This window comes from Halomonas korlensis (assembly GCF_900116705.1).
Taxonomy (GTDB): Bacteria; Pseudomonadota; Gammaproteobacteria; order Pseudomonadales; family Halomonadaceae; genus Halomonas; species Halomonas korlensis.
Window position 1 is genome coordinate 55,648 of the sequence record NZ_FPBP01000006.1, and the last position, 55,945, is coordinate 111,592.

General features: G+C 65.1%; 55 protein-coding genes (1 of these 55 cut by a window edge). 21 read left to right on the plus strand and 34 right to left on the minus strand.

Translation table 11 applies throughout. From position 1 onward, the window contains the following. From BM341_RS09620 to BM341_RS09630, 3 genes are all read right to left on the minus strand, one after another. Positions 1–2,146, minus strand: the 5' portion of a protein-coding gene (locus BM341_RS09620) for a valine--tRNA ligase (protein ID WP_089795342.1). It extends 716 nt beyond the left edge of the window; 2,146 of the gene's 2,862 nt are visible here — the first part of the coding sequence; its start codon is at positions 2,144–2,146; its stop codon lies beyond the left edge, outside the window. A gap of 129 nt (positions 2,147–2,275) precedes the next feature. Beyond that, positions 2,276–2,725, minus strand: coding sequence for a DNA polymerase III subunit chi (locus BM341_RS09625; protein ID WP_089795344.1), 450 nt, complete (start codon positions 2,723–2,725; stop codon positions 2,276–2,278). After that, on the minus strand, positions 2,726–4,252 hold the full coding sequence (locus BM341_RS09630; RefSeq protein ID WP_089795345.1) for a leucyl aminopeptidase: 1,527 nt from the start codon (positions 4,250–4,252) through the stop codon (positions 2,726–2,728). It lies immediately after the preceding gene. A 184-nt stretch (positions 4,253–4,436) separates the two neighbouring features. Between BM341_RS09630 and lptF the strand changes: the two genes are divergently transcribed. The 5 genes from lptF (at position 4,437) to bfr (ending at position 8,213) form a co-directional block, all read left to right on the plus strand. Continuing rightward, on the plus strand, positions 4,437–5,519 hold the full coding sequence (lptF, locus tag BM341_RS09635) for an LPS export ABC transporter permease LptF (RefSeq protein ID WP_089795347.1): 1,083 nt from the start codon (positions 4,437–4,439) through the stop codon (positions 5,517–5,519). Further along, positions 5,516–6,580 carry an LPS export ABC transporter permease LptG gene (gene lptG, locus BM341_RS09640; RefSeq protein ID WP_089795349.1) on the plus strand — a complete coding sequence of 355 codons (1,065 nt, stop codon included), beginning with the start codon at positions 5,516–5,518 and terminating at the stop codon, positions 6,578–6,580. Before lptF ends, lptG begins: the two co-directional genes overlap by 4 nt. 57 nt (positions 6,581–6,637) lie before the next feature. Continuing rightward, positions 6,638–7,135 carry an RDD family protein gene (locus BM341_RS09645; protein ID WP_089795352.1) on the plus strand — a complete coding sequence of 166 codons (498 nt, stop codon included), beginning with the start codon at positions 6,638–6,640 and terminating at the stop codon, positions 7,133–7,135. Between the two features lie 129 nt (positions 7,136–7,264). Then, a complete protein-coding gene (locus tag BM341_RS09650) occupies positions 7,265–7,471 on the plus strand; it encodes a (2Fe-2S)-binding protein (protein WP_089795354.1) in 207 nt (68 codons plus the stop codon). A gap of 259 nt (positions 7,472–7,730) precedes the next feature. Then, entirely contained in the window at positions 7,731–8,213 is a 483-nt protein-coding gene (gene bfr / locus BM341_RS09655) for a bacterioferritin (RefSeq protein ID WP_089795355.1), read from the plus strand. 138 nt (positions 8,214–8,351) lie between these two features. On the opposite strand, the gene BM341_RS09660 is transcribed toward bfr, so the two are convergent. The 3 genes from BM341_RS09660 to BM341_RS09670 form a co-directional block, all read right to left on the minus strand. Next, positions 8,352–8,579, minus strand: coding sequence for a DUF1653 domain-containing protein (locus tag BM341_RS09660; RefSeq protein ID WP_089795357.1), 228 nt, complete (start codon positions 8,577–8,579; stop codon positions 8,352–8,354). Next, a complete protein-coding gene (gene tcdA / locus BM341_RS09665; protein WP_245784235.1) occupies positions 8,576–9,412 on the minus strand; it encodes a tRNA cyclic N6-threonylcarbamoyladenosine(37) synthase TcdA in 837 nt (278 codons plus the stop codon). Before tcdA ends, BM341_RS09660 begins: the two co-directional genes overlap by 4 nt. Before the next feature lie 113 nt (positions 9,413–9,525). Continuing rightward, the gene (locus BM341_RS09670) at positions 9,526–10,299 is read right to left on the minus strand and encodes a pseudouridine synthase (protein ID WP_089795358.1); all 774 of its coding nucleotides are present in this window, start codon (positions 10,297–10,299) and stop codon (positions 9,526–9,528) included. A 171-nt stretch (positions 10,300–10,470) separates the two neighbouring features. On the opposite strand from BM341_RS09670, the gene dkgB reads away from it, so the two are divergent. Further along, positions 10,471–11,301, plus strand: a complete 831-nt coding sequence (gene dkgB, locus BM341_RS09675; RefSeq protein WP_089795619.1) for a 2,5-didehydrogluconate reductase DkgB — start codon at positions 10,471–10,473, stop codon at positions 11,299–11,301. A 75-nt stretch (positions 11,302–11,376) separates the two neighbouring features. Here dkgB and BM341_RS09680 read toward each other — a convergent pair whose 3' ends face one another. Next, complete coding sequence (locus BM341_RS09680) at positions 11,377–11,853, minus strand: peroxiredoxin (protein WP_089795360.1); 477 nt, start codon at positions 11,851–11,853, stop codon at positions 11,377–11,379. Between the two features lie 135 nt (positions 11,854–11,988). Beyond that, on the minus strand, positions 11,989–12,672 hold the full coding sequence (locus BM341_RS09685) for a hypothetical protein (protein ID WP_089795362.1): 684 nt from the start codon (positions 12,670–12,672) through the stop codon (positions 11,989–11,991). Positions 12,673–12,800: 128 nt separating this feature from the next. Between BM341_RS09685 and BM341_RS09690 the strand changes: the two genes are divergently transcribed. Together BM341_RS09690 and BM341_RS09695 are read left to right on the plus strand one after the other, a co-directional pair. Next, positions 12,801–14,372: an alpha/beta fold hydrolase gene (locus BM341_RS09690; RefSeq protein WP_245784236.1), complete on the plus strand. Its 1,572-nt coding sequence runs from the start codon at positions 12,801–12,803 to the stop codon at positions 14,370–14,372. A 117-nt stretch (positions 14,373–14,489) separates the two neighbouring features. Then, positions 14,490–15,656 carry an alpha/beta hydrolase gene (locus tag BM341_RS09695; protein ID WP_089795363.1) on the plus strand — a complete coding sequence of 389 codons (1,167 nt, stop codon included), beginning with the start codon at positions 14,490–14,492 and terminating at the stop codon, positions 15,654–15,656. Between the two features lie 15 nt (positions 15,657–15,671). On the opposite strand, the gene BM341_RS09700 is transcribed toward BM341_RS09695, so the two are convergent. Further along, complete coding sequence (locus BM341_RS09700) at positions 15,672–16,829, minus strand: cation diffusion facilitator family transporter (RefSeq protein ID WP_089795365.1); 1,158 nt, start codon at positions 16,827–16,829, stop codon at positions 15,672–15,674. Positions 16,830–17,076: 247 nt separating this feature from the next. Here BM341_RS09700 and aceK point away from each other — a divergent pair, with 247 nt between their 5' ends. Beyond that, complete coding sequence (gene aceK, locus BM341_RS09705) at positions 17,077–18,822, plus strand: bifunctional isocitrate dehydrogenase kinase/phosphatase (protein ID WP_089795367.1); 1,746 nt, start codon at positions 17,077–17,079, stop codon at positions 18,820–18,822. A 77-nt stretch (positions 18,823–18,899) separates the two neighbouring features. After that, positions 18,900–19,319: a SpoIIAA family protein gene (locus BM341_RS09710; protein ID WP_089795369.1), complete on the plus strand. Its 420-nt coding sequence runs from the start codon at positions 18,900–18,902 to the stop codon at positions 19,317–19,319. 134 nt (positions 19,320–19,453) lie between these two features. On the opposite strand, the gene BM341_RS09715 is transcribed toward BM341_RS09710, so the two are convergent. Continuing rightward, entirely contained in the window at positions 19,454–19,975 is a 522-nt protein-coding gene (locus tag BM341_RS09715; RefSeq protein WP_089795371.1) for a DUF6647 family protein, read from the minus strand. A 246-nt stretch (positions 19,976–20,221) separates the two neighbouring features. Between BM341_RS09715 and BM341_RS09720 the strand changes: the two genes are divergently transcribed. The 3 genes from BM341_RS09720 to BM341_RS09730 all read left to right on the plus strand — a co-directional run bounded on the left by BM341_RS09720 (position 20,222) and on the right by BM341_RS09730 (position 23,887). Beyond that, positions 20,222–20,956 carry an SIR2 family NAD-dependent protein deacylase gene (locus tag BM341_RS09720; RefSeq protein WP_089795374.1) on the plus strand — a complete coding sequence of 245 codons (735 nt, stop codon included), beginning with the start codon at positions 20,222–20,224 and terminating at the stop codon, positions 20,954–20,956. 64 nt (positions 20,957–21,020) lie between these two features. Continuing rightward, positions 21,021–21,797 carry a tRNA-uridine aminocarboxypropyltransferase gene (locus BM341_RS09725; protein WP_089795376.1) on the plus strand — a complete coding sequence of 259 codons (777 nt, stop codon included), beginning with the start codon at positions 21,021–21,023 and terminating at the stop codon, positions 21,795–21,797. A 122-nt stretch (positions 21,798–21,919) separates the two neighbouring features. Continuing rightward, complete coding sequence (locus tag BM341_RS09730; protein WP_089795378.1) at positions 21,920–23,887, plus strand: hypothetical protein; 1,968 nt, start codon at positions 21,920–21,922, stop codon at positions 23,885–23,887. A 107-nt stretch (positions 23,888–23,994) separates the two neighbouring features. On the opposite strand, the gene BM341_RS09735 is transcribed toward BM341_RS09730, so the two are convergent. The 7 genes from BM341_RS09735 to def all read right to left on the minus strand — a co-directional run bounded on the left by BM341_RS09735 (position 23,995) and on the right by def (position 31,550). After that, positions 23,995–25,230 carry a TraB/GumN family protein gene (locus BM341_RS09735; RefSeq protein ID WP_089795379.1) on the minus strand — a complete coding sequence of 412 codons (1,236 nt, stop codon included), beginning with the start codon at positions 25,228–25,230 and terminating at the stop codon, positions 23,995–23,997. 79 nt (positions 25,231–25,309) lie between these two features. Then, a complete protein-coding gene (locus BM341_RS09740; RefSeq protein WP_089795381.1) occupies positions 25,310–26,758 on the minus strand; it encodes a TrkH family potassium uptake protein in 1,449 nt (482 codons plus the stop codon). A gap of 57 nt (positions 26,759–26,815) precedes the next feature. Further along, entirely contained in the window at positions 26,816–28,189 is a 1,374-nt protein-coding gene (gene trkA / locus BM341_RS09745) for a Trk system potassium transporter TrkA (protein ID WP_089795383.1), read from the minus strand. 106 nt (positions 28,190–28,295) lie between these two features. Then, complete coding sequence (locus BM341_RS09750) at positions 28,296–28,502, minus strand: dodecin (RefSeq protein WP_089795386.1); 207 nt, start codon at positions 28,500–28,502, stop codon at positions 28,296–28,298. Between the two features lie 73 nt (positions 28,503–28,575). Continuing rightward, on the minus strand, positions 28,576–29,937 hold the full coding sequence (gene rsmB / locus BM341_RS09755) for a 16S rRNA (cytosine(967)-C(5))-methyltransferase RsmB (RefSeq protein WP_089795388.1): 1,362 nt from the start codon (positions 29,935–29,937) through the stop codon (positions 28,576–28,578). Further along, positions 29,934–30,923: a methionyl-tRNA formyltransferase gene (gene fmt, locus BM341_RS09760; RefSeq protein ID WP_089795390.1), complete on the minus strand. Its 990-nt coding sequence runs from the start codon at positions 30,921–30,923 to the stop codon at positions 29,934–29,936. Before fmt ends, rsmB begins: the two co-directional genes overlap by 4 nt. Before the next feature lie 114 nt (positions 30,924–31,037). After that, positions 31,038–31,550, minus strand: a complete 513-nt coding sequence (def, locus tag BM341_RS09765; protein ID WP_089795392.1) for a peptide deformylase — start codon at positions 31,548–31,550, stop codon at positions 31,038–31,040. Between the two features lie 318 nt (positions 31,551–31,868). Here def and BM341_RS09770 point away from each other — a divergent pair, with 318 nt between their 5' ends. The 5 genes from BM341_RS09770 to aroE all read left to right on the plus strand — a co-directional run bounded on the left by BM341_RS09770 (position 31,869) and on the right by aroE (position 36,599). Then, positions 31,869–32,912, plus strand: a complete 1,044-nt coding sequence (locus tag BM341_RS09770; protein WP_245784245.1) for a LysM peptidoglycan-binding domain-containing protein — start codon at positions 31,869–31,871, stop codon at positions 32,910–32,912. An 89-nt stretch (positions 32,913–33,001) separates the two neighbouring features. After that, positions 33,002–34,120, plus strand: coding sequence for a DNA-processing protein DprA (gene dprA, locus BM341_RS09775; protein ID WP_089795393.1), 1,119 nt, complete (start codon positions 33,002–33,004; stop codon positions 34,118–34,120). 146 nt (positions 34,121–34,266) lie between these two features. Further along, positions 34,267–34,824: an L-threonylcarbamoyladenylate synthase type 1 TsaC gene (gene tsaC / locus BM341_RS09780; RefSeq protein WP_089795395.1), complete on the plus strand. Its 558-nt coding sequence runs from the start codon at positions 34,267–34,269 to the stop codon at positions 34,822–34,824. An 18-nt stretch (positions 34,825–34,842) separates the two neighbouring features. After that, positions 34,843–35,775 carry an oxygen-dependent coproporphyrinogen oxidase gene (gene hemF / locus BM341_RS09785; RefSeq protein WP_089795397.1) on the plus strand — a complete coding sequence of 311 codons (933 nt, stop codon included), beginning with the start codon at positions 34,843–34,845 and terminating at the stop codon, positions 35,773–35,775. Beyond that, the gene (gene aroE, locus BM341_RS09790) at positions 35,772–36,599 is read left to right on the plus strand and encodes a shikimate dehydrogenase (RefSeq protein WP_089795398.1); all 828 of its coding nucleotides are present in this window, start codon (positions 35,772–35,774) and stop codon (positions 36,597–36,599) included. The genes hemF and aroE overlap by 4 nt, the downstream gene beginning before the upstream one ends. Before the next feature lie 27 nt (positions 36,600–36,626). On the opposite strand, the gene BM341_RS09795 is transcribed toward aroE, so the two are convergent. Together BM341_RS09795 and BM341_RS09800 are read right to left on the minus strand one after the other, a co-directional pair. Then, positions 36,627–36,884: a hypothetical protein gene (locus BM341_RS09795; RefSeq protein ID WP_089795400.1), complete on the minus strand. Its 258-nt coding sequence runs from the start codon at positions 36,882–36,884 to the stop codon at positions 36,627–36,629. 37 nt (positions 36,885–36,921) lie between these two features. After that, a complete protein-coding gene (locus BM341_RS09800) occupies positions 36,922–37,713 on the minus strand; it encodes a M48 family metallopeptidase (protein WP_089795402.1) in 792 nt (263 codons plus the stop codon). Between the two features lie 126 nt (positions 37,714–37,839). Between BM341_RS09800 and BM341_RS09805 the strand changes: the two genes are divergently transcribed. Next, a complete protein-coding gene (locus tag BM341_RS09805; protein ID WP_089795404.1) occupies positions 37,840–38,709 on the plus strand; it encodes an ATP-binding protein in 870 nt (289 codons plus the stop codon). Between the two features lie 79 nt (positions 38,710–38,788). Here the strand turns inward: BM341_RS09805 and der are convergent, their stop codons facing one another. The 14 genes from der to trmJ form a co-directional block, all read right to left on the minus strand. After that, entirely contained in the window at positions 38,789–40,192 is a 1,404-nt protein-coding gene (gene der / locus BM341_RS09810; protein ID WP_089795406.1) for a ribosome biogenesis GTPase Der, read from the minus strand. Further along, entirely contained in the window at positions 40,189–41,337 is a 1,149-nt protein-coding gene (gene bamB / locus BM341_RS09815) for an outer membrane protein assembly factor BamB (RefSeq protein WP_089795408.1), read from the minus strand. Before bamB ends, der begins: the two co-directional genes overlap by 4 nt. After that, positions 41,334–41,993, minus strand: coding sequence for a YfgM family protein (locus BM341_RS09820; protein ID WP_089795410.1), 660 nt, complete (start codon positions 41,991–41,993; stop codon positions 41,334–41,336). Before BM341_RS09820 ends, bamB begins: the two co-directional genes overlap by 4 nt. Before the next feature lie 102 nt (positions 41,994–42,095). Then, the gene (hisS, locus tag BM341_RS09825; RefSeq protein ID WP_281246493.1) at positions 42,096–43,391 is read right to left on the minus strand and encodes a histidine--tRNA ligase; all 1,296 of its coding nucleotides are present in this window, start codon (positions 43,389–43,391) and stop codon (positions 42,096–42,098) included. A gap of 25 nt (positions 43,392–43,416) precedes the next feature. After that, positions 43,417–44,532, minus strand: a complete 1,116-nt coding sequence (gene ispG, locus BM341_RS09830) for a flavodoxin-dependent (E)-4-hydroxy-3-methylbut-2-enyl-diphosphate synthase (RefSeq protein WP_089795412.1) — start codon at positions 44,530–44,532, stop codon at positions 43,417–43,419. 10 nt (positions 44,533–44,542) lie between these two features. Continuing rightward, positions 44,543–45,592 carry a RodZ domain-containing protein gene (locus BM341_RS09835; protein WP_089795414.1) on the minus strand — a complete coding sequence of 350 codons (1,050 nt, stop codon included), beginning with the start codon at positions 45,590–45,592 and terminating at the stop codon, positions 44,543–44,545. A gap of 48 nt (positions 45,593–45,640) precedes the next feature. Further along, positions 45,641–46,366, minus strand: coding sequence for a type IV pilus biogenesis/stability protein PilW (gene pilW, locus BM341_RS09840; RefSeq protein ID WP_089795417.1), 726 nt, complete (start codon positions 46,364–46,366; stop codon positions 45,641–45,643). 119 nt (positions 46,367–46,485) lie between these two features. Beyond that, entirely contained in the window at positions 46,486–47,613 is a 1,128-nt protein-coding gene (gene rlmN, locus BM341_RS09845) for a dual-specificity RNA methyltransferase RlmN (protein WP_089795419.1), read from the minus strand. Between the two features lie 59 nt (positions 47,614–47,672). Then, positions 47,673–48,101, minus strand: a complete 429-nt coding sequence (ndk, locus tag BM341_RS09850) for a nucleoside-diphosphate kinase (protein WP_089795420.1) — start codon at positions 48,099–48,101, stop codon at positions 47,673–47,675. A 247-nt stretch (positions 48,102–48,348) separates the two neighbouring features. Further along, entirely contained in the window at positions 48,349–48,675 is a 327-nt protein-coding gene (locus tag BM341_RS09855) for a HesB/IscA family protein (RefSeq protein ID WP_089795422.1), read from the minus strand. 26 nt (positions 48,676–48,701) lie between these two features. Continuing rightward, entirely contained in the window at positions 48,702–49,859 is a 1,158-nt protein-coding gene (locus tag BM341_RS09860) for an aminotransferase class V-fold PLP-dependent enzyme (protein ID WP_089795425.1), read from the minus strand. Positions 49,860–49,902: 43 nt separating this feature from the next. Next, positions 49,903–50,373: a Fe-S cluster assembly transcription factor gene (locus BM341_RS09865; protein WP_089795427.1), complete on the minus strand. Its 471-nt coding sequence runs from the start codon at positions 50,371–50,373 to the stop codon at positions 49,903–49,905. A 110-nt stretch (positions 50,374–50,483) separates the two neighbouring features. Then, complete coding sequence (gene cysE, locus BM341_RS09870) at positions 50,484–51,356, minus strand: serine O-acetyltransferase (RefSeq protein ID WP_089795429.1); 873 nt, start codon at positions 51,354–51,356, stop codon at positions 50,484–50,486. A gap of 136 nt (positions 51,357–51,492) precedes the next feature. After that, positions 51,493–52,260 (minus strand): tRNA (cytosine(32)/uridine(32)-2'-O)-methyltransferase TrmJ, encoded by a 768-nt coding sequence (trmJ, locus tag BM341_RS09875; RefSeq protein ID WP_089795431.1) that lies wholly within the window; start codon positions 52,258–52,260, stop codon positions 51,493–51,495. Positions 52,261–52,404: 144 nt separating this feature from the next. On the opposite strand from trmJ, the gene BM341_RS09880 reads away from it, so the two are divergent. Then, entirely contained in the window at positions 52,405–53,199 is a 795-nt protein-coding gene (locus BM341_RS09880) for an inositol monophosphatase family protein (protein ID WP_089795433.1), read from the plus strand. 128 nt (positions 53,200–53,327) lie between these two features. Here BM341_RS09880 and BM341_RS09885 read toward each other — a convergent pair whose 3' ends face one another. Then, positions 53,328–54,347 carry a CNNM domain-containing protein gene (locus BM341_RS09885; RefSeq protein WP_089795629.1) on the minus strand — a complete coding sequence of 340 codons (1,020 nt, stop codon included), beginning with the start codon at positions 54,345–54,347 and terminating at the stop codon, positions 53,328–53,330. A gap of 375 nt (positions 54,348–54,722) precedes the next feature. Here BM341_RS09885 and hmpA point away from each other — a divergent pair, with 375 nt between their 5' ends. Further along, positions 54,723–55,922, plus strand: coding sequence for an NO-inducible flavohemoprotein (gene hmpA, locus BM341_RS09890; RefSeq protein ID WP_089795436.1), 1,200 nt, complete (start codon positions 54,723–54,725; stop codon positions 55,920–55,922). Positions 55,923–55,945: the final 23 nt, after the last annotated feature.

The window sequence follows — 55,945 nt, forward strand, 5'->3', positions numbered from 1 at the left end:
AGAGCTCCAGGTACCAGTCGCAGTATTCGTTCCACACGAAGTCGTAGAGCGCTTGCGAGGCATGGTCGAAGCGGAACTCTTCCATGGCCCTGGTCACCTGGGCCTCGGTCTGTTGCAGGCGCGAGACGATCCAGCGGTCGGCCAGCGACAGTTCGATCTCTCCTCCCTGACCTTCGGGCGAGGCCCCGCAATCCTCGCCCTCGGCGTTCATCAGCACGTAGCGCGAGGCGTTCCATAGCTTGTTGCAGAAGTTGCGATAGCCATCGAGGCGACCCATGTCGAACTTGATGTCGCGCCCGGTGGTGGCCTGCGAGAGGAAGGTGAAGCGCAGTGCGTCGGTGCCGTGGGCCTCGATGCCACCCGCGAACTCGTCGCGGGTGGCCTTGGCGATGGCCTTGGCCTTCTGCGGCTGCATCAGGCTACCGGTGCGCTTGTCGACCAGATCCTCAAGGGCGATACCGTCGATCAGGTCGATGGGGTCGAGCACGTTGCCCTTGGACTTGGACATCTTCTGGCCCTGGCCGTCGCGCACCAGGCCATGCACGTAGACCTGTTTGAACGGCACCTCATCGCGGAACTTCAGAGTCAGCATGATCATCCGCGCGACCCAGAAGAAGATGATGTCGAAGCCGGTGACCAGCACGCTGGACGGATGGAAGGTGTCGAGCTCCGGGGTCTTCTCGGGCCAGCCCAGGGTACCGAAGGTCCAAAGACCCGAGCTGAACCAGGTGTCGAGCACGTCGTCGTCTTGGGTCAACGTCACATCGGCGGCAAGGCCGTGCTTGTCGCGGGCCTCCGCTTCGCTGCGCGCCACGTAGACGTTACCGGCCTCGTCGTACCAGGCCGGGATGCGGTGGCCCCACCACAGCTGGCGCGAGATGCACCAGTCCTGCAGGTCGCGCATCCAGGCGAAGTACATGTTCTCGTAGTTCTTGGGCACGAACTGGATGTCGCCGTTTTCCACCGCCTCGATGGCGGGCCGAGCCAGCTTCTCCACCGCCACGAACCATTGGTCGGTCAGCAGTGGCTCGATGACATCACCCGAGCGGTCTCCGTAGGGGAGGGTGTTATTGACCGTCTCGACCTGCTCGAGCAGGCCCGCAGCGTCCATGTCGGCGACGAGCTGCTGGCGCGCCTCGAAGCGGTCGAGCCCGGCGTACTTGGCGGGCAGGGTCGGGTCGATATCGGGCAGCGCTCTGCCCTGGATGTCGTAGGCTTCGGCGCGCTCGAGGATCCGCGCGTCCTGGGTGAAGACATTGATCAACGGCAGGGTCTGGCGACGGCCGACCTCGTAGTCGTTGAAATCGTGGGCCGGCGTGACCTTCACGCAGCCCGAGCCCTTGTCCATGTCGGCGTGCTCGTCGGCGACGATGGGGATGCGCCGCCCGACCAGGGGAAGCGTCACGAACTTGCCGACCAGCGAGGCATAGCGGGGGTCTTCGGGGTTGACGGCAACGCCGCTATCGCCGAGCAGGGTCTCGGGGCGAGTGGTGGCGACGACCAAGTGGTCGAGGCCCGCGTCGGTGGTCACGCCGTCGGCCAGCGGATAGCGGAAATGCCAGAACTGGCCCTGCTGGTCGCGGTTCTCCACTTCGAGATCGGAAATCGCGGTATGCAGGGTCGGGTCCCAATTGACCAGCCGCTTGCCGCGATAGATCAGGTCGTCGTCGAAAAGCTGCACAAAGACTTCCTGCACCGCCTGGTAGAAGCCATCGTCCATGGTGAAGCGCTCGCGGCTCCAGTCGACACTGGCGCCCATGCGGCGCAGCTGGCGGGTGATATGCCCGCCGGATTCCTGCTTCCACTCCCACACCTTGTCGATGAAGGCGTCGCGGCCCAGGTCAAAGCGCGTCTTGCCTTCCTCGGCGGCGATCTTGCGCTCGACCAGCATTTGCGTCGCGATGCCGGCGTGGTCGGCCCCAACCTGCCAGAGGGTGTTGCGCCCCTGCATCCGCCGCCAGCGGATCAGCGTGTCCATGATGGTGACCTGGAAGGCATGGCCCATGTGCAGGCTGCCGGTGACGTTGGGCGGCGGGATCATGATGGAGTAGGGCTCGCCCTCGCCAGAAGGGGCGAAGCGGTTGTCGGTTTCCCAGCGCTGATACCAGCGGGATTCGATCTGCTCGGGTTGGTATGTCTTGTCCATGGAATCGGTCGGCTCTGGCGTGTCGGCGGCGCGCGGGGCACCGCCGGCAGGTGGCGAAAATGGAGAGGATTATACCCTCTGTGCCGGGGCGCCGTCATGGCGCGGCATTAGCCGCAGCTCACGCTTGCGCTAGCGTTGTGCCTGGCCCTTCAGGTGGTGCGGCGTGACCGGGTAGCCGCGCTTGCGGTAGGTCTGCCAGCATTCGCGCTTGGCAGTCAACACGTCCTGATGCTGATTGATGATCTCGGCGACCCGTTCGAAGCGCGAGAACCATTCCGGAATGCCGGGGTGCAGGTTGAGCATCGCCTGAACGCTGAGATCCGGCGCCGGTGGGCCTGCAAAGCCGATGGTCACCGGCACGCTGTCGGCCATGTCGCTGCCGAGCAGGGCATGGGGTACGTAGACGTCGGGACGAAAACACCACAGCCGCTCGTCGAGGTCGCGGGCCATGGCCTCGTCCTCGGCGTGCAGGTGCAGCCGATAGCCCTTGCGATAGATTGTCTCGGCCAGCCGGCAGGCGAAGCCGAGACGCGCCTCCAGGGTGGTATCGGGGAGGATGTAGAAATCGACCTGGGTCATTTACAGCTCTTTGCCGTTCTCCACGCTGCGGGCCACTTCCTCGCGGTCGAGCAGGTATTGGGTCAGCAGCCCCACCGGGCGGCCGGTGGCGCCTTTCTCTTTGCCGGAATGCCAGGCGGTGCCGGCGATGTCCAGGTGTGCCCAGGGGAACTGGTCGGCGAAGCGCGAGAGGAAGCAGGCGGCGGTGATGGTACCCGCCGGCTTGCCGCCGATATTGGCGAGATCGGCGAAGTTGGAGTCGAGCTGTTCCTGATATTCGTCCCACAGCGGCAGGTGCCAGGCGCGATCCCAGGCGGTGGTGCCGGCGTCGAGCAGGTCGAGGGCCAGGTCGTCGTTATTGGCGAGCAGGCCGGTGGCGTGGTGGCCAAGCGCCACGATGGCCGCCCCGGTGAGGGTGGCGATATCGACCACGCTCGCCGGCTTGAAGCGCTCGACGTAGGTCAGGGCGTCGCAGAGTACCAGGCGCCCCTCGGCGTCGGTGTTGAGCACCTCGACCGTTAGCCCCTTGAGGGTCTTCAAGATGTCACCGGGCTTGACGGCGCGTCCGTCGGGCATGTTCTCGGCCGAGGCAACGACGAAGACCAGGTTGAGCTTCGGCTTGATGGCGAGTATCGACTTGACGGTGCCCAAGACGCTGGCGGCGCCGCACATGTCGAATTTCATCTCGTCCATGGCCTCGCCGGGCTTGAGCGAGATGCCGCCGGTATCGAAGGTGATGCCCTTACCCACCAGCACGTGCGGGGCGTCGTCGGGGCTTTCCGCGCCTTGGTAACTCATCACGATCAGCCGTGAGGGCTCGGCACTGCCGCGACCCACGGCGAGCAGGCTATTGGCACCCAGGCGCTCCAGCGCCTCTTCATCGAGGATGTCGACCGACAGCGCGCCGTCCGACGCCGCGCCGAGTGCCTCGGCTTGCTCGGCCAGGTAGCGCGGCGTACACACGTTGGGCGGCAGGTTGCCCAGAGTGCGCGTGTAGGCGACCCCTTCGCCGATGGCATCACCGATGCGCGCGCCTTCTCGGGCGGCCGCGGAATCACCGCTTTCGCTGACCAGCAGGGTCACTTGCTCGAGACGCGAACGCGGCGCCTTCTCGGACTTGAACTCGTCGAAGCGGTAGAGGGCGCGATGGGCTGCCTCGGCGACCATGCGGGCCTTCCAGTGGCAGGCACGCTCGGGCAGCGGCACGTCGGTGAAGGCCACGGCGGCATCGTCCACCGGCAGTTGCGCCAGGGCGGTAAAGGCGGCGTCCAGCGCCTTGCGGAAGGCGCCTTCGCGGTGCTTCTCGCGCTCTCCCAGACCCACCAGCAGCAGGCGCTCGGCACCGATGCCCGGCGCGAACGGGATCATCTGGACGTTGCCCAGCTTGGCCTCGAAGTCGCCGCGCTCGATCAGCTGGCCGATCAGGCGCTCGGTGGCGTCGTCGAGCTTGGCCGCGGTGGGCAACAGATCGCCGTCCTTGAACACCGGTACCACGAGACAGGACGTCTCGGTCTTGACGGGGTTGGCGGTCCGAACTGGGAATTCCATGGTGTCTCCACATGACAAGCGATAGGGTTACGGTCCGAGAGTTGCTGGCCCGAAGGGCGTCAACTCTCAAGGGTTACTAACGCTCAAGGGTTACAAAAAAAGGGGGAATCTGGATAATGCCGGCACTCGGCCATGTCACCTCAGTGTACCCAACGCATGGCCCGAATGCATGGAAGGCTGCTGCATGATCATCTTTCGTTACCTGACTCGCGAGATCCTGCTGACCATGACGGCGGTCGCCGGCGTGCTGCTGCTGGTAATCATGGGCAGCCGCTTCATTCGCTACTTCAGCAATGCCGCCGAGGGCGATATCCCGGCGAGCATTCTTGGCACCCTGATGCTCTTCCACCTACCCGGGTTCCTTGAGCTGATCCTGCCGTTGGCGTTCTTCCTGGGGATTCTACTGGCCTACGGGCAACTCTATCTGAACAGCGAGATCACCGTGCTGGTGGCCTGCGGGACCAGCCCGCTGAAGCTGCTGCAGGTGAGCCTGGTGCCGGCCGCCCTGGTGGCGGTGCTGGTAGGGCTGTGCAGCCTGCTGCTCACGCCGGCCGGCGCCCTGCAGAACGAGATAATGATCGAGGATCAGCGCAGCCAGATCGATTTCTCGGCCCTGGCGCCGGGGCGCTTCCAGGACTTCGGCGGCGGCCGTACCGCCTATACCGAGGCCTATAATAACGATCGTACCCGCATGCGGAGCGTGTTTATCAGTGAACGCCAGCAACGTCGTGATGGCACCCCCGAGAGCGTGGTCACCCGCGCCGAGGAGGGTTATCAGGTGGTCGACGACGAGACGGGCAGCCGCTTTCTGGTGCTGGCCGACGGCGAGCGCTACAGCGTCGAGCCGGGCCGCCATCAGGCCGAGCGGCTGATCTTCGACACCTACGCCGTGCGCCTGTCGCGGGCCGAGGATCGCGCCGAGCTGTTCTCGCCGGAGTACGCCACCACCGCCGCGTTGATCGATAACGACGACCCGGAGGCCCAGGCACAGCTGCAGTGGCGGTTGAGCATGCCGCTGATGGTATTCGTGCTGACGCTGCTGGCCATGCCACTGTCTCGGGTCAATCCGCGCCAGGGCCGTTTCGCCAAGCTGCTGCCGGCGATCTTCCTGCATATCGCCTATCTCAGCCTGCTGCTCGCCGCCCTCGATGCCATCGGCCGCGGCAGCCTGCCGGTGGCGGTGGGCATGTGGCCGATACATGCCGGTTTTCTGGCCCTCGGCCTGGCGATGATGGCCAATGCACAGCGCAAGGGGATAAGCGGATGATCACCGACCGGCTGGACCGCTACATCGCGCGCCACGTGCTCGGCGCCATCCTCGTGGTACAGGTGGTGCTGCTGGGGCTCGATCTGGTGATCACCTACATCAACGACCTGGGCGACATCGAGGGCGACTACGGCGCCTTCCAGGTCTTTGTTTACCTACTGATGCGCCTGCCCTGGCGCTTCTATCAATACGCCCCGGTGGGCGTGCTGATCGGCGCCCTGATCGGGCTGGGTACCATGGCCTCGAGCAATGAATTGACGGTGATGCGCGCCGCCGGACGCTCGCTGACCCGCATCCTGTGGGGCGTGATGAAACCGGTACTGCTGGTCGTCGTACTATTGTTGCTGGTCGCCGAGTACGTCAGCCCGCGAACCGAGCAGTTTGCCAGCGCCTGGCGGCTGGAGCAGGTGCAGGGCGAGGGCGCCGTGGTCACTCAGCGCGGTGGCTGGCAACGCGAGGGCGACAGTTTCTATCGTTTCGGGGCCATTCGCGCCGATGACACCGTGCTCGATCTGACCCGTTACCGCTTCGAGGGGCAGCAGCTGCGCGAGGCCGTCAGTGCGCAACGGGCGGTGTGGCAAGACGATCAATGGCAGCTCGAGGAGGCGGCCGTGACCCGTTTCGAGGAGGCGAGCACCGAGGTCGAGCACCACGACACCCTGCTCTGGGAGACCGAGCTGTCGCCCGATCAGCTGGGTCGCTTACTGCGCGAGGTCGAAAGCCAGGCGCCAAGCGAGCTGTGGGCGCTCTCCCGCTACCTTCGCACCCAGGGCCAGGAGGCCTCCGCGCCGCTGCTGCATTTCTGGCAGAAGCTGTTGCTGCCGCTGACCCTGGCCTCGCTGGTGCTGGTGGCGGCGTCGTTCGTGTTCGGGCCGCTGCGCACCGTGGCCGCCGGCACGCGAGTGTTCTACGGCGTGATCACCGGGCTGTCCTTCAAGTACCTGCAGGACCTGCTGGCCCCGGCATCGACCATATTCGGCTTCTCGCCGGCCTGGGCGGTGCTGGCGCCGATGCTGATCTGTGCGGTGCTGGGGCTCTATCTGCTGCGGCGCACCGGCTGAGCCGAACGTTGCCTACCGCTCCGTCGCGGGCGCCACCTGACTCGTTAAGGGCTTGCCATGCAACGACGCTTCGACCAACTCGACGACGTCTGGCCCGCCGGTCTCGGCCGGCGGCTGGGTGCCATGCTCTACGACGGCTTTCTGGTCGCGGCGATCTGGCTGCTGGTCACGGCGCTGCATCTGGTCACGGTGCGCCTGGTGCTGGGACTGCCGCCCGAGGAGGTCGGCAGCGGGCTGGCCCAGGTGCTGTCGCTGCGGGCGCTGCTGTTGATTAGCGCCTTTGCCTTCTTCGCCTTCTTCTGGGTGCGCGGCGGCATGACGCTGGGCATGCAGGCCTGGCGGCTACGCGTGCAGACTCCCGATGGCGCCTCGATTACCCCGGTCCAGGCGCTGGTGCGTTTTCTCATGGCCTGGGTGTCGCTGGCCGCGCTGGGCCTTGGCTATTGGTGGGTGCTGTTCGACCCCCAGCGGCGTAGCTGGGGCGATATCGCCTCGCGAAGCCAGGTCGTGGTGCTGCCCAAGCCCGACAAGACGCGCCGAAACATCGACCGTTGAGCGCGGTCGGATAAACAGGACCGATAAATAGGACAAAAAAGGTACGGTTTTGGGTTGTAATGACCCATGCGAATCATTTACATTTGCTGTCACGGTCTTCGGGTAGCGCTGACGAACGAGGTGAGCCAAATGTATGTCTGTATCTGCAAGGGTGTGACGAACCATCAGATCCGCCAGTCCGTCGAGGACGGGGCGCGCAGCTGGCGCGAGGTGCAGGCCGATACCGGCTGCGGCACCCAGTGCGGCAAATGCGCCTGCCTGGGCAAGGACATTACCCGCGAGGCCGTGGTCAGGGAACTGAACGCCGCTTCCGCCGATCTTGCCTACGCGGTGTGATCGCATGACAGCCCCACTGCGCTGCCTTTCCCAGAGGCGGCGCTACGCGCCATCAAGTGCCCCGTGCCGCCCCCGGACGACGCTCAACTTTCCTTAACTGCGCCTGAGCTTCTCCCAAGCTGTTGTCGTTGTTGCACTTTCCATGTTGACTAGCCAATACTAAGCTACGTCATACATACTGAGTGCTGCTGCGCGCCTGCCGGCAGCGCTGGCTTCGGCAAGCCCCGACACCTGACCGCGACAACCACGGAGCACGACGATGAAAGGCGATATCAAGGTCATCGAATATCTCAACACCGCGCTCGGCAACGAGCTGGTGGCCATCAACCAGTATTTCCTGCACGCCAAGATGTACAAGGACTGGGGCCTCAAGGCGCTGGCCAAGTGGGAATATGATGAGTCCATCGAGGAGATGCAGCACGCCGACAAGCTGATCGAGCGCATCCTGTTCCTCGAAGGCGTGCCCAACCTCCAGGATCTCGGCAAGCTGCACATCGGCGAGAACGTGCGCGAGATGCTCGAATGCGATCTCAAGATCGAGCACGAGGGCCGTGAGGACTATATCGAGGCGATCACCCACTGCGAACAGGTCAAGGACTACGTCAGCCGTGATCTCTTCCGTGACATCCTCGCCGACGAGGAAGACCACATCGATCATATCGAGACCGAACTCGGCCTGATCGACAAGGTGGGTATCGAGAACTACATGCAGACGCAGATGCAGGAAGCCGGCGACGAATAAGCGCGCCAGCGCCTGCTGCATTATATCTCAGCGCCTCGCTGTTCGCAGCGGGGCGTCTTGTCGTGTCAGCCAGGCAGCGGTCGTGCTCGAGGTCGCCGCGTCAGAAAACTTTCTTGTCAAGAAAGTCCCTCACGCTTGTCAAGAAAAGGCCTTCACGAGCGCGAACCGCGACACCGGCTCGTCCTGCACCTCGACGGTTTCCGTGAACATCTCCAGCGGTCTCACCCACAGGCCGTAATCGCCGTAGAGCGCGCGATAGACCACCAGCGGCTCCTCGGTCTCGCTGTGATGGGCGACGCCGAGCACCTCGTAGTGGTGTCCCTTGTAATGGGAATAGATGCCGGGAACGGGGAGGGCTTGGCTCATGTCGTGGCTCCTTCGGTCGGGGGGCGGATAGCCGCTTGCTTGGCCAGTCGTGCCAGGGCGCGCGAGGCAGCGACGAAGCCGAAACTGCCGGTGACGAAGGTGGCGGCGCCGAACCCGGAGGCGCAATCGAGCCGGGTGACGTCGCCGGTGCCGGGCTTTTGCAAGCACACCTCGCCATCGCTGGAAGGATAGACCAGTTGTTCGTCGGAATAGACGCACTCCACCGAGAAGCGCCGCTTGGGGTTGCGCGAGAAGCCGAAATCGCGACGCAATCGCGCACGCACCTTGGCGAGCAGTGGGTCGTGCTCGGTGCGCGACAGGTCCGCCACGCGAATGCGCGTCGGGTCGGTCTGGCCACCCGCCGCCCCGGTCACCACGATCGGCAACTTGCGGCGCTTGCACCAGGCGATCAGCGCCGCCTTGGCCATCACGTTGTCGATGGCATCGAGCACCAGGTCGGCATCGGCAGGGAGGCGCTCGGCGAGATTGTGCGGCGTGACGAAGGCGCTGTCGGCGACCACCTCGATCTCCGGCTGGATGGCCCGGCAGCGCTCGGCCAGCACCTCGACCTTGGGGCGTCCAATGGTGCCGTCCAGCGCGTGCAACTGGCGATTGATATTGGACACACAGACATCGTCCAGGTCGATCAGCGTCAGCTTGCCGATCCCCGAGCGGGCCAGCGCCTCGACCGCCCAGCTACCGACCCCACCCACGCCGACCACGACCACATGCGCGCGACGAAAGCGTGCGAAGGCGCGGCCACCGTAGAGCCGGCGGATACCGCCGAAGCGCAGCTCGTGGTCGTCACCAGAATGGCTGGTGAAGGGCGGCATGTCTTGTGTCGCGGCGTCGCTCAAGGAGTCGTTTTCGAATGAGGTCGGGGAATCGCTTATGGGCATAGGCATGGGTGTGGGTGTCATGGGGTAGTGCATTATGGAATCGCGCACTATGGCGTTGGGACAGAGTCGACAGTGGAGGCTTCGAACTGCGCCCGGTTCACCGGCAGGTGGCCGGCCCAACCGAAGCGCTCGAGCAGGCCCGCCATCGTCGGTTCGAGACCACAGGTGAGCCGCAGCGGGCGTCCGTCGATCGGATGGTCGAAGGCCAGGCCGACCGCTGCCAATAACAAGTGCGGGCAGCCCAGCTGTTCCTTGAAGAAGCGATTGTGGTTGCCTTTGCCGTGCTTGGCGTCGCCGATGATGGGATAGCCGCGGCGCGAGAGATGTCGGCGAATCTGGTGGCGTCGTCCGGTCAGCGGGCGTGCTTCCATCAGCGAATAGCGCGCCTGGGGATAGCGGTCGACGCTCACTGGCAGCTCGACGCTGTCCAGGCGCTTGACCTCGGTGACGGCGGCCAGCGCCGGCATTTCGGCCTTGGGGCGTCGGCCATCCTCCTCGCGCAGCGCGTAGTCGAGGCGTGCCCGTTCAGGCCCTACCCCGCGCACCACCGCCAGGTAACGTTTCGCCACCCGGCGCTCAGAGAAGGCCGCCGCCAGCGGCGTGGCCACCTCGGGCGACAGCGCGAAAATCATTACCCCGGACGTGGGGCGGTCCAGCCGATGCACCGGATAGACGCGCTGGCCAAGCTGATCACGCAACTGCTGCAACAGGAACTCGCGCTCGCCGCGGGCGAGGGCCGTGCGATGCACCAGCAGGCCCGCCGGCTTGCGCACGGCGACCAAATGATCGTCGCGATAGAGTAGGGTCAGCGGTGGCGTCATGGTGGCATCGACAAAGGTAAAGAGCACAAAGGCAAAAAAGGGCGCTATTGTCGCTGCCCGAGGCGGTGTTGTCACCCCGGCCTTGAAGTCGTGGCGATCCTCCCGCATCTCACTGCTACAGCAGATGAGCGTTTCGCCCAGTTTTTTTACCCAGTTTTTTACAAAGTTCGGATAACGCCCAGGAGCCTTCATGAGCACACCCCTTTACCCAATCCCGGCCTTGGCACTTTCCGCCTCACGGGCGACACTCTCAAGCAGTCGGTTCATGCCGCGCTGGCATGCGGCTTTCGCCACATCGACACTGCCCAGATGTACGGCAATGAGTCCGATGTCGGCGCGGCGATCGCCGAAAGCGATTTGTCTCGCAAGGATATTTTCCTTACTACCAAGGTCTGGTACGACAGGCTCGAGCCCCAGGCGTTGAAGGCCAGCGTCGACGAGAGCCTGGCCAAGCTCGGTACCGACTACCTCGACCTGTTGCTGATTCACTGGCCATCACCCGATGATGCGGTGCCCATGGCCGATTACCTGGGCGCCCTGCGCGACGTCCGGCAGGCCGGTAAGGCGCGGCATATCGGGGTATCTAACTTCACCATCGCTCAGGTCGACCAGGCCGTCGAACTCCTCGGTGCCGATGCTCTGTTGACCAACCAGGTCGAGGTGCATCCCTTCCTGCAGAACCATAAAGTCGTTGAGCACTGTCAGCGCCTGGGCCTCACCGTGACCGGCTACATGCCGCTGGCGGTCGGCAAGGTGATGAAAGACGACACCCTCAAACGCATCGCCGACGACCATGGCGCCACCCCAGCGCAGATCGCCCTGGCCTGGGTCGTCTCGCGCGGCATCGTGGCGATTCCGTCCTCCACCAAGGCCAAGAACCTGCAGGGCAACATCGAGGCCTTGCGGATCGAGCTGAGCCAGGCCGAGCGCGATGCCATCGCCGCCCTGGATCGCGGCGAGCGCATCGCCGACCCGGACTTCGCCCCCAACTGGGATGCGTGAGGGCACGTTTGGCGGTGTGGCCAGCACTAGCTGAAGAGCAGTGAGTGAACAGCTGGGCGTCGATCGCCCGGAATGCTAGAGCCGGGCGAGCACGCTTTCGGCGCTGCTCTTGTCCACGCCCTTGGCGTCGATGCCGATGTACTCGACCACGCCGTCATTGGCGATCAGCGCGAAGCGCCGGCTGCGAATGCCCATGCCGCCGCCGGAAGCGTCCATTTCGGTGCCCAGCGCCCGGGCGAAGTCGGCGTTGCCATCGGCGAGCATGGTGAAGGCCTCGGCGTTCTGCGCCTTCTGCCAGGCGTCGAGCACGAAGGCATCGTTCACCGCCATGCAGGCGATGGTGTCCACGCCCTTGGCGAGGATCTTGTCGGCGTTGACCACGAACCCCGGCATGTGGGTGTTGGAGCAACCGGGCGTGAAGGCGCCGGGCACCGCGAACAGCACCACGCGCTTGCCGGCAAAGAGCTCGCCAGTGGAGATGTCCTGCGGGCCATCCGGGCCGTTGGTCTTGATCGTCACGTCGGGAATCTTGTCGCCCTGGGTAATGGTCATGGATTTTCCTGTGCGCTGGGTAATGAAAGGTATGATCGCCCCTCTGGGAGCGTACCCCAGTTTGATGCTTCTAGCGCCATTCGCCAATGCCCCCTGAGCCGCCACGCCCGCTTCATGGATTGAGTCGGCGCAGTACTAGTGTCTGCTGTCCTGGAGCGCAGTAGACGCCTTGTGGCGGTACTCAAGCATTATCCGGAGTTGTTCGATGGTTTCGGAGAGTCGCGTATCGGTCGGTGTTTCCTGGCGTACAGCGGCGAAATTGCCAATGGCGTGCTCGTCATAGCGCTTGAGTAACTCGTCAGGACCTGGCGCCGCGCCTTGCCGATCGAACAACGGGGCTTCGAGCAGCCTGGAATGTGTCTTGTCGATAATGACATCAAGCGTTGCGATAATTTCCGGGGCTAGCGGCTCAATCAGATCGGCTTTCTCGATTTCCTTGAGTAGATCTATAGCATCAACGCTTCGTTCGTCGCGAGCGTCAAGAAGATCATCAGGAACTCTCGACTCCTGCTTAACGAGGCGTAGTGCGATCCGATACAGAGAGACCCTGCTCTCACTCAGGTTCGAAAGCATGTGCTCGGCACTCTTGGTCAAGTTTCTAAGCTTGATCTCGCTACCAAAGAGCGTGAACTGCTCGATCCGATCCCATACCAGAGAAATACCAAACAAGCCCAGCCCAAGTGTCAGCATGCTGACGAAGGGTCCGCCTTCCATGCGCTCCGTCAGGAAGAACCTGAAAGCGAGGAAGAGGATGGCTAACGCGACAACGGCTGTGACCCTGCGGGTTGTTGCGTAATGGGCAATGTTACGAAGATTCATTCAACCCCTTCCTTCCGCCAGTGGCCCTTCGGTTGGGCCTTTCATACCCGTTTGACGCCCTTACGGCGGATCGCTAGCTTGAAACGAAACTCCCTCTAACAGCAAGAACAACCCCCAGGAGGTATGTCATGAGTCTCCCTCTCTGGCAGCCCCGCCGACGTGGTGGCCGATTCTTCATGCGTGCCGTCTCCCTTTCCCTGCTGATGGCACACTCCTCCCTCCATGCGCAATCCACTGAATCGGCGACGGTGCCGCGCCTGGAAGCCTCCGAATGCGTAACCGAAGCGTTAACCGAGTTGGGCGCGGATTGTTACACCTTTCACGGTTATGAGAACTGGAACGAGCCCAGTGACAATCAAGTCCGGCTGCCAGTGGCCGTTATCGAGCCAGAGGAGGGAAAGCCTGAAGGAGAAGAAGCGTCCGATGAGGTACCGGTCTTCTTCTTCCCGGGTGGCCCGGGCTACTCCTCACTGGGCAACCGGGACTACATGGAGCAATTACGCGAGGATATCGGCAACCGCACGCTGGTGACGATGGACCATCGCGGCTTCATTCATGCCGAACCGGCGCTGGAATGTCCCGACTACGCGGCCGTCTCCCCTTACCACAACATCATTCATACCCCGGCGATCACCTCATCGCTTGACCCCATGGAGCGCCTGCAACCGATCACCAGCGCCGTAGAAGCGTGCTACCGGAAACTCACGGAAGAGGGGATCGACGTCGCACAGTACAACCAGCATGCGGTATCGCGTGATGTCGATGAGATCCGCCAGCTGCTGGACTACGACGTCATCGATGCCTTCGGTTCGTCGACGGGTAGCGGTACCGTGCTGTCCTTCATTCAGTACCACCCGGACAGCATACGCGCCGCAATTTTCGGCTGGCCCTGGTTCAGCCATCTGCGCAACCGTCCCCCCGTCGATGAGTTCTACACGGCCAAGCAGATCTTCAACGATACGCTGTCGCTGTGTGTTGCCGAGGACGAGGCATGCCGCGAGATGCTGCCCGGCTGGCTGCTCGCGGTCGACAGGGCGCGGCGCACCCTGGATAGCCGACCCTATGTGGTAGATGTAAAAGATGCTGCCGGCAATGACAAGACGCTCTACTTCGATGGCGCGGCCTTTCTCGATACGCTCTACCTGATGCTGCCCTCGGCCTATGCGGAATTGCCCAGCCTCGTCGCCGACATCGAGGCGGGCGACTACACGCGCCTTGAGGAGTTCTTCCTGATCGACAGCTACGAGCCCGAGACGGAGTCCCCGAACTATGCCTTGGGCTACTTCCTTGCCCACGTCTGTGGCGATATGGGCGCCAATCGGCCAACTAAGCAAGACTCGATCGCCGCCGTGCAGCGCGAGCCGGCCATTCTGGGCTTCGAGCCTCCCTGGGTCTGCGGCTGGTGGGGCGAGGATGGCGACGTGCCCAGCGAGCATAATGACCCACCGATATCGGACATACCGGCGCTGGCCATTCATGGCCAGATGGACCCCTGCTGTGGGACACGCTGGAGTGAGCATGTGCGCCAGACCATGCCCAACCTGCAGTTCGTGGAATACCAGGGGCTGGGCCATAACCCCGTCAACGAGTGTCGTTCGACCATGGTCGATGCGTTTCTCGACGACCCTTACAAGACCATCGACGATAGCTGCAAGAACGAGGTGGCGCTGGAGCCTTGGGTGATCGAACCACCGCAATAGCAGCGAGTAAGGACCGCGAACGATGCTAACCTTCGTGAATATTGATGTACCCATCGAGTTCGCGGACGCGACCTACCGGGAGGATGTCACCTGACGACACAAGCGAGCCGAGCCACGTTGCGTCTTCTTCTGCACCAAGTCGTTTGTCTGGCGGTCTTGGTCGTCATCGTCCTTCTGCTGGCGGGGTGCAGCAGCCTCAGTCGGGGTCACGAGGCCTTGCTGGTGCTGGGCGACCTTGCCGCCGGCAGCGAGGAAAGCCGGCTCAAGGCACGCACCGAGGCCCCGACCCGCGAGGGCATCCGTTATGCGCAGGAGGGTCGTGACTACCAGGCGGATGTCTATCACCCGGCGACGCCGGACCGGGGCATGATGATCCTGGTGCATGGCTTCACCGAGGACGGCCGTCGCGACCCGCGACTGGTGGATTTCGCGACCACACTGTCACGCGTGGGCTTCACGGTGATGGTGCCGGAGCTCGAGGGGCTGCGCGATTATTCGATCAGCACGCGCGAGGTGGTGGCCATCGCCGACGCCATCCGCCATGCCACGCAAGCGCTGCCCGAGGGCGAGCCGCAGACGGCGCTGGCGGCCATCAGCTTCGCGGTCGGGCCGGCAGTGATTGCCGCCCTTCAGGAAGATACCGCGCAGCGGGTGAGCTTCATAGTCTCCGTGGGCGGCTATTACGACCTGGTGGAGATGCTGCGCTATGTCACTACCGGCGAGGATCGCCACGGCGAGGGCCAGGCGGCACCGCCGCCGCAGCGGGGCGCACGCTGGGCGGTGCTGTTGAGTCAGCTGCAGTGGCTGGAGGACGAGCGGGATCGTGAGCGGCTCGCCACCATTGCCCGGCGCCGGCTGGCATCCCAGGCCGAGTCGGCAGAAGACGAACCAATAGGAGCCGAGCAAGTAGAAGAAGAGGTGGAACGGCTCGGCCCGCAGGGCAGGGCGCTCTACGCCCTGGTGACCAACCAGGATCCGGCGCGGGTAGAGGCGCTGATCGAGGCGCTGCCGCCCTCGTTGATCGCCGAGCTCGAGGCGCTGGATCTCTCGAACCGCGACCTCGACAGGCTGGAGGCGGAGCTGGTATTGATCCACGGGCCGCAAGATCGGGTGATTCCGATCAGCCATAGCCGGCGGCTACGTGACGCGCTGCCGGAGGGTCAGGCGCGCCTGTTCGAAGCCGGCGGGCTTGAGCATGTGGCGGTGTCGCCGGGATGGCGCGACGGCTGGGGGCTGTGGCGCGCGGTCAATCATGTGCTGAGGCTGGGCGAGCAGCAGCAGTGAGACGCGCAAGCGGCGTCATGACGCCTTGGCGGTGAGCAGGCGACGAAACTCCAGATGCGAGTACCAGGAAAGATCGCGTGCGGCGGCGTCGAGTTCTCGGCGGGCCTGCTCGCAGTCCACCTCGGCGGACTCCTCAAGGCAGGCCACCACGGTCACGCGTCCATCGAGGTAATGAAGCTCGAGCTCGTGGATCTGGGGCCAGACCTCGTGCCTGGACCAGCGCTCGGCGAGGTCGCTCTCGATGTCGGGGCGCAGCGGCAGGCCGGGGAAGCGGCTGGGGTCGCCCTCGCCGGCGTCGTCCTCGGGGTCGACGTGAAAGGTCAGGTCGGTCAGCGCCGGGAAGGCGTTGCGCAGGCGGCGGCTGACCTCGTTGCCGATCTCGTGGCCCTCGGAGACGCTGATGCGCGGCGAAACCACCACGTGCAGGTCGAGCATGGTGCGGCCGGCGGATTGGCGAGTTCGCAGGTCATGCACGCCCTCGACGCCAGGGATATCGCAGGCGACCTCGCGCATGCGCTGCTGCTCGGCTTCCGGCAGTGCAGTGTCGACCAGCTCGCGGCCGGCGTCCCACAACAGCTCCCAACCGACCTTGCCGACCAGCAGGCCGACCAGGATGGCCGCGGCGGTGTCGAGCCAGGCGACGCCGAACTGGCTGCCCACCAGGGCGATCATCACCACACCAGTCGAAAGAACGTCGCTGCGATGATGCCAGGCGTTGGCCTCGAGCAGCTTGGAATTGATGCGCCGCGCTATCCGGCGAGTGACATGGTAGAGCCACTCCTTGGCGAGCAGGGCGAAGGCGGTGAGTAGCATCGCCCAGATTCCCGGTGGCGGGATATCGGCGCCCGCCAGCAGGCGATTCAGGCTCGACCAGGCGATGCCGCCGGCAACGAAAATCAGCACGCTACCCAGGAACAGCGTGGCCAGCGTCTCGATACGGCCGTGGCCGTAGTGGTGATCCTGGTCGGGCCCCTGGCGGCCATAGTGGGCCGCGGTCAGCACGAAGCTGTCGGTGACCAGGTCGGAGAAGGAATGCACGCCGTCGGCGACCAGGGCGGCCGAGCCGACAATCGTTCCGGTGATGACCTTGGCGATGCCCAGCAGGCAGTTGACCCAGATGGACAGGTAGGTAACCCGGCGGGTGGCCTGATGGTGCTCTGGGGGGGTCGACATCGGAGGCGTTCCTGAACGGAGTAGTGTCCGGGGCGCGAATGGCTACGCCTTGCAAAGAGTACCAAAAAGGTACCGATTTGAAAAAGCCCTTTTATCTCCTTGACGAGCAGGATCATCCCGACCATTCCGTGACCCGATAATGACACTCGCTCTTCATCGCTTCCGGGATGCTACCACCACCATGGTCGGCTCGCGCTGCGCTGCGATATCGGGGATGCTGAACGGTGACGCTGCCAGGAGTGAACCCATGAAGCATTCGCCCGCCTATCGACTCGCCGCTACCGTGTTGCACGGCTTCGACGAGTACCGCTCACGCTTCAAACAGATCACCACTGATGCCAGCCGGCGCTTTCGTGATGCCGCCTGGCGGGAGGCTCAGCAGGCCTCGGCGGAGCGCATCAACCTCTACGGTGAGAAGGTCGACGAGACGCGCGAGCGCCTGTGCCGCACGTTTGACGAGGAGGTGCTGACCCACTGCGAGTGCTGGGGCGAGGCCAAGCGCCACTATGCCGAGCTGATCAGTCAGCGCCTCGACTATGAACTGGCCGAGACCTACTTCAATTCGATGTTCTGCTCGCTCTTCCATCATCGTCATATCCGCAATGACTGGATGTTTGTCTACAGCTCGCGGGACGGCGCCGCCCACCATTCGGGCATCGAGCGCTGCCGTCGAGTGAAGGTGGGGGGCGACTGGGATGCGGCGATTCGCTGGGCCCTGGCGGAGGCGCCCTTCGAGACGCCCTACGACGACCTGCAACACGACGCCCGTCTGGGTGGGGAGTTTCTCCGCCATCATCTGCCGGGCGCCATCCTCGACGCTCCGGATGCCGAGATCGAGCTGCTCAAGAGCGTGTTCTATCGCAACAAGGGCGCCTATCTGGTGGGTCGCATCAAGGGGGGCGGCGAGCAGGTACCGCTGGTGTTGCCGGTGCTGCATGACGACGGCAAGGGGCTGCATCTGGATACCGTGATCATCGAGCCCGACGAGGTATCGATCATCTTTTCCTTCACCCGCGCCTATTTCCAGGTGAACGTCCAGGTGCCTCGCGAGTTCGTCCGCTACCTCAAGGAACTGATGCCCGACAAGCCGGAAGGCGAGCTCTACGCCGCCATCGGTTTCTTCAAGCACGGCAAGACCGAATTCTTTCGCGCGCTGAATCACCATGTCGCCAAGCGCGAGGATCGCTTCATCATCGCCCCCGGCGTGCGCGGCATGGTGATGGCGGTGTTCGTATTGCCGTCCTATCGCACCGTGTTCAAGATCATCAAGGACCGTTTCGACCCCACCAAGGAAATGAGCCGCGAGAACGTGCGCGAGAAGTATCGGCTGGTCAAGCGTCACGACCGAGTGGGGCGCATGGCCGATACTCAGGAGTTTTCGCACTTCATCGCCCGCCAGGACCACTTCGACCCTGAATGCCTGGAACACTTGCTCCATGTGGCGCCCTCGACGGTGCACCTGAAGGGCGACAAGGTCATCATCGAGCACTGCTATACCGAGCGCATGATGACGCCGCTGAACATCTACGTGGAACAGTGCGACGCCGACGAGATCCGTGCGGTGCTCAAGGACTATGGCAACGCCATCAAGCAGATGGCGGCGGCCAACATCTTCCCCGGCGACATGCTACTCAAGAACTTCGGTGTGACCCGCCATGGGCGAGTGATCTTCTACGATTACGATGAGGTCAGCTACCTGACCGAGTGTAACTTCCGCCATATTCCCGAGCCCATGTATCCCGAGCAGGAACTCGCCGACGAGCCTTGGTATTCGGTGGGACCCAACGATATTTTCCCCGAGGAATTCGGGCCCTTTCTGTTCGCCGACGTGCGGCTGCGCAAGCTGTTCTTCGAGCTGCATCCGGAACTGTTCGATGCCGACTATTGGAAAAGCGTACAGCAGGCGATCCGCGACGGGCGGGTGATCGACGTCTACCCGTATCGCAACAAGCAGCGCTTCGCGGGCACCGACAGCAACGGCCTGGTCTACTAGCGGCAGGGCTGTCACAGCGCGCTATGCTGAAAGCGACCGAGGCGCTTTGCTTTTCTCATAACCCAAGGAGAACGCCCATGTTGGACCTCATCTCCCATCCGGCGGACCATGTCGTGGCGATGAAAGCGGGGGGTGTCGTGACCGCCCATGAGCTGCAGCGCGCCATCGATGCCATCGAGGTCGCCAAGCGGGCCCATCCCAAGGTCAGCCTGGTGGTCGAGATCGACGCCCTGCGCTTCATGACCCTGACCGCCCTGCTGAGGGATATCGGCTACGGCCTGACCCAGCTTGGCGATCTCGAGCACTACCACCGGGCCGCCGTGGTCACCGACCAGGAGTGGGTCAAGCAACTTGCCCATCTCGAAGAGCGGCTGTTCAAGGCCGTGGAGATCCGCACTTTTCCCAAGCGCGATCATGTCGCGGCCATGGCCTGGGCCGGTGAGTTAGCCAAGGGGGATCATGAAAGCCCCGAAGAGGATGGCTATCACGGGGCCTGACCTTACCGCGCCATATTTGCTAACGAGAACGCCAGCCGCGGCTGGCGGTTTACCGCTCAGGCGACAGGGACTTTCAAACAACATAGTGCCTTTCGATCAGTTTACAGTTAGTGAAAACAGTTCGGCAGGAACTTTCACCCCGATCTAGGGCACGAACCGATGATACGTAAGGTGCGCTCGTCGATGCCGAGTGCATCGAGTGGATCGGAGATGCCCTTGTCCTTTAACCAAAGGGCCTGAAGTGTCACCGCCTCCCCTTCTAACTGTTCACGACACCTGACTCGTAAGTGTGCATTATTGGCGAGCTGGACATGGTGAACGACCTCGTGCAGCAAATAGCTGGCGGACGTCAGATCATTGAGGTCACAGTCAACATCCAAATATATGGTTTTATTCTTCGGATCATAGAGCCCACCTACCTGCGGGACATGGTTCAGATCGAAACCAGGGTAGCAGCGTTGCCGTAGGGCTATCTGATCAAGGAATTCAACAGGTGGAGGATCAGGCGCGGTGTAGTCAGTCTGCGCAGCCACCCAAGCGGTCATCTTCGCTGCGAGAGTCATGGACCGCTCAGCTCGATCATCGCCTGCCTGCGCTGCGCTGAGTAATAGCATGAGCGGGAGGCACAACAGCAGGCTTCGAAGCACGAGTAGCATGGCGGATACCTTGACCGGACCTCTCCGCAAAGAGGTCACCTACTCTTAAGCGGCTCATATACAGGTAAGCGGCTCACATACAGGGTAAACGTAGCGGATATCTCGCATTACCGGCGGACCGGTTTATGTTGGAAATGTCCGTCGGCGATGCACTTTCTGGTCGCACTGGGGCCCAAAGTGGTAATTTCACTCAATGGTAATTTCTGGAAAGTGAGTGACTGGCGCCAGAGTGGCGAGAGGGGATAAATGGCGAAGCAGCGAGCGCCGCATCTGGTGGTGTTCACCGGTGCGGGGATCAGTGCCGAGAGTGGTATCCAGACCTTTCGAGCCAGCGACGGCCTTTGGGCCGATCATGCTATCGAGGATGTCGCCACGCCCGAGGCCTGGCGGCGAGACCCCGAGCGCGTGCTGCGCTTCTATGACATGCGCCGCGACCAGGTGCGCCGCGCACGCCCCAATCCCGCGCATCAGGCGTTGGCCAGCCTGGAGCGGCGGGGCTTTCGGGTCAGCATCATTACCCAGAACATCGATGACCTGCATGAACGGGCCGGTTCGCGCCAGGTGCTGCACCTGCACGGCGAGATCCTCAAGGCGCGCTCGTCCGTCGATCCGCGCATGCACTATCCGCTGCCGCGCGGCGGCATCTCCCTCGGCGATCTGTGCGACAAGGGCAGCCAGCTGCGCCCCGACGTGGTGTGGTTCGGCGAGGCCGTGCCGCATTTCGTCGAGGCGTGCGAGGTCGCCGCCGAGGCGGACCTGCTGCTAGTGGTCGGCACCTCGCTTGCCGTGATGCCGGCCGCCTCGCTGCTCGATCATGCCCCGCTGGACGCGCCCTGCGTGCTGGTCGACCCCGACGCCCAGGTATTGGCGCCTCCCGGCGTGGCGCGACTCAACCAGTCTGCGGGGCAGGGCGTGCCGGCACTGGTCCGTCACTGGCAGCGCGAGGGTCGGCTCTGGCTGCCGGAGACGCTGCTGGGCTGACCCGTCCGAGCGTCATTGCGGTACGGGCATGCTAGAATGCTCGCCCCTTTTTTCGAGCCGTACCATGCTGGACGACGCATTTACCGAGGTTATCGACCGTGACCCCGCGACTGGTCTCTCTAGTGACCCCGCGACTGGTCATCCGCGACCGCCGCGCCGCGAGTTCAAGGCGCGCGGCAGCCTGGTCAGGCGCTGTGCGGGCTGCAACCTGCCGGCGCTCAACTGCCTGTGTCCCTATCGGGTCGGCGCCGAGAGCACCGCGCGGGTCTGGCTGCTGACGCACCCGCTGGAGCACCACAAGCCCACCAATACCGGCCGGTTGATCCGCGACGTGCTGCCCGATACCGAGGTCTTCACCTGGTATCGCACGGCACCGGACGAGCGCCTGCTGGCCCTGCTTGCGGACAGTCGTTACGCGCCCTTCGTGGTCTTTCCCGACGACCAGCCGGACTATGCCGAAAGCGTGGTGGGTATGGATGCAGTGGCCGTCGAGAAAGTCCACGGGCGAATACCGGTCTTTATTATTCTCGATGGCACCTGGCGGCAGTGCCGGCGTATCTTTCGCAAGAGTCCCTACCTCGATTCGCTGCCGGTGCTGCCGCTGGCAACCGAGCGGCTGACTCGCTACCGGCTGCGCAAGCCGGCGTCCGCGGCCCATCTGTGCACTGCCGAGGTGGCCGCCGAGCTCTTGACGCAGTCCGGCGACGTCACGGCGGGCGAGGTGCTCGACGACTATTTCGATGTCTTCAACGACAGTTACGCCGCCAGTCGACGCTTCGAGAAGCTCGAGACACCCACCGCGGCAATGCGCCGCTTGCGCTCGCGACAGGCTGATGCCTAGTCGAGGCGTGACGGCCATGCCGTGCAAACGCGGCGTGCGGTCGGCGTGGAGGGCCACTATCTTGTGAGGACGCTGCCGAGACGACTCGGCATCACCACCGCAAGGGAAGGAACCTGGCCCTCATGACCCCCGATCACCCCGCTGATGCTCTCCAGACGGCGCTCGAGCAGTTCGACGCCGCGCTCGAACGCTTCGTACAGGCCCGCCTGACCGAACCCAAGCCACCGAAAACCGAGGTGCTGAGTTCGGCGCAGGCGCTGATGATCGCCCCCGGGGGGCTGGATGCACTGTATGCCCGCGTGCCTGACATCGAGGCGGCCGGGGTCTTTGCCAATAGCGATTGGGGGCAGCCGGCCATCCTTCAGCCGGTGCTGGCCGAGCGTACCCTTCGCCACGGCGAGCCGAGCTACACGGTCATTGAGGCGCTCAGCGAGATCCGCCTGCTGGCGGTCGCGTCGGGTGACTACTTCCATCCCGGCATCTCGGCCGAGCAGGCGAGAAACTTCCTGACCCAGGTGATGGCGCTGAACCTCGACCTGCTGTCGGAGCAGATGAGCGAGGCCGACCGCGAGCGCCCGCAAGCGCTGGGCACGCTCGTCCACACGCTCTACCAGTACATGCTGAGCCGCCTGGGCTACGAAAGCATCCTTGAAAGCCTGGTCGAAGAAGTCTGGCGTTTGCTGGCCCAGCGCCCGTTGCAGGCCGATGGCATCAAGCAGATGATCAGCCAGATCGCCAAGTGCCTCTTCGACCCGGCGATCGAAACCGCCGGAATGGACAGCGCCGCGCGTCTGGTGAGCGCCCTGTTCGGCCCGACCCCGGGCTGTCGCGAGGACCCGGGGCTGGTGATCTATGCCCAACGCCTGGCGGACATGGACGATGACGCGTTGATCGAAGAGGTAAGCGGCTTCGCGCGCGCCATGCATGACACCGGGCTGGTGTCGCCGTATCACCCGGTGCTGGTTCGCCATCTGCACCATCGCCGCGACGACCTGCTGCCGGCTGCATTGGGGCTCAGCAGTACCGGCCATGAGGTAATGAAGTGCTATCCGCAGCTGGTGCATGCATTGATCGACGAGGCGATCTATCCCGAGACCAGCCAGGCCGTCTACGGCCTGACACTGCTGCTCGAGCGTGGTGCCCTGTTCACGCCGCCGATCGCCGCGGCACTGTGGCGCCAGATCGAGCTGCCGCTGTCCGAGCAGTCCGAGGCAACCCTGCGTCAGGTCTTCGGTGAGGCCAGGCCGGCGCGGGTCTTCCTGCTCGCGGGGGTGTTGAGCCTGCTGGGTCAGCCGCTGGGTGTCGGGCAGGGCAACAATCCGACCTGCCAGTCAGTGATCGGATTGTCCATGTGGGCCTACAACGATGCCGATTATCTGCTGCAGCTGGTGGCCTGGGCGGCGCGCGATGACGAGGTGCTGGCGCGTTTCGAGGGTCAACGCGTATCGTCACGCGAGCTGGAGCCGGGCCTGGCCAAGGAAGCGCCGTTGGATGTCGACCCGGTGTCGCTGATCCTGGTGCCGCACCTCGACCGCCTCTACATGGAGATGGGGCGGCTGTGCGGGGAGCGCGACGACGACCTGCACCGCTGGATCAATCCGGAGTTCTACGGCTGGTGGGTGGGCTATGGCTTTCGGGTCGTGGCCGACATTCACACCGGCAAGCTCGACGACTACGAGGGCTTCTTGCGCCAGTTCTATGTGCGCTACCACCCCTACTACAACGGCAACCTGCCGCTGATCCACCCGCAGCCGGCGGGTATCGCGGTGACCGACAGTGCCGCGCGTTTCGTCGGCCGGCATGCGATCACCATTCTGCGGGTGGCGCTGGACCCGCAGGGCGTGATGCGCGTCTACTTCTACAACCCCAACAACGACAGCGGTCAGGACTGGGGGCAGGGCATCACCTGCCAGACCCAGGGCTACGGCGAGCGCCCTGGCGAAGCCTCGCTACCCATCGCCGAGTTCGCCTCGCGGTTGTATGTCTTCCATTACGACCCCTTGGAACTCGGCGATACCCAGGCGGTGCCGGCGGACGAGGTAGAGCGCGTCATGGCGCTGGGGCGCGAGAGCTGGGCCAAGGAGCTGTAGACCTGGGAGAGGCGGTAGACTCGGGGTAGCGGTAGAACGGCGCCGGGGCTTTCCCGGCGCCGCCTTGGCAGCCGATGCAGACAGCAGACAGGGCGTTGGGGGCAGGCTCAGCCGAAGAGCGCCCCGGCGATGCGAAAGCCGGCGATCCAGGTGCCGGCGGCCGAGCCCAGCGTGGCCAGGATAAACACCAGCAGGGTGCGCGAGACGCGGTTACGCCACCAGCCCTTGAGCTCGGTGACATCGTGGCGCAGGGTCGAGAAGTCACGCACCTTGGGCTTGCGCATGTAGAGTTCGACCCCGGCGGCGACGAACCCGGCGCCGATGGTGGGATTGAGCGAGGTGAGCGGGGCGGCAAAGAAGGTTGCGATCACGGTCACCGGGTGCGCCAGAGCCGCCAGGGTGGCGGCGCCCGAGAGCACACCATTGATCAGGAACCATTCGATGACCAGCTGCCAGCCCAGATCGGTATTACGCGAGAAGCCGATGGCGAAGCCGGTCAGCACCAGCGCAGTGATCAGCCAGGGCAGCGCCTTCCAGAGTTTCGACGGTGGTGGAGTGTCCTCCAGTTGCTGGCGTTCGGCAACCGGCGAGACGGGAACCTCCGCCTCCAGCTGCTCGGCCATGCCCTTCATGTGGCCGGCGCCAACCACTACCAGCACATGACGATAGCGACCCGGCGGAGCCTCCTCGGCTAGGCGCAGCACCATATAGCGGTCACGCTCGGTAATCAACGGCACATAGAGGTTCTTCGACTCGGCGGCGAACTCGCTGAAGGTGGACTCCAGCACGTCGCCTTCCTTGAGGCGTTCGATGTCCGCGGCAGACACCTCCTGACGCGACATTACGCTGCCGAGCAGGCCCGAGAACAGCCCGAAACGCTGCCACCACGGCACGTTGTGGTAGATGCGCTTGAGCGTCACGCCCACGTCGCGGTCGATCAGCACCAGCGGCAGCCCGGAGCGGCGCGATTCCTCCAGCGCGGCGCGCATCTCGGCGCCGGGCTCGATGCCGGACTGCTCGGCGAGACGCTGCTGGAAGGCGCCCAGCGCCAGGCTGGCGGCGACCATGCCAGCCTTGCCCTGGCGAAAGATCTGGAACAGGTCCTGTTCACCCATGGCATCCGGATTGGCAAGGCTCTGGCGGCGCGAGTCGCACAACTCGATCGCCACCGCGTCGTAGTCCCCCGAGCGGATCATCGTCCGTACGTCCGCAGCGCTCTCGGCGGAGACATGGGCGGTACCCAGCAGGGTGTAGCGGGTGTCGCCAACCTGAACGACGCGGCGCGGGCCGCTGGTGCTGCCGTCCTGTCGCTCGGCGATCACGGATTCCTGGGAGTCGGTCATGGACGCTCGGTATTCAATGGTCGAAGAGAGTGATTATCCATGAAGGGCCCCGTCACGCCAAACCCTCGATGCCTCGGTATCAGCGCCGCCAGAACGCGGGCGTGAAGAGTACCAGCACGGTAAAGATCTCCAGGCGCCCAAGCAGCATGGCCACCACGAGAATCCACTTGGCGGCCATCGGCAGGTCGCCGTAGTTGGCGGAGGCATCGCCCAGCGCCGGGCCGAGGTTGTTGAGCGCCGAGGCTACCGAGGACCAGGCGGTGACCTGGTCGACGCCGGTGGCCATCACGCCCACCAGCATCAGGAAGAACAGCATCACATAGGCCGAGAAGAACCCCCATACCGCCTGGGCGATGCCATCGGGCACGCTGACCTTGCCGACCTTGACGGCGATCACCGCACTGGGATGAATCAGGCGCATTACCTCGCGCATGCCCTGCTTGAGGATCAGGATGATGCGGATCACCTTCATGCCACCACCGGTCGACCCCGAGCAGCCGCCGACGAAGGCGGCCACGAACAGCAGGAAGGGCAGGGCGCCGGGCCAGGCCGAGAAGTCGGCGACGGCGAACCCCGAGGTTGTGGCGATCGAGACCACTTCGAAGAAACCGTGACGTAGACCCATCGCGGTGCCGTACTGACCCGAAAGCCACAGCGAGATCACGGTAATCACCGTCAGCCCGGCGAGGAAGAGCATCAGGAAGCGTGCCTCGGGGTCCTGGAAATAGTGCGTCACGCTGCGCTGGCGCCAGGCGACGAAGTGCAGGCTGAAGCTCATTGCCGAGACGATCAGAAAGCCCGCACAGATCAGCTCGATGGCGGCACTGTCGAAGTAGCCGATGCTGGTGTCATAGGTGGAGAAACCGCCGATGGCGACGGTGGAAAAGCTGTGCCCCAAGGCATCGAACCAGTCCATGCCGGCGGCGAAGTAGGCAAGAAAGCAGGCGATCGTCAGGCTGGCATAGATGTACCACAGCGCCTTGGCGGTTTCGGTAATGCGCGGGGTCAGCTTGGAGTCCTTCAGCGGCCCCGGAATTTCGGTGCGATACAGCGCCATGCCGCCGACGCCCAGGGTCGGCAGGATCGCCACGGCCAGCACGACGATCCCCATCCCCCCCAGCCACTGCAGCTGTTGGCGATAGTAGAGAATCGACTTGGGCAGGAACTCGATGCCGGTGATCACCGTGGCCCCGGTGGTGGTGAGCCCCGAGAAGGACTCGAACACCGCATCGGTGATCGACAGCGCATCGGCGCCGGTCAGCATCAACGGCAGCGAGCCGAACAGGGCCAGTACGCTCCAGAACAGCACGGCGATCAAAAAGCCGTCGCGGGTGCGCAGCTCGCGCCGGGCGTTACGATTGGGCAGGAACATCAGTGCACCCGTCACCACGGTGATAGCGATGGCGGTGGCGAAGGCGTCCCAGAGGCCGTCGGCGTAAAGCAGCGAGATCAGGATCGGCGGCATCATGGTCAAGCTGAACAGCATCAACAGCAGGCCCAGGATACGCAGGATCATGCGCAGGCTCATGGCGCGGCTCTCCTCATCGAAAACGCCGTGACGGCGGCAGCAAATGCCGTGGCTGCATTAGAAGAATGTCAGGCCGACCTGGAAGAGTCTTTCCACATCGCGGATGCGGCGCTTGTCGATCACGAACAGGATCACGTGATCGCCGGATTCGACCACGACGTCGTCGTGGGCGATCAATACGTTCTTGCCGCGCACTACCGCACCGATGGTAGTGCCCTTGGGCAGGTCGATCTCGCCGATCGGGCGGCCGACGACCTTCGAGGACTGGACATCACCATGAGCGATGGCCTCGATGGCCTCGGCGGCGCCGCGACGCAGCGAGTGCACATTGACAATGTCGCCGCGCCGCACATGGGTCAGCAAGCTGCCGATGGTAGCCTGCTGGGGCGAGATGGCGATGTCGATCTCACCGCCCTGCACCAGGTCGACATAGGCGGCGTTGTTGATCAGCGTCAACACTTTCTTGGCGCCCATGCGCTTGGCGAGCATCGAGGACATGATATTGACCTCGTCGTCGTTGGTCAGCGCGCAGAAGATATCGCATTCCTCGATGTTCTCTTCCTCGAGCAGCCGCTTGCTGGTGGCGCTGCCGTGCAGCACCACGGTGCGGTCGAGGCGCTCCGAGAGCTGGGTACAGCGCTCGAGGCTGTGCTCGATGATCTTGACCTGGTGGCTGTGCTCGAGGTGCTCGGCGAGGCGTTCGCCGATATTGCCGCCCCCGGCGATGACCACGCGGCGAAAGTCGCGGTCGAGGCGGCGAAGCTCGCTCATTACCGCACGGATGTCGCGGCGCGCGGCGATGAAGAACACCTCATCGTCGGCCTCGATAACGGTGTCGCCACGGGGAATGATCGGGCGGTTGCGGCGGTAGATGGCCGCCACACGGGTATCGACGCTGGGCATGTGGCGGCGCAGGAAGGCCAGGTCCTGGCCAACCAGCGGGCCGCCATAGATGGCCTTGACCGCCACCAGCTGGACGAGGCCGCCGGCGAATTCCAGCACCTGCAGGGCGCCGGGATGCTCGATCAGCCGGCGGATGTGGTCGGTGACTACCTGCTCGGGGCTGATCAGCACGTCGATGGGTACCGCCTCGTGGGCGAACAACCCCTTGCGGGTGAGGTAAGCGGTGGCGCGTACCCGAGCGATCTTGGTCGGCGTGCGGAACAGCGTGTGGGCGACCTGGCAGGCGATCATGTTGACTTCGTCGCGGCTGGTCACCGCGATCAGCATGTCGGCGTCCTCGCAGCCGGCCTGGCGCAATACCATCGGGTAAGAGCCCGGCCCGACCACGGTGCGGATGTCGAGCCGGGTATGCAGTTCGCGCAATCGGTCGCCGTCGGTGTCGACCACGGTGATGTCGTTTTCCTCGCGGGCCAGGTGTTCGGCCAGCGTGCCACCCACCTGGCCTGCGCCAAGAATGATGATTTTCATGTTTGTTGTGTCCGCTTCCGTTCCCGGTGACGCCTATTGTGCGTCGCAACAGAGAGAGCAGCTTAAACCAGGCGGCGCTCCGGGAACAGGGGAGCGTGGCAGCCGGTCAGTCCAGCGTGAAGCCGACCTTGACCGTCACCTGCCAATGGGCCACCCGGCCGTTCTCGATATGGCCACGGGTATCGGTGACCTCGAGCCAGCGCATGCCGTGCAGGCTGTCTGAGGCCTTGTTGATGGCGTTGTTGACGGCCTCCTCGATGCCATTTTCAGAGGACCCGGTGAGTTCGATGTGTTTGTAGACGTGCTGGCTCATGGCTATCTCCTTTTGCTATCGCCAGGTGCACTAGCGCTAAGTGCACGGTGTACTGTAAGGCAGGCCGGCGGATTCAGCCGGCCTGCTTGACCAGTCTGGCATAGAAGAAGCCATCGTGACTGCCGGAGGCCGGCAGCAGTTGGCGGCCGGCGCCGGCAGGACGCCCCCAGGCGACGTCATCGGGCGTGGTGGCAAGGGCGTTGGGTGTACGTTCAAGAAAGGCCGCGATCTGCTCGGCATTCTCATCGGGCAGCACCGAGCAGGTCGCGTAGAGCAATGTGCCGCCGGGCCGCAGCAGTGACCAGAGATTGTCGAGCAGCCGCCCTTGGAGCTGGGCCAGCTTGACGATATCGGAGGGCCGGCGCAGCCGCTTGATGTCGGGGTGGCGGCGGATCACGCCACTGCCGGAGCAGGGCGCGTCGAGCAGGATGGCATCGAAGAGGGAGCCGTCCCACCAGTTACGCTGAGTCGCGTCGCCATGCAGCAGCGTGGCAGCTAACCCCAGCCGCGCCAGGGCGTCCTCGACACGGGATAGGCGCGCGGCATCGCTGTCCACCGCGCAGAGATCGATATTGTAGACCTCGAGCAACTGGGCGGTCTTGCCACCCGGCGCGCAGCAGGCATCCAGCACCCGCGCGCCCGGGCGTGGCGCCAGCGCCGGCCCGAGCAGCACGCCGGTGAGCTGGGCCGCCTCGTCCTGAACGCTGACATGGCCTTCCTCGAAGCCCGGCAACTGGTGCACGTCGCAAGGGGTCTCGAGGGTCACGCCATCGGGGGCATGGGAGCATAGCCGAGCCGGCAGCCCGGCGCCCGCCAGCTTTTCCAGATAGGCCTCGCGGTCGCCGTGGCGACGATTGACTCGCAGTGTCATGGGGCCGGGGTCATTGTTGGCCATGGCGATGTCGCGCCAGTCGTCGGGCCAGGCCTGGCGCAGGGCCTTGAGCAGCCAGCGCGGGTGCAGCAGCGCCACCGCCGGGTCGCGGTCGACCTCGGCCTGCAGGGCGGCGGATTCGCGCTGCAAGCGGCGCAGGCAGCCATTAAGCACCCTCGTCGCCCACTCCTTGCCGAGCAGGCGCGCGGCGCCGGCGGTCTCGCCCACGGCAGCGTGCGCCGGCACCCGCAGGTAAAGCTGCTGGAAGATGCCGAGCAGCAGCAGCGCCTGAATGTCGGCGTCGCGGGCCTTGAAGGGCTTGACCAGCAGCTCACCGGCCAGCGCCTCCAGGCGTGGCAGGGTACGACAACAGCCGTAGCAGAGCGCCTTGAACAGCGCGCGGTCGCGGGCGACCACCTGATGGTCGTCAAGATCGTTCAGCGAGCCCTTGCCGGTGATGACCGGCACCAGGGCACTGGCGGCCGCGGCACGCACGACCACCCCGGTGTCGTTGTGCAGGCCACGCGAGGGCGGACGACGGTTGCCGGGTCGGTCGTTGTTCATGCCGACGTCTCCTCGTCGTGGCGGCCCAGGCGCAGGCCGGGTGGCAGGCGCTCGGCGCGAGAATGCAGCAGCTCGCGGACCGGCAGCGGCTTGCCGCCCGGCAGTTGGGCCCGCGTAACGCGCAATACCTGGTCGCCCTCGGGGCCTGCGGCGATGCGCAGCGCCTCGGCATCGGGGGACAGCAGAGTGCCGGGCGCCGCCGGGGTTTCGCCCTCGGCGAGCGGTGCGGCCTCGGCCATCAACAGGCGCAGGCGGTCATCCTCGAGGGCGCACCAGGCCACCGGCCAAGGGTTGAAGGCGCGCACCCGGTTGGCGAGCTCGGCGGCGGGACGGCCGAAGTCGAGCTCCGCCTCGGCCTTGGAGAGCTTGGCGGCGTAGGTGACGCCTGCTTCGGGCTGAGGCGTGGCGACCATCTCGCCCGCGGCCAGGGCGTCCAGCGCCTCGACGAGGGCCGCGCCGCCGAGGGTGGCGAGACGGTCGTGAAGCTCGCCGCCGGTGGTGGTGGCGGTGATCGGCGCGCGACGTACCAGCAGCATGCCACCGGTATCCAGTCCCTCGTCCATCTGCATCAGCGTCACACCGCTCTCCGCGTCGCCGGCCTCGATGGCGCGCTGGATGGGGGCGGCGCCGCGCCAGCGCGGCAGCAGCGAGGCATGCACGTTGAGACAGCCCAGCCGGGGGATTGCCAGCACGGCGCGGGGCAGGATCAGCCCGTAGGCCACCACGACCATCACGTCCGCCGTATGGGCGGCCAGTTCGCGCTGAACCTCGGGGGCCTTGAGGGACGCAGGCTGATGGACCGGAAGTTCGTGGGCCAGGGCCAGCCGCTTGACCGGGCTCGGAGTGAGCTTGCGTCCGCGGCCGGCCGGTCGGTCCGGCTGCGTGTAGACGGCGACGACTCGGTGCCGGCTGGCCAGCAGGGCCGCCAGGCTTTCGGCGGCGAAGTCGGGCGTGCCGGCGAAGATGACGCTAAGGGGTCGGGACATGATCTCGGATGGCCTTGCCGGTGAGAGACAGGGTTCATGATAGCGGAGGCGGCCGCAAACGACGAAGACCGATGCATGAGCATCGGTCTTCGGGATCGCGTGAGGGTCTGGCCGTCAGGCTGTTTGCAACTGCTTCTGGCGCTTGAGCATTTTCTTCGCTACCCGGTCGCGCTTGAGCGGCGAAAGGTAGTCGATGAAAAGGATGCCCTCGAGATGGTCGTGCTCATGCTGGATGCAATGCGCCAGCAGACCATCGGCCTCGAGATCAAAGGGCGTGCCGTCACGGTCCAGTGCCTTGAGATGAACGCGCAGGGCGCGCGGCACCTCGGCATAATACTCGGGGATCGACAGGCAGCCTTCCTGCAACGGCTCGCGTTCGTCACCGAGCGTCGTGACCTCGGGATTGATCAAGACCCGCGGGCTCGAACGGTCGTCGCTGACGTCCATGACGATCACGCGGCGATGCACGTCGACCTGGGTGGCGGCAAGCCCGATGCCGCTGGCGTCGTACATGGTCTCGAGCATGTCGTCGACCAGCCGGCGCACCTCGTCGTCGACCGCCTCGACCGGCGCTGCCTTGGTGCGCAGCCGCTCATCGGGAAATTCGAGGATGGGTAATTTGGCCATGGCGTTGGAATCACCGTTATGCTTCGTTTACAAGTTGAGGCTGTTTTAGCGTCACACTGTCCAACAAGCGCTGCCAGCAAGACATGCCAGCGGGACATGTTACCCGTGCGGGGCAGAGGCATGCAGCCGAGCGTCGATGTTATCAATAAGGGTTGGATTGTATCACGCCTCAGCGGTTCCATGGCGGCGCGCGAGACGACCAACGCAGGGGAAGCCGGAATGAAACAACGGATAAAGGATAAGACGAGAGACTGGCGGCGGGGCGGTTCGGTGGCGGGGCTGGGGCTGATCATGGCGCTGAGCCTCGCGCCGGCGGTGATGCCCGAAGGGGCGGTGGCCGAGTCGGGCAGCGTCCACGCCCAGGCGCTGAGTTGGGACGATGGCCTGCGCAGCGACGCCCCGGAGCGCTATCCCGTCAGCCGAGGCGACACCCTCTGGGACATCGCGGGACGCTTCCTGCGCCATCCCTGGCAGTGGCCCGAGGTGTGGCAGGTCAACCCACAGATCGAGAATCCGCACCTGATCTATCCGGGCGACGTGGTCTACCTGTATGACTGCAACGGGCGCCCCTGCCTGGGTCTGGAGCGCGGCCAGGGCCAGGTGAGGCTCTCACCGACCATGCGCACCACACCGCATCGCGAGGCCATCGAGCCGATACCCATGGAGGCGATCGGTCAGTTCCTGCGCGAGCATCGGGTGATCGAGGACCCCGATACGCTCGACGAGCTGGCCTACGTGGTCGGCGGCGACGATCGGCGGCTGATCAGCGGCGCCGGCGACCGGCTATATGCACGCGGCAGCGTCGAGCGTGTCGGCCGTGTCGGCCTCTATCGCACCGGGGAGCGCTATGTCGACAGCGCCAGCGGCGAGCTGCTGGGCCTGGCGTTGGAAAGCATCGGCCAGGCGCGTCGCGAGCGCAGCGAAGACGATATCGTGGTGCTGGAGGTGACGGCCTCGAGCCAGGAGGTGCGCAATAACGATATCGTCCTGCCGCTGGAGGATCGCGCGCTGACGAGGCAGTTCTACCCCCGCCCCCCCGAACGGGCCGTCGATGGGCGAATCCTCGCGGTGCCCGGCGGTGTGCGCTTCATCGGCCGCCTGCAGGTGGTGGCGATTGATCGTGGCCGGCGCGATGGCCTGGAAACCGGGCATGTGCTGAGGGTCGAGCAGCGCGGCGAGCTGGTTGACGATCCACGCACCGGCGAGGCACTGCGCCTGCCCGGCGAGGAGGCCGGGCTGGTGATGATTTTCCGTCCCTACGACAAGATGAGTTATGGCCTGGTGATGGAGGCCTCCCGCACCCTGGCGGTGGGTGACCGGGTGCACAATCCCCGCCGTAACCTGGATGCCGCCCTGCGCTGACGGTTCGTGATGGACAGCGAGAAGAGGAAAGGGGTGAGTGAGAAAGAGGTGGGTGAGCTGGGAGTGGATGGATGAGAGAGGAGCGCGCAATGCAGGCTCGCGAATGGCTGGCGCTGGCGCGGCTGCCCGGGGTGGGCAGCCGGCAGCTGTCGCTGATGGCGGAGCACTGCCCCGACTGGCCCGATGGCTGGCTCGCGGCCCTGCCCGGCGAGGCGGCAAGCACGCTGCGGCTATGGCTCGATCATCCCGCCAAGAGCCCGCTGTCGGCGCGCATCGATGCCGACATGGCCTGGCTCGAGGCCGAGCCGGCACGCGAGCTGCTTTACCGGGGCCATCCCGATTGGCCGGCGCTGCTCGACGAGATTCCCGACCCGCCGCCGGTGCTCTGGGCGCTCGGGGATCTTGCCGCCCTCGAGCCGCCCCGCCTGGCGATGGTCGGTTCGCGACGGCCGACCCGCGAAGGCCAGACCAATGCCGCAGCCTTCGCCAGCGAGCTGGCCCGGCGCGGCTGGGGCGTGGTCAGTGGCATGGCGTTGGGTGTGGACGGCGCGGCGCAGCAGGCCGCCCTGGACGCGGGCGGCAGCAGCGTGGCGGTGCTCGGCTGCGGTGTCGATGTGATCTACCCGCCGCGTCATCACCGGCTCCACGAGCGCCTGCAGGCGTCGGGTGGCCTGCTGCTCTCCGAGCACCCTCCCGGCACGCGGGCTCGTGCCGGTTTCTTCCCGCGCCGCAATCGCATCGTCACCGGCCTCTCGCTTGGTGTGCTGGTCGTCGAGGCGGCCGAGAAGAGTGGCTCGCTGATCAGCGCCCGGCTGGCCGGCGAGCAGAACCGCGAGCTCTTCGCGCTGCCCGGCTCGCTGCACAATCCGCAGAGTCGCGGCTGCCTGCAGCTGATCCGCGATGGCGCCGTATTGGTGCGCGATGTCGACGATATGCTCGCCGAACTGGGGCATTGGGCCATGCCGGTGCCTCTCGTCCCTTCATCGGCTGCGCCCACCACGACACCAGCCTGCGACCAAGGCGCTGCCGATATCAATGCCCCGTCGGGCCCGTTGCTGCGCTGGTTGAGCAGTTCGCCGACCCCCGTAGATACCCTGGTCGGCCTCTCGGGGCTGGGCATCGCCGAATGCCAGCGGGGACTGCTGGAGCTCGAGCTGGAAGGGCAGGCGACCCAGACCGCGGGCGGCTGGGTGCGCCTGCCTCACTAGCCTTGTGCGTGATAGCATAAGCGCCTGCACCGTGGACCCGAGCCAGATGACCGCGACCGCCCCAGTAGGTGAAAGACGGCGATGAAGAAAACGCCAAGGTACCCCCGGGCGATCCGCTCCGGCTCATAGACACTGCGAGGGACGACATGACCGAGGCCCGCCGGCTCGACGCCGCCGTGACCGCGCTACGTGAGGGTGGCGTGATCGCCTATCCTACCGAGGCGGTATGGGGGCTGGGCTGCGATCCGGACAGCGATGTGGCCTTGACCCGGCTGCTGCGCCTCAAGCGGCGCGATCCGAGCAAGGGCATGATCCTGGTGGCGGCGAGCATCGATCAGTTCGCGCCCTGGCTCGAAGGGTTGCCCCTCGAGCAGCATGCGCCGCTGGTGGCCAGCTGGCCGGGCCCCACCACCTGGCTGGTTCCCGACAATGGCCGCTCACGCCCGCTGGTGCGCGGCGCGCATGATCGCGTGGCGCTGCGCGTCAGCGATCATCCATTGGTCGTGGCGCTGTGCCAGGCCTTCGGTGGCCCGCTGGTATCCACCTCGGCCAATCTCGCGGACGAGCCCCCGGCCATGACTGCCGAGGCGGTGCGCGAGGTCTTTGGCGATGAACTCGATCATGTGCTCGAGGGCCGCCTGGGCGGCCTCGAGCGTCCCAGTACCATTCGCGACCTGGCGACCGGCCGGGTACTGCGTTCCTGATCACTGCCGGAGGCTGCGTTGGCCTACGCCAATCTCGATGACGTCAAGACCTACCTGCTCGACCTCCAGGAGCGCCTCTGCGCGGCCTTGGCCGACGAGGACGGTAGCCACTTTCGCGAAGACGCCTGGACTCGCGAGGAGGGTGGTGGCGGCCGCTCCCGCGTGATCGAGCACGGGGGCGTGTTCGAGAAGGGCGGGGTGAACTTCTCGCATGTGTTCGGCGAGCGTCTCCCGCCCTCGGCCACTGCGGCGCGGCCCGAGCTCGCCGGGCGCAGCTTCCATGCGGTTGGGGTGTCGTGGGTGCTGCATCCCGAGAACCCCCACGTGCCGACCAGCCATGGCAATGTGCGCTTCCTGATCGCCGAGAAACCCGGCGAAACACCGGTCTGGTGGTTCGGCGGCGGCTACGACCTGACGCCCTATTACCCGGTTCATGGCGATGTACTGCACTGGCATCGCGTGGCCCGCGAGGCCTGCGCGCCCTTCGGCGAGGAGGTCTACCCGCGCTACAAGGCGTGGTGCGACGACTACTTCTTCCTCAAGCACCGCGACGAGACGCGCGGTGTCGGCGGGCTGTTCTTCGATGATCTCAACGACTGGGGCTTCGAGTGCAGCTTCGCCTTCCAGCGGGCCGTCGCCGACAGCTTCCTCGCGGCCTACCTGCCCATCGTGCGGCGGCGACGCGACACCCCTTGGGGCCAGCGTGAGCGCGATTTTCAGCTCTACCGGCGGGGCCGTTACGTGGAATTCAACCTAGTGTGGGACCGCGGCACCCTGTTCGGCCTGCAGAGCGGCGGTCGCACCGAGTCGATTCTGATGTCGATGCCGCCGCTGGCGCGCTGGCAATACGACTGGACGCCCGAACCGGACAGCCCCGAGGCAGTGCTGACTCGAGATTACCTCCACCCTCGCGACTGGCTCGGCGAGCAAGCCCGGGAGAACCCAGCATGACCGATCGCTACTGCGTGTTTGGCCACCCCATCGGCCACTCAAAATCCCCGTCGATTCATGCCGCCTTCGCCGAGCAGACCGGTGAGGCGATCGAGTACACCGCCATCGAGGCGCCGCTGGACGACTTCTGTGGTGCTTGGCAGCGCTTCGTCGCCGCAGGCGGTCGCGGTGCCAACGTTACCGTGCCCTTCAAGGAAGATGCCTTTCGCTGCTGCGACGTGCTGAGCACCCGCGCGCGCCGCGCCGGGGCGGTAAATACCCTGGTCCTCAGCGGCAATGGCAAGAGCAGCGATTTCAAGGTCCATGGCGACACCACCGATGGCGTCGGCCTGGTGCGCGACCTGGTACGTCATGGCGTCGCGCTCGAGGGTGCGCGAATCCTGGTGCTGGGCGCCGGCGGGGCGGTGCGCGGCGTGCTCGAGCCGCTGCTCGCGCAGGCGCCGCAATCGCTTCAGGTGGCCAACCGTACAGCGGCCAAGGCGGAGGCGCTTGCCCATGACTTCAGCGATCTGGGGGCGATTATCGGTAGCGGCTTCGAGGACGTTCAGGGACCGTTCGACCTGGTGATCAACGGCACCAGTGCCAGTCTTTCCGGCGAGCTGCCGCCGCTGCCTGATACACTATTCTCACCGAGTGCCGGGGCCTACGACATGATGTATGGCGCCGAGCCGACGGTCTTCCTGCGCTGGGCGGCCGCTCGGGGTGCCGGGACCATGGACGGCCTCGGCATGCTGGTCGAGCAGGCCGCGGAGTCGTTCTTTCAATGGCGTGGCAAGCGTTCCGACACTGCCCCGGTGCTCGAGAGGCTGAGGCGCTCGCTGTGAAGCGCCTCGGGGGGGCAGATCGATAGGTCAGCGCCGCTTGGTATAGAGCCCGACCATGCACATCGCCACGCCGGCGACCGAGAGCAGCATGCCGCCATTGACCAGCCAGGGGTAGCGCTGGAGCCAGGAGACAAAAGGTTGCGGCGTGTCCCGGCAGACGCCGGCCCGATAGTCCCAGTAGCCGCCGTCCAGGGTGCAGGCACGCACGTCCCCGAGCTCCCAGAAGTACACTCCCATCAGCACCAGGAGGGGAAGGATCAACAGCAAGAGTCCAAGTTTCAGCATTCGGGAGCCTGTTCGCAGGGGGACAAGGGCAGAAACGTCATGGGCGAGCGCAACTGGGCCGCTGTCCGGCCTGCTGATAGCGGGCCAGGGCGCTGTCCATCTGCGCCTGCAGGCCGCCGATGCGCTGGCCGTGGCTCGGGTGGGTCGACATCCAGGCCGGCGGCTGGCCGCCGCCGGCGGCGCTCATGTTCTCCCACAGCGCCAGGCTCGCGCGGGGATCGAAGCCGGCATCGGCCATCAGCTGCAGGCCGATGACGTCGGCTTCGCTCTCGTGGCTGCGCGAGAAGGGCAGCAGAATGCCGTACTGGGCCCCGAGCCCCAAGGCGCCCATCAGTTGCTGGCCACCGGCGCCCTGTAGGCCCGAGGCCGATGACAGTACCGATAGCCCCATCTTGGTCGCCGTCTCGGTCGAGACTCGCTCATTGGCATGGCGCGCCAGCACGTGGGCAATCTCGTGGGCCACCACGGCCGCCAGCTGGTCCTGGTTCTCGGCGACCTCGAGCAGGCCGGTGTTGACGCCCATGTAACCGCCCGGCAGGGCGAAGGCGTTGGCCTGTTCCGATTCGAACACGCGAATCTGCCAGTTCTGGTCGCGTTGATTGTCGGGAAGCTCCGCTACCAGAGCATCGGCCACGCACTGGGCATAACGCTGCGCGGCGGCGTTGGCCGCGGGCAGGTCCTGCTGATACTGCTCGAACGCCTGGGCGCCCATTTGATTAAGCTGGGCGTCGGACACCAGGGTCAGCTGCGAGCGGCCGGTCGGTGAGGTCGTGCAGGCGGCCAGCGTCAAACTGAGGGTGCCGATGGCGAGGTAATGCGTCCAGCGCATGGGGTGATTCCTCCGTTGCCCAGGCACCTGATGATGCTGGACGTGTCATGAAAGGTCGCTACAAGATACCCCGACCACTTGTCGGGTCAACACCGTTCTGCCATATCGACAGCTGAGGAGATAGTTATGGATGCGGAGCTCTCGCGCCGCCTGCTGGCACTGCTGGATCACGTCGAGCACTGGTTACCGCCCACCCCGGTGGCGGTGGACTGGGAACGTGATGTGGCTGCCCTGTGGCAACGCCATCCGCTGGGCGGTCGTCTGGTGCCCGTGCCGCCGCGCGATGCGCTGAGCCTCAATGATCTGCTCGGCATCGAGCGTCAGAAGCGCGCACTGATCGATAATACCCGGGCCTTTCTGCAGGGCCACCCGGCCAATCATGCCCTGTTGTGGGGGTCGCGAGGTAGCGGCAAGTCGTCGCTGGTGCGTGCGCTGCTCAACAGCCTGGCCGCCGAGGGGCTGCGTCTGGTCCAGGTGGACCGCCACGACCTGGCCGGCTTGCCGACGCTGGTGGAGCAGCTGCGCCATCAGCCGCACCCCTTCGTGGTGTATTGCGACGATCTGTCCTTCGAGGGCCATGACGACGCCTACAAGGCGCTCAAGAGCGTCCTCGACGGCACCTTGACCGGCCCGCCGCCCAATGTGCTGCTCTACGCCACCTCGAACCGCCGGCACCTGCTGCCGGAGTCGATGAGCGACAACGAGGGCTCGCGGCTGGTGGGCGACGAACTGCATCACGGCGACGCCGTGGAAGAGAAGATCTCCCTGTCGGACCGCTTCGGGCTCTGGCTCGGCTTTCGCCCCTTCAATCAGGAAACCTACCTGGAAACCTGTCGACATTGGGTCGGCCACTTGGGCCACGCCGATGACTGGGATGCCGAGGCCAGTGACGCGGCGGTGCGTTTCGCGACCCTGCGTGGTGGGCGCAGTGGCCGCGTGGCCTGGCAGTTCGCCTGCCAGTGGGTCGGCGCGCGGCGCCTCGATACCGAGCGCTGAGCCTCCAGCGGCCTGTCTTGTTTACCGGCAGGCCGCAACAAGCTCAGCGTTAACGCGGACCGGCAGGTCGGAACAGTCCTCAACGGCGGCTCTTGCGCGCCTCGCGGGTGCGGCCGAGTTCGCGCTTCTTGGCCTTTTCCTTGTCGCTGGCGCCGGCCATCGCATCGAAGGGGTTCTTGCCCGAGCGAAACTCGAAACGCATGGGTGTGCCGCGCACCTTGAGCACCTTGCGAAAGGTATTGGTCAGGTAGCGGCGATAGGACTCCGGCAGCGAGCCGGTCTGGTTGCCGTGGACCACGATGATCGGCGGGTTACTGCCGCCCTGGTGGGCCATGCGCAGCTTGATGCGCCGGCCGTGCACCAGCGGCGGCTGATGCTGGGTCACGGCGTCCTGAAGGATGTTGGTCAGGCGGTTGGTCGTCCAGTGGCTGTTGGCCGAGTCAAAGGCGCGCTCGATGGAAGGATAGAGATCCCCGACGCCGGTGCCGTGCAGGGCCGAGATGAAGTGCATCTCGGCGTAGTCGGCGAAGCCCAGCCGCCGCTTGATCTCGGCGCGCATCTTGTCCTTGGCCTCGTGTTCCAGGCCGTCCCACTTGTTGACCGCCAGCACCAGCGCGCGGCCGGAGGTGAGCACGTAGTCGAGCAGGTGAAGGTCCTGTTCCACCAGCCCGGTGCGCGCATCGAGCACCATCACCGCGACGTGGCACTGCTTGATCGCTTCCAGCGTCTTGATGATCGAGAACTTCTCGGCGATCTGGCTGACGTTCTTGCGGCGCCGCACGCCGGCGGTATCGATGAGCACGTAGGGCTTGCCGCGCCGCTCGAAGGGGATCTCGATGGCGTCGCGCGTGGTGCCCGCCTCGTCGAAGACCACGACGCGCTCCTCGCCGAGCAGCCGGTTGACCAGGGTCGACTTGCCGACGTTGGGCCGGCCGATGACGCCGATGCGTATGCCCTTGGTACCGGTATCGGCCGGAATGCTCTCGTCGCGCGCGGGGAAGGGCTCGAGCACGATGTCGATCAGGCCGGTGACGTTGCGGCCGTGGGCGGCGGCAATGGGGTAGGGGTCGCCGATGCCCAGCGTCCAGAAGTCCGCCATGGCGCTGTGCTCTTCCAGGCCGTCGGTCTTGTTGACCACCAGCCAGGTCTTCTTCTGGTTGACGCGCAGGTGGTTGGCGATGGCCTCGTCGGCCACGTTGAGGCCGGCCCTGGCATCGACCATGAACAGCACGATATCGGCCTCGTCGATGGCCGCCAGCGACTGCTCGGCCATGGCGCCATCGATGCCCTCCTCGTCGCCGCTGATGCCGCCGGTATCGATCACCGTGTAGGCCTTGCCGCCCAACATGCCGTTGCCGTACTTACGGTCACGGGTGAGGCCCGGAAAGTCGGCCACGAGGGCGTCGCGGGTGCGGGTGAGCTGGTTGAACAGGGTCGACTTGCCCACATTGGGGCGGCCGACCAGGGCGATCACGGGTGTCATTCGGCGATATCCAGAGCCTCGAGGCTGCCGTCATTGGCCAGTGCGAAAATGCGCCGGCCCTCGGTGAGGGGGCGAACGCTGATCCCGGAGCGGTCGATCCGCTCGCGCCCGACGATCGCCCCGGTGGCAGGCTCGATCAGGTGCAGATAGCCTTCGAAGTCGCCGAACACCAGATGGTCGCCAGCGTAGGCAGGTGCGGTGAGCTTGCGTCCGGTCAGGTCGTCGTTGCGCCACACTTCATTACCATTAGCGGCGTTCACGGCCAGCACTTCACCCGATTCGTCAACGCTGAAAAGCGTATCGCCGACCAGTACCGGCGTCAGGTAGCTGGAGTAATCGCGTTGCCATAAGAGCTCGCCGCGCGTCGCGTCCAGTGCGACCAGTTTGCCATTATAGCTGGTCACGAACAGGCGGCCGTCCTGGGTCAGTACCGGCTGGGCGGCGAGATCGACCAACCGCTCAATGTCGCTGCGGCCCTGGGGCACGGCGATGCGCTGCTCGTTGAGCACCCGACCGTCGCGATTGTCGATCGTCACCAGGCGACCATTGGCGAAGCCGGCAAAGGTCACCGGGTCGATGACCTGGGGCGTGCCAGTGCCGCGCAGGGTCAGCGAAGGCCGGTTGGCGCTGTAGGTCCAGCGCTGCTGGCCGGTGGCGCGGTCCAGCGCGGTAACGCTGCCATCGATGCTCTGTACCACCAGCAACTGCTGGTTGGGCTGGGGTGCGGCCAGCACTTCGCTGGGCACACGGGCGCGCCAGTTGACGCTGCCATCGCGCTGGTCGATGGCCAGGACTTCACCGTTGCGAGTACCCAGGTAGACCTCACCGGCCATGGCGGTCAGGCCGCTGGATATGGGCACGTCCAGATCGGTCTCCCATGCCGTATCACCATTGTCGGCATCGAGTGCCATCAGCGTGCCGAACGCGTCGGCCGCGAAGACACGATCGCCGTCGCGTGCCGGGGCGATGGGGTAGGTGGCGCGGCTCAGGCCGTCGCCGACCTGCTCGTCCCAGACGCTGTCCAGGGCGGCGCTCTGTGCAAAGTCGCGCAGTTCCTTGGGCGGGTACTGGGGTTCCACCTTGCCGGCACAGCCGGCCAGCAAGGCGACGCTGGTGAGGGCGGCGATCAGGAGTGTCGGTTTCATAGCGTGGCCTCGTCGTGACCCAGGTTGTCGAGTTTGAGCTCTACGCCGTAGAGCGGCTGGTCGCGCTCCTGAGCAAGCGTCAGGGCTTCTTCCCACGCTTGACGCGCTGCGTCTTCCTGGCCCTGGGCGTAGTGAGCGTCGCCGCGTACGTTGGCCCGTTGGGCGGCCAGCGCCTCGGGTACGCCGGCCTCGAGGGTGGCGAGGGCGGCCTCGGCATCGCCCTCGGCGACCTGCAGGCGGCTCAGGCGCAGGCGAGCCAACCCCTGCAGGTAGTCGCGGCTGCTGGTGTCGATGACCGCTTCGAGGGCGTTTCGGGCGGCGGCAAGGTCGCTCTGTCCGACGGCGAGGCGGGCATCGATCAGCAAGGCCAGGTCGGCATAGAGGGTATCGCCGTGCTCGTCGGTGATCTCGGCGACCAGCTCGCTGGCGCGCGCGCGGGCCGACTCGTCGAGCTCTTCCTGACCGCTCAGCGAGAGCAGTTGCTGGTAGCGCATGGAAGCCGCCTCGGCCTGGTTGGCCTGGTAGTCCTGCCAGGCGTTCCAGCCGAACACACCGGCCGCCGCGAGCGCTACGCCTGCGATCAGCGAGGTGCCGTTCTGCTTCCACCACTGCTTGATCGCATCAAGCTGTTCTTCTTCGCTTCTCAGCTCCGCCACGGGCGGTCTCCTCATATTGGTCTGGAGAAATAGGGTCTGGCGATACAGGGGCTGAACGTCCAGCGCCGTGAGACGCCTGTCCGGACCTCCGGGTTTCAGGCATCAAGCGGAGGTGTCCGCCAGCAGAGCGCTCAGCGTGGTGGTCAAGTCGTCCTGGGCCAGGGTCAGCTGGTCGCGGTCCTCGCGCAGGAACTTGACGGTCGCCGTGCCCTTGGCCAGCTCGTCCTCGCCGAGCAGCAGGGCCAGCCGGGCGCCGCTCTTGTCGGCCTTCTTGATACGACTCTTGAAACTCCCGCCGCCGCAGTGAAGCTGCAGGGCCAACTCGGGCAGTTCGCCGCGCAGCCGTTCGCCGAGTAGCAGCGCCGGTTGGGTGGCGGTGTCGTCGATGGGCAGCAGGTAGAGGTCGAGCTCGCCGCGGGCGTCGTCGGGCACCACGTCTAGGGTCTCGAGCAGCAGGATCAACCGCTCGATGCCCATGGCGAAGCCCACTGCCGGCGTGGGCTTGCCGCCGAGCTGTTCCACCAGGCCGTCGTAGCGGCCGCCGGCGCACACCGTGCCCTGGCTGCCAAGGGCGGTGGTGGTCCACTCGAAGACGGTACGCCCGTAGTAGTCTAGCCCGCGTACCAGCCGCGGGTTGAGCACGTAGTCGATGCCGGCGGCGTTGAGCATGGCAGTCAGCGCCGCGAAGTGCTCACGGGATTCACTGTCGAGGTGATCGATCAGTTTCGGCGCCCCGGCCAGCATCTCGGCCATGGCAGGATTCTTGGCATCCAGAATGCGCAGCGGGTTGCTCGACAGCCGGCGACGCGAGTCCTCATCGAGCTGGTCGAAGTGCTGGTCGAAATAAGCCACCAGCCGCTCGCGGTAGGCGGCGCGCGCCTCGCTCGAGCCCAGGGAGTTGAGCTCCAGGGTGACATGCTCGAAGAGACCAAGCTGCTTCCAGAGCCGCGCCGAGAGCAGGATCAGCTCGGCATCGATGTCCGGGCCCTCGAGGCCGAAAGTCTCCACACCGATCTGGTGGAACTGGCGGTAGCGGCCCTTCTGGGGTCGCTCATGGCGAAACATCGGTCCCTGATACCACAGGCGCTGGGTCTGGTTGTGCAGCAGGCCATGCTCCATGGCGGCGCGCACGCAGCTCGCCGTGCCCTCCGGGCGCAGCGTGAGGCTGTCGCCGTTGCGGTCCTCGAAGGTATACATTTCCTTCTCGACGATGTCGGTGACCTCGCCGATCGAGCGCTTGAAGAGCGCCGTCTGCTCGACGATGGGCGTGCGAATCTCGTCGTAGCCGTAGCGCTGCATCAGGGTGCGCACCTGGCCCTCGAAGTATTGCCACAGCGTCGACTGTTCCGGCAACAGGTCGTTCATGCCACGAATGGCCTGGATCTTCTTGGTGCTCAATGCGTGCTCCTTGTCGTCACCCGCCTCACGTCTCGCGGGCGATCAGGTCCTGTTCGGCCTGCTGCTTCTCGCGGACCCTGTCGCGAATCAACCGCTCCAGGTCGTCGACCAGGTGGTCGTTGCGCAGCTTGGTGGCGGGCTTGCCGTCGAGGTAGACGAGGTTGGCGGGACTGCCGCCGGTGAGACCGATGTCGACCTCCTTGGCCTCGCCCGGGCCGTTGACCACGCAGCCGATCACGGACACGTCGAGCGGCGTCATGACGTCCTCGAGGCGCTCCTCCAGGGCGTTCATGGTGCCGATGACATCGAAGTTCTGGCGCGAGCAGCTGGGGCAGGCGATGAAGTTGATGCCCTTGCTGCGCAGGCGCAGGCTCTTGAGCATGTCGAAGCCGACCTTGATCTCCTCGACCGGGTCGGCGGCCAGCGACACACGGATGGTGTCGCCGATGCCGTCCATCAACAGCATGCCAAGCCCGATCGACGACTTGACGGTGCCCGAACGCAGCCCGCCGGCCTCGGTGATACCCAGGTGCAGGGGCTGTTCAATGCGGCTGGCCAGGTCGCGGTAGGCAGCTACGGCCATGAAGACATCGGAGGCCTTGACGCTGACCTTGAAGTCCGGGAAGTCGAGACGCTCCAGGTGGTCGATATGGCGCATGGCAGACTCGACCAGCGCGGCCGGGGTTGGCTCGCCGTACTTCTTCTGCAGATCCTTCTCCAGGGAGCCGGCGTTGACGCCGATGCGGATCGGGATGCCGTTGTCGCGCGCGGCGCTGACCACCGCTCGGACGCGCTCCTCACGGCCGATATTGCCGGGGTTGATGCGCAGGCAGTCGACGCCGAGCTCGGCGACGCGCAGGGCGATCTTGTAATCGAAGTGAATATCGGCGACCAGCGGCACCTCGACCTCGCGCTTGATGCGCCCGAAGGCCTCGGCGGCGTCCATGTCGGGCACCGAGACGCGCACGATGTCGGCGCCGGCCTTCTCGAGCTGGCGGATCTGGGCCACGGTGGCGGCGACGTCGAGGGTGTCGGTATTGGTCATGCTCTGCACGGAAATGGGGGCGTCGCCCCCGACCGGCACCTTGCCGACATGGATCTGACGTGACTTGCGACGGATGATGGGCGATTGGGAATGCATGGCGGCTAGATCATTCTCCCAGAGTGAAGCGGGCGACATTGTTGGCGCCGGCGCGCGTGCCGAGGTTCGTGCTCTCGCCGCGCCAGCGCATCTCGACGCCGGTGGCGTTGCCCACGGTCAGGCGGAAAGGGGGTTCGCCTTCGACGCGCGCCGTGGTGCCGGGTTCCTGCAGGCCCACGAAGACACGCTGATTGCTGGCGTCGAAGACCTCGGTCCAAGACTGTTCGTTGAAGGTCAGCTCGATGACGCGGCCACCATCGCCGGCAGCCTCGTCGGAGGTCGTGTCGTCGGCGCTGGCGGTGTCGGAATCGGCATCCGTCGACGCGGCGTTCGTTGTAACGGCGTCCGTTTCATCGGTAGCGGCGACCTCGGCGCCTGTTTCATCAGCGGCTGGGGCACCTTCACCGTTGGCGGCCACCGGCGCGTCGTCGGGCGAAGCGGCCTCGCTGTCGGTTTCCGGCGCGGCGACCAGGCCCAGCTCGCTCTCCTCCTGGGGCAGCGGCGGGAGAGAGTCAATATCGCCGCTTTCCGCCGGGACGCCGGCGTCGTCAGCCGTCTCCGGCGCGTCGCGCTCGGTGATCGCCGCGCTGCCGTCCATATTGTCGACCGATACCGGGTCGTTGTTGCTCACGTCGGGAACCTCGTTGCCGCCGCGGCTCTGCCACCACAACAATGTCAGGCCGATCAGGCCGGCGATCACCAGCAGGGTCACCAGCCGAAACAGCCAGGCGCCCAGCCGCGAAGGCGGCCGGGTGATGTGCACCGGGGTGACCTTCCGTTCCTCAGCATCTTCCCGGGCGAAACGGGCCCGATAGGCCTCCAGCACCGGACCATCGTCGATGCCCAGCAGATGAGCGTAGGCGCGCAGGTAGCCGCGACGATAGGTGGCAACGGGAATTTCCTCGTAGCTGTCGTTCTCGAGGCCCTGGATCACGGCCGGTCGCAGGTTCAAGGAGGCGGCGACCTCCTCGAGCGCCAGCCCCTGGGTCGCGCGCTCGCGTTTCAGCTGCTCACCCGGCGAGATCGTAACGGCCTCCTCGGGGAAATAGGTGTCGCTCATGGCTGAGCATCCTTCATCAGAAAACGGTGGTCAGGACCCGGCACGGCATCACTCCAGCTGGTCGGCATAGAAGCTGGCGGTGGCCGGGTCGCCGCGCTCCCGGGCAATGTCACGGGCCAGGCGCAGGGCATTCGCATTGGGGCCAGCCAGGCGCATGAACCCCTCCAGTTGCTGCTCGGCGCGGCCGAGATTGCCTTGCGCGAATTCGAGCTCGGCAAGCATCAGGTAGCTGCGCGCGCTGCGTGGGTCGATGGACTGCGCTCGGGCGAGGCTCTCGCGGGCGGCCTCGGGGTCGCCCAGTTCGCGCTGGCACTGGCCCAGGTTGGCGAAAAGCTGGGCCCGATTGTCGTATTGCGTATCCCGTGTGGCCTGCTTGAGCTGCTCGCAGGCCTCGCGTATGCGGTTGCGATCGAAGAGAAACGCGGCATAGTTGTTACGCGTGCGAGTGTACTCGGGGTCAGCCTCGATCGCCTTGCGAAACGTCGCGTCGGCGAGGTCTTCCTCGCCCTGGCGTTGATAGACGATAGCCATGGCCTGGAGTGCCTCGGCGTCGTCGGGGTCCACCGCCAGCGCACGGTCGAGGGCGTTCATGGCCCGCTGGATATTGCCGCGCTCCAGGTAGGCCACGCCCAGACGAGTGTAGGCTTCCGCCGGATTGCCCTCGCCGCCTCCGGGCTGGCTTGCCTGGCTCACGCAGCCGGCCAGCCACAGCGACGCCAGCAGGACGGCGATGAGGGCCTGCTGGCGTCCGAGCGAACGGGAGCGGCGGGTCATGGCATCCTCTTGGTCGTGGGCACTGGACGGCCGGAAAGGCGAACTGGACGCCGCGTTACCGGCAAAAAATGCCTGACCATCAAAGCGCCGAGTCCGGTTGAAGTCAAGCCAGCCTCCGCTCAGTCGGCATCGAGCTGGATCGACTGGATATAGCGTTCATGGCGACGCGTACGATCCTTGACGCGACCTACCAGCTGACCACAGGCAGCGTCGATGTCCTCGCCCCGGGTGGTGCGGATCTGTGCCGTGTAGCCCAGGTCGTAGAGCCACTGCTGGAAGCGCATCTGCTGATTGCGTGAAGGCGTCTCATAACCCGAGTGGGGGAAGGGATTGAACGGGATCAGGTTGATCTTGCACGGCAACTCCTTGAGCAGCGCGGCAAGCTGCTCGGCGTGCGCCTGCTGGTCATTGACGTCCTTGATCAGGGTGTACTCGATGGTGACCATGCGCGTGTCAGCGCACTTGGCGAGATAGCGATGACAGGCATCGAGCAGGCTGCGGATATTGTACTTGCGATTGAGCGGCACCAGTTCGCTGCGCAGCTCATCAGTGGCGGCGTGCAGCGAGATCGCCAGGCTGACGTCGAGTTCGTCGCCGAGCTTGTCGATCATCGGCACCACTCCGGAGGTGGAGAGCGTGACGCGGCGCTTGGACAGGCCATAACCGTCGTCGTCGAGCATCAGCTTCATGGCCGGCACGACGTTGTCGTAGTTCATCAGCGGCTCGCCCATGCCCATCATCACCACGTTGGTGACCGGCCGGTTGGCGGTGTCGCGGCGCGGCCCCACGCTGCGTTGCGCCACCCATACCTGGCCGATGATCTCGGCGGCGGTGAGGTTGCGCTGAAAACCTTGCTTGCCGGTGGAGCAGAAGCTGCAGTCCAGCGAACAGCCTACCTGCGAGGAAACGCACAGGGTACGGCGCTTGCCGTTGTCGGCGGGGATCAGCACGGTTTCCACATAACTGCCATCTTCCACTTCCAGTACCCACTTGCGGGTACCATCGCTGGAGCTGCCCTCGTAGACCACCCCGGGGCCACGCACCTCAGCGACCTCGGCCAGCCGCGCACGCAGCGTCTTGGAGAGGTTGGTCATGGCCGCGAAGTCGTCGCAGCCTTCGATGTGAATCCACTTCATCACCTGGGCAGCACGGAATTTCTTCTCGCCGATGGAGAGAAAGAAGGCTTCCATCTGCTGGCGCGACATGCCGAGCAGGTTGGTGAGGTGGGGAGCGGTCGTGGTTGTCATGGCAGTCAGCGTTCGGTGGGGCAGGGCGCGGGGGCGAACAGCCCCCGCTTGGGCGTCGATCAGCCGCGCGGGCAGATCTCGCTGTCCTGGAAGAAGTAGGCGATCTCGCGCTCGGCCGATTCCGGAGAGTCGGAACCGTGCACGGCGTTGGCATCGATGGTGTCGGCGAAGTCGGCGCGAATGGTGCCGGCCTCGGCTTCCTTGGGGTTGGTGGCCCCCATCAGGTCACGATTGGCGGCGATGGCGTTCTCGCCTTCGAGCACCTGGACCACCACCGGACCTGAGGTCATGAAGCCGACCAGATCCTGAAAGAAGGGGCGTTCCTTGTGCTCGGCATAGAAGCCTTCGGCCTGCGCCTGGCTAAGCTGCTGCATCTTGGCGGCCACAATCTTCAAGCCGGCTTTCTCGAAGCGGCTCTCGATTTCGCCGATCACGTTCTTGGCGACGGCGTCGGGCTTGATGATCGACAGGGTGCGCTGGTTAGCCATGGGCATATCTCCGGTTAAAATAGCGAGAGGTGTTGAATAGCACTGCGCCGCCCCGGTAGCTCCTGAATCGAGAGCGAGGGGCGGCGCGGCGAATCGAATAAAGCGGTCCGGCGTTCCGGCAGTGCGGCAAGCTCGCCGACAGGGCGGTGAGTATACCGCCCACAGGGGCGTTGAACAATCGTCGACCGATCCGCCCCACCTTCGCGAGTTCAGGCCGGCCGCGGCGTCGCCTGACGTCAGGCAGTGATCAGACGCTGAAGCTTTCCCCACAGCCGCACTGATCCTTGACGTTGGGGTTGTTGAAACGGAAGAAACGGTTCAGCCCTTCCGAGACATAGTCGACTTCGCTGCCGTCAAGCATTTCCAGGGCCTCGGGGGCGACGTAGACGGTCACGCCGTGATCCTCGAAGATCACGTCGTCGTTGGCGGCTTCGTCGGCGAAGTCGAGCACGTAGCTATAGCCGGAACAGCCGCTGGGCTTGACCGTGACCCGCAGGCCCAGGCCGTGGCCGCGTTCGTCGAGTACCCGGCGGATCTGGTCGGCGGCGGCGTTGGTGATCGAAAGATGCGCCATAATGGTTCTCCTGCTCGGGTGATGGGTCAGATAGCCCGGCGCCGCAGCCCGTCGAGGGCGTGGCGCAAGGCATTCAGTGCATGGTCGATATCGGCTGGGGTCGTGAAGCGCCCGAAGCTGAAACGCAATGAGGACAGCGCCAGCGCACGTGGGACTCCAATGCCCTTCAATACATAGGACGGCTCGACGCTCGCCGAGTTGCAGGCCGAGCCGGTCGAGAGCGCCACGTCGCGCAGTGCCATCAACAGCGACTCGCCATCCACGCCCTCGAAGGCAAGGTTAAGAATATTGGGCACCGCCACGTCTGTATCGGTATTGCGGTGGACACCGGGGTGATCCGCAAGGCCGGCCAGCAGGCGGTCGCGCAGCGCGACGATGCGGCGCTGGTCGGCCTCGCCCTCGGCGGCGGCCAGCGCAAAGGCCTCGCCCATGCCGGCGATCTGATGGGTGGCCAGGGTGCCGGAGCGCATGCCGCGCTCGTGTCCGCCGCCGTGGATCAGCGCTTCCACGCGGATGTCGGGGCTGCGCCTGACGTACAGGGCCCCGATGCCCTTGGGGCCATAGGCCTTGTGGCCGGACAGCGACATCAGGTCGATGCCGAGCGTACCAACCGCCAGCGGCGTGCGGCCCACCGCCTGGGCGGCATCGGTATGAAAGGCCGCGCCGCCCTGGTGAGCGATCTCGGCCAGCGCCGCCAGATCGTGGATACTGCCTAGTTCGTTGTTCACTGCCATCAGCGAGACCAGCACGGTGTCGCGGCGCATGGCCTCGCGCAGCTGGTCGGGCGTGACCCGTCCGTCGCGCCCCGGGGTCAGCCAGGTGACATCGAAGCCTTCGGCCTCGAGTGCCCTGGCGGTATCCACCACCGCCTTGTGTTCGATGATCGAGGTTACCAGATGCCGACCCCGGGCACGATTGGCGCGCATGAAGCCGATCAGCGCCAGGTTGTCGGCCTCGGTGGCGCCGCTGGTCCAGACGATCTCGCGTGGGTCGGCCCCGATCAGCTCGGCGACCTGGCGGCGGGCCATCTCCACCACCTGTTCCGCCTGCCAGCCCAGCATATGGCTGCGCGAGGCGGGATTGGCGAAGATGCCCTCCTGAGTCAGGTGACGACTCATGACCTCGGCGACGCGCGGGTCGACCGGCGTGGTGGCAGCGTAATCGAGGTAGACGGATGCGTTCATGGGCTCGGAATCGTCTCGGGTTGGCAGGCCGGCGTGCAGACCATCAGGGCGCCGAGGCCAGGATGCCGTCGTTGTCCAGGCGCCGACGCTGGCGGTTGGCGATCGTCTGCACCTCCTGGCGAACGGCCAGCTGCCCCAGCGTGATGCCGTCGAGGAAGCCGTGGATCTGCTCCGACAGTTCGCACCATAGATGGTGGGTCAGGCAGGTATCGCCCTGCTGACAGTCGGAGAGCCCGCCGCAGCGCGTGGAATCCACGGACTCGTCGACCGCATCGATCACCTGCGCCACCGAGATGCTCTCCGGCGCCATGGCGAGCAGGTAGCCTCCGCCGGGCCCGCGCACGCTTTCCACCAGCCGTGCGCGGCGCAGTCTCGCGAACAGCTGCTCGAGATAGGAGAGCGAAATCTCCTGGCGCCGCGAAATGTCGGCGAGGCTGATGGGTCCCGTCGCGGCGTTCACGGCCAGGTCGAGCATAGCGGTGACGGCGTAGCGTCCCTTGGTGGTCAGGCGCATGCCAGTGGGCACCTCGGCGTCGATATGGCGACTGATGAAGAAAGCGGCTTCTCACAGGCAGAAGACCGCACAAATTGTAGGGCTATTATGGGAAAGACCGAGTGTCGCGGTCAACCATTGCGCCGCCGGGGCTCGACGGACCGCTGGCTGGGCTCGTCCGCCTGCCGTGGGGCGTCGTGATCAGGTGGGGGGCAGCAGCTGTCGACATCGGCGAGGATATCGGCAAAGTCTTCGTCGCGCAGTTCAGGTAATTGGCCCTCACGGTAGCTCGCGTCGACCTTGCGCAGGGTGGTGCACATGCGCTCGATGCGCTCATCCACGGCATGCATGTGATCGAGCATGGCCTGGATCGAGCGGGCCACCGGGTCGGGCATGTCCTGACTGATGCCGTAGGCATCGAAGCCGAACTTCTCCTGCATGGCCTCACGCCTGGCCGGATCGATGTCCAGCTCTTCGGCCTGGTCCGGGTCGAGGCGCTGGACGACCTTGCCCGGGATACCGACCACCGTCGCCCCGGCGGGTACTTCCTTGGTGACCACGGCGTTGGAGCCGATCTTGGCCCCGGCGCCGACACTGAAGGGTCCGAGAATCTTGGCCCCGGCGCCGACAATCACGCCGTCCTCCAGCGTCGGGTGCCGCTTGCCCTTGTTCCAACTGGTGCCGCCCAGGGTCACGCCCTGATAGAGAGTTACATCGTCGCCCACCTCGGCGGTCTCGCCGATCACCACGCCCATGCCATGGTCGATGAAGAAGCGCCGCCCGATGACCGCGCCGGGGTGGATCTCGATGCCGGTCAGCCAGCGCGAGAAGGTCGAGAGGCTGCGCGCCAACCACTTCAGGTTCTTCTGCCACAGCCAGTGGGCGAGACGATGGATCAGCAGTGCGTGCAGCCCTGGGTAGTTGGTCAGGACTTCCAGGAAGTTGCGTGCCGCCGGGTCGCGGGTGAACACGCTGTTGATGTCCTCGCGCAGACGTTGAAACATGCGACGATCCTTGAGTGGCGGGGCAAAGAGGAGCGATTGGCCTGGCTTTCGCTCAGTATGGCTTTCGCGGCGGAATAATGGGCGCTAGAAGATACGTCTTAATAGTGGGGGCGCTGCGAGCCAGCTTCAAGCCGGCTCACTCATCTGTCTTCGGGCACCGGGTGCGTTGCTCGGTGGCGGTGAGAATGCCGCGCAGGATGTTGAGCTCCATGCGCTCGGGACGGGCCCGCAGGGTGAAGCGTCGCAGCCGGGCCATGAGCTGACGCGGGGTGGCCGGGTCGTGAAAGCCAATCGCGACAAGCGTGCGTTCCAGGTGCGCGAAATAGCGCTCGAGTTCCTGGTGATTCGCCAGCGCATGGGGCGTGGGCGCGGCGGCCTCGGGGGTGTCGTCGGTATCCCCCACTTGCTGCGCCAGCCAGACCAGCCGGCACTCGTAGGCCAGCACCTGGACCGCCGTCGCCAGGTTCAGCGAGCTGAAGTCAGGATTGGCGGGAATGTTGACGTGGGCGTGGCAGCGTTGCAGTTCGCTGTTGGAAAGCCCGCTATCCTCGCGCCCGAACACCAGGGCCACCCGGGCGCGCTCGTCGGCGAGTTCGGCGGGCAGCGACTCGGCAAGCTCGCGTGGCGTGGTCATCGGCCAGGGCAAGGTGCGCGAACGGGCGCTGGCGCCCACTACCAGGGTGCAGTCGGCCACCGCCTCTTCCAGCGTCGCCACCTGGCGGGCCGCATGGACGATATGATCGGCGCCCGAAGCGCGCGACACGGTATCGGCGCTGATCGGCTCGCAGCGCGGGGCGACCAGCGCCAGGTCCGCAAGCCCCATGTTGTGCATGGCGCGCGCGGTGCCGCCGATATTGCCGGGGTGGCTGGTGCCGATCAGGACGATGCGGATGCGCTCGAGCATGAGGGTGCCTTCAAGTCGAAGTGTCGAAACGATGGCGAGGGATTCTAGCATGTCGGCGAGACGCTTCGAATGGCGAAGCTTCTCGGCTTCTGCTAGGATTCGCGCCGATCCGTTCTTTAACACCACCGACGCCTAGGCCCGATCATGCATCCGATGGTCCAATTCGCGCTGCGCGCCTCACGCAGCGCCGCCGAACAGTTTCTGCGCATCCGCGAGAGAATCGAGAACTCCCACCAGGAGCACAATCTCGACCGTCTCCTCGAGGACGCCGCCCGCAATGCCGAGTCGCTGATCGCCCATCAGCTCTCCCGTGGCTATCCCCAGCACGGCGTGGTGGGTCGCTTCACCCCCCACCGTGACGGCGAAGGCGAGGGCCAGGACACCCTATGGAAGATCGAACCCTTCCATGGCTATTCCAACCTGACCGTGGCCGCGCCGTCTTTCGCGCTGTCGCTGGTCTGCCTGGTCAAGGGCCGTCCCGAGCATGCGGTGGTGATCTCCCCCTTCAGCGATGACGAATACCTGGCCAGCCGTGGACGGGGTGCTCAGCTCAACGGCAAGCGCATCCGCGTACCGCGCACCACGGCCGTCGGTGGTGCGCGCGTCGCCCTGGGCCTGCCCGAGACCTGGCTGCGCCCCCGGCACATGCCCGCCTACCTGACGCTGGCGCAGCAGCTCGGGCCGCAGATCGAAGTTCAGCGCGCCTCCGGCAGCGGCCTGCTCGACCTGGCCGACCTGGCCGCGGGCCGCGTCGATGCCGCCTTCGTGCTGGGCCTCGAGGAGCAGGACATGCACGTCGGCTCGCTGTTGCTCAAGGAGGCCGGGGCGCTGATGGGTACCCCCGACGGTCAGCCCGACATCAAGATCGAAGGGCAGCTGATGGCCGCCGGTCCACGGCTCTACAAGTCGCTGGTGCAGCAGCTCAAGCCGCATTTCTGAGGCGTTTCAGACGCAGTTCTGACGCATTTTGAGAGTTGCGGCTCCTCGACGCCTGACGCCGAAGCCACCACCGCCCCCGCAGCGTCGCTGCGAGGGCGGTGTCGTATTGGTGGACGACAGGTGCTGAGTCAGGCGCCCTGGTGCCGGCGTCCCTTGGTCCAGCGCTGCTTGGCGTACTTGCGCAGGTTGGCCACGTTGTCGGTCTCGTCGACGATGTCCTGACCGAGAATCGTCTCGATGACATCCTCCATGGTGATGAGCCCGACCCAGGTGCCCAGTTCGTCGTAGACGACACAGAGGTGCTGGCGGTCCAGCACCATCGAGGTGAAGATGTGCTCGACGTTGTCCTCGGCGTTCACCGACTTCACCGGATGCATGATCGACTTGAGCTCGGCCGTATCGTCCGCGTGGTAGGTGTCAGCCTTGTGCACATAGCCAAGGGCGTTCTCGCCGCCATCCATTACCGGGAAGCGGGTAAACGCCGAGCGTCCGAGCGCCTTGTCGAACTCGGCCACGGTCATCTGCGGCTTGACCGTCACGCAGACGGTGCGCGGGGTCATCGCCTCCTTCACTGGAATATCGTGCAGGTTGAGAATGTTGGTGATAACCCGGGTCTCGTCCGGGTCCAGCGACTTCTCCTCCAGGCCGATCTGTGCCAGCGCCTTGATTTCGCCGCGCATGTCGGTGTCCTGGCTATCCTTGCCGATACGGTTGGTGATTCGCTCGGAGAGCCAGATGAAGGGCTTGAGAATCCACACCATGCCATCCAGCGTCGGCGCGAGCATAGGCGACAATTGACGCCAGTAGCTGGCGCCGATGGTCTTGGGGATGATCTCCGAGAGAATCAGGATCAGCAGCGTCATCACTGCCGAGGCGGCCCCTAACCAGGCTTCGCCGAACACCACCGTGACTTGAGCCCCCACGCCGGTGGCCCCCACCGTGTGGGCGATGGTGTTGAGCGTAAGGATTGCCGCCAACGGCTGGTCGATATTCTGTTTCAGCTTGGCGAGCCGGGTATGCAGCGCGGGTCGGGTATCGCGCAGCCGGGCGATATAGCTTGGCGTCAGGGACAGCAGCGCCGCTTCGAGCAACGAGCAAACAAAGGAGACGCCGATAGATAACACGGCAAAGGCTACCAGCAGGATCATATTGCCTCGAGGGGGAATAAAGATGTAAGGGGCGATAACGACCCATGAATCATCGTCGATGAACTTGCCGTTGGCAAACTCGACGGGTCCATCATGATAGATGAGGCCGCCCTCAATCTCACCACGGCGGCGGTCAGGGCAGCTGCTCTTCCTTTTTTGTCCATTTCCTTCTTTACTCAAGAGAACCTCGTTCTCGCGGTTCAGATGCATGGTCACCAGTTGGGTTGAGCCCCCCGATGCCGAGCAGCGGGGTACGCTGTGTCGGCCCCATGAGACCGTGCCATCGAGCGCGATGCGAGTCGCTTCTTGTTTGATTCGGTTAAAAGAGGCATTCTAAATACCACTTAAATCCCGCACGTCATCCTGGAGGGTCGTATGCTGTCCCAGTCCACCATCGATACGGTCAAGAGCACCGCCCCGCTACTCGCAGATGAAGGGGAAAAAATCACCCGTTTGTTCTACGAAAAGCTGTTCAATCACCATCCCGAGCTCAAGAACATCTTCAACATGGCTAACCAGGCGAAGGGCGAGCAGGCGCGCGCCCTGGCCGATTCGGTGTTCGCCTATGCCAGTCATATCGATCAGCTGGAGGCCTTGGGGCCGGCGGTCAAGCGCATCGCGCACAAGCATGCCAGCCTTCAGGTGGCCCCGGAGCACTACCCCATCGTCGGCAAATATCTGCTGGAAGCGATTCGTGACCACCTTAAGCTGCACCACGACGATCCGGTGCTGACAGCGTGGGCAGAGGCCTACGAGGCCCTGGCGGCGATCTTCATCCAGACCGAGGAGGGGATCTACCAGGCGAACGAAGCCACGCCCGGCGGCTGGCGCGGCGATCGGGCCTTCATCATCGACAGGGCCGAACCCGAGACCGACGAGATCAAGTCCTTCTATCTGCGGCCGGAAGACGGCCAGCCGATCGCCGACTTCCGTCCCGGTCAGTACGTGGGAATCAAGACCCAGCCGCCGTCCTCGGAATTCGACGAGATCCGCCAGTACTCGCTATCCAGTGCCCCGGGGGATCCCTACTATCGTATTACCGTCAAGGCGGAGGCTACCGGCACCTCGGCCCCCGGCCAGGTCTCCAACTTCCTGCACGATGCCAATGTCGGCGACAGGGTCTGGCTGCGGCCGCCTACCGGTGATTTTGTCGTCGAAAAGCGTTCCGAGAGGCCGGTGTTGATCGGCGGGGGTATCGGCATCACGCCGCTGGTCAGCATGCTGCTCAATGCCGTGCAGCAAGGCTGGGAACTCGAGCATCTGGTGTTTATCCATTGCTGCCGCGACCGCTCGCACCATGTCATGCACGATGAGCTTCGCGCGCTGAGTGCGCAGAAGGGCTTCAAGTATTATGTCGCCTACGAGCAGGGGGAGGGGGCCGATCATCTCGGCTATCTGGATACGGACATCCTCGAGAAGTGGCTGCCCTTCGAGGGTCGTGGTGACGTTTATTTCTGTGGTCCCACCGCCTTCATGTCGGGCCTGAACATCCTGCTCAAGCGGATGGGCTACGGCGATGACCAACTCCATTACGAGATCTTCGGGCCGCGTATCCGCTTCAGCGAGGCCTCCTGACATTAGCCATTAGCAAAGCCCTG

Bases quoted from the DNA above. Each gene is read 5' to 3' on its own strand.
- BM341_RS09625 (WP_089795344.1), bottom strand. From the start codon at position 2,725: ATGACCCAGGTCGATTTCTACATCCTCCCCGATACCACCCTGGAGGCG.
- BM341_RS09630 (WP_089795345.1), bottom strand. From the start codon at position 4,252: ATGGAATTCCCAGTTCGGACCGCCAACCCCGTCAAGACCGAGACGTCC.
- lptF (WP_089795347.1), top strand. From the start codon at position 4,437: ATGATCATCTTTCGTTACCTGACTCGCGAGATCCTGCTGACCATGACG.
- lptG (WP_089795349.1), top strand. From the start codon at position 5,516: ATGATCACCGACCGGCTGGACCGCTACATCGCGCGCCACGTGCTCGGC.
- BM341_RS09645 (WP_089795352.1), top strand. From the start codon at position 6,638: ATGCAACGACGCTTCGACCAACTCGACGACGTCTGGCCCGCCGGTCTC.
- BM341_RS09650 (WP_089795354.1), top strand. From the start codon at position 7,265: ATGTATGTCTGTATCTGCAAGGGTGTGACGAACCATCAGATCCGCCAG.
- bfr (WP_089795355.1), top strand. From the start codon at position 7,731: ATGAAAGGCGATATCAAGGTCATCGAATATCTCAACACCGCGCTCGGC.
- BM341_RS09660 (WP_089795357.1), bottom strand. From the start codon at position 8,579: ATGAGCCAAGCCCTCCCCGTTCCCGGCATCTATTCCCATTACAAGGGA.
- tcdA (WP_245784235.1), bottom strand. From the start codon at position 9,412: ATGCCGCCCTTCACCAGCCATTCTGGTGACGACCACGAGCTGCGCTTC.
- BM341_RS09670 (WP_089795358.1), bottom strand. From the start codon at position 10,299: ATGACGCCACCGCTGACCCTACTCTATCGCGACGATCATTTGGTCGCC.
- BM341_RS09680 (WP_089795360.1), bottom strand. From the start codon at position 11,853: ATGACCATTACCCAGGGCGACAAGATTCCCGACGTGACGATCAAGACC.
- BM341_RS09685 (WP_089795362.1), bottom strand. From the start codon at position 12,672: ATGAATCTTCGTAACATTGCCCATTACGCAACAACCCGCAGGGTCACA.
- BM341_RS09690 (WP_245784236.1), top strand. From the start codon at position 12,801: ATGAGTCTCCCTCTCTGGCAGCCCCGCCGACGTGGTGGCCGATTCTTC.
- BM341_RS09700 (WP_089795365.1), bottom strand. From the start codon at position 16,829: ATGTCGACCCCCCCAGAGCACCATCAGGCCACCCGCCGGGTTACCTAC.
- aceK (WP_089795367.1), top strand. From the start codon at position 17,077: ATGAAGCATTCGCCCGCCTATCGACTCGCCGCTACCGTGTTGCACGGC.
- BM341_RS09710 (WP_089795369.1), top strand. From the start codon at position 18,900: ATGTTGGACCTCATCTCCCATCCGGCGGACCATGTCGTGGCGATGAAA.
- BM341_RS09715 (WP_089795371.1), bottom strand. From the start codon at position 19,975: ATGCTACTCGTGCTTCGAAGCCTGCTGTTGTGCCTCCCGCTCATGCTA.
- BM341_RS09720 (WP_089795374.1), top strand. From the start codon at position 20,222: ATGGCGAAGCAGCGAGCGCCGCATCTGGTGGTGTTCACCGGTGCGGGG.
- BM341_RS09725 (WP_089795376.1), top strand. From the start codon at position 21,021: ATGCTGGACGACGCATTTACCGAGGTTATCGACCGTGACCCCGCGACT.
- BM341_RS09730 (WP_089795378.1), top strand. From the start codon at position 21,920: ATGACCCCCGATCACCCCGCTGATGCTCTCCAGACGGCGCTCGAGCAG.
- BM341_RS09735 (WP_089795379.1), bottom strand. From the start codon at position 25,230: ATGACCGACTCCCAGGAATCCGTGATCGCCGAGCGACAGGACGGCAGC.
- BM341_RS09740 (WP_089795381.1), bottom strand. From the start codon at position 26,758: ATGAGCCTGCGCATGATCCTGCGTATCCTGGGCCTGCTGTTGATGCTG.
- trkA (WP_089795383.1), bottom strand. From the start codon at position 28,189: ATGAAAATCATCATTCTTGGCGCAGGCCAGGTGGGTGGCACGCTGGCC.
- BM341_RS09750 (WP_089795386.1), bottom strand. From the start codon at position 28,502: ATGAGCCAGCACGTCTACAAACACATCGAACTCACCGGGTCCTCTGAA.
- rsmB (WP_089795388.1), bottom strand. From the start codon at position 29,937: ATGAACAACGACCGACCCGGCAACCGTCGTCCGCCCTCGCGTGGCCTG.
- fmt (WP_089795390.1), bottom strand. From the start codon at position 30,923: ATGTCCCGACCCCTTAGCGTCATCTTCGCCGGCACGCCCGACTTCGCC.
- def (WP_089795392.1), bottom strand. From the start codon at position 31,550: ATGGCCAAATTACCCATCCTCGAATTTCCCGATGAGCGGCTGCGCACC.
- BM341_RS09770 (WP_245784245.1), top strand. From the start codon at position 31,869: ATGCCCGAAGGGGCGGTGGCCGAGTCGGGCAGCGTCCACGCCCAGGCG.
- dprA (WP_089795393.1), top strand. From the start codon at position 33,002: ATGCAGGCTCGCGAATGGCTGGCGCTGGCGCGGCTGCCCGGGGTGGGC.
- tsaC (WP_089795395.1), top strand. From the start codon at position 34,267: ATGACCGAGGCCCGCCGGCTCGACGCCGCCGTGACCGCGCTACGTGAG.
- aroE (WP_089795398.1), top strand. From the start codon at position 35,772: ATGACCGATCGCTACTGCGTGTTTGGCCACCCCATCGGCCACTCAAAA.
- BM341_RS09795 (WP_089795400.1), bottom strand. From the start codon at position 36,884: ATGCTGAAACTTGGACTCTTGCTGTTGATCCTTCCCCTCCTGGTGCTG.
- BM341_RS09800 (WP_089795402.1), bottom strand. From the start codon at position 37,713: ATGCGCTGGACGCATTACCTCGCCATCGGCACCCTCAGTTTGACGCTG.
- BM341_RS09805 (WP_089795404.1), top strand. From the start codon at position 37,840: ATGGATGCGGAGCTCTCGCGCCGCCTGCTGGCACTGCTGGATCACGTC.
- der (WP_089795406.1), bottom strand. From the start codon at position 40,192: ATGACACCCGTGATCGCCCTGGTCGGCCGCCCCAATGTGGGCAAGTCG.
- bamB (WP_089795408.1), bottom strand. From the start codon at position 41,337: ATGAAACCGACACTCCTGATCGCCGCCCTCACCAGCGTCGCCTTGCTG.
- ispG (WP_089795412.1), bottom strand. From the start codon at position 44,532: ATGCATTCCCAATCGCCCATCATCCGTCGCAAGTCACGTCAGATCCAT.
- BM341_RS09835 (WP_089795414.1), bottom strand. From the start codon at position 45,592: ATGAGCGACACCTATTTCCCCGAGGAGGCCGTTACGATCTCGCCGGGT.
- pilW (WP_089795417.1), bottom strand. From the start codon at position 46,366: ATGACCCGCCGCTCCCGTTCGCTCGGACGCCAGCAGGCCCTCATCGCC.
- rlmN (WP_089795419.1), bottom strand. From the start codon at position 47,613: ATGACAACCACGACCGCTCCCCACCTCACCAACCTGCTCGGCATGTCG.
- ndk (WP_089795420.1), bottom strand. From the start codon at position 48,101: ATGGCTAACCAGCGCACCCTGTCGATCATCAAGCCCGACGCCGTCGCC.
- BM341_RS09855 (WP_089795422.1), bottom strand. From the start codon at position 48,675: ATGGCGCATCTTTCGATCACCAACGCCGCCGCCGACCAGATCCGCCGG.
- BM341_RS09860 (WP_089795425.1), bottom strand. From the start codon at position 49,859: ATGAACGCATCCGTCTACCTCGATTACGCTGCCACCACGCCGGTCGAC.
- BM341_RS09865 (WP_089795427.1), bottom strand. From the start codon at position 50,373: ATGCGCCTGACCACCAAGGGACGCTACGCCGTCACCGCTATGCTCGAC.
- cysE (WP_089795429.1), bottom strand. From the start codon at position 51,356: ATGTTTCAACGTCTGCGCGAGGACATCAACAGCGTGTTCACCCGCGAC.
- trmJ (WP_089795431.1), bottom strand. From the start codon at position 52,260: ATGCTCGAGCGCATCCGCATCGTCCTGATCGGCACCAGCCACCCCGGC.
- BM341_RS09880 (WP_089795433.1), top strand. From the start codon at position 52,405: ATGCATCCGATGGTCCAATTCGCGCTGCGCGCCTCACGCAGCGCCGCC.
- BM341_RS09885 (WP_089795629.1), bottom strand. From the start codon at position 54,347: ATGATCCTGCTGGTAGCCTTTGCCGTGTTATCTATCGGCGTCTCCTTT.
- hmpA (WP_089795436.1), top strand. From the start codon at position 54,723: ATGCTGTCCCAGTCCACCATCGATACGGTCAAGAGCACCGCCCCGCTA.